Source organism: Micromonospora sp. LOL_014, assembly GCF_048060245.1.
GTDB lineage: Bacteria > Actinomycetota > Actinomycetes > Mycobacteriales > Micromonosporaceae > Micromonospora_E.
Window position 1 is genome coordinate 1 of sequence record NZ_JBHMIP010000038.1, and the last position, 52,367, is coordinate 52,367.

Below are 52,367 nucleotides of genomic sequence, written 5' to 3' on the forward strand. Positions count from 1 at the left end.
CACCCACACCAAGCAGGCAACCCCACCAGGGCCATCCGTCCCACCCGACTTCCGTCGGGCACTTTTACTACCTTACTCCGACTCATTTGCCCCGTCAACCCGGGTTTTTCCGGATCGTGGCGCTTCGTGCCGGTTTGACCACCTGGACGAGCGCACGGTGTCACCCGTGTGTCCGTACCCGGTTTGCAGGCCGGCCGCGACGTTTCCGTCGACTCGCCCGGTGCCCTGCGGTCATCAACCCTAGCCGGTCGGTCTCGCCGCTCCAAATCGGCCCCGGCGCTGCCGGTGCGACCCTCGCGACCCCGCCCGCCAGCTCCGTTCGGTGCGAACACCCGGACCTGGAGGTTGTCCCACAGTTCCGGCCGGTCACCTCGGCTGCGATTGCGGCTCCGGTGTTTCCGTCCGTTCCCCTGCGGGCAGAGAGAAAGTTACGCGCCCGCCCGATCAGTCGTCAAATCGAGCGAACGCGTCCCACGTCACAACGTCGATCGACGCCTATTTGACCAGCTCAACCCCGGCAAACGTTCGCTTGCCGCGGCGCAGCACCAGGAACCGGCCGTACAGCAGCGTCTCGGCTGCAACCACCGCCTCGACGTCCGACACCCGCTGATTGTTGAGGTACGCACCGCCTTCGGCGATCGCCCGGCGTGCCTCGTTGAGACTGCCGACGAGTCCCGACTCCTTCAGCAACGTGGCCACTGCTGGCATCTCGCCGGTCACGGTGAGCAGGCCCGCCTCACGCAACGCGGCGTGCAGTGTCTCCGGAGCCAGTTCGTCCAGTGACCCCCGGCCGAACAGGGCCTGGCTGGCGGCCACCGCCTGGGCAGCCTCCACCGGACCGTGCACCAGGGCGGTGAGCTCCTCAGCCAGCGCGCGCTGGGCGATCCGCGCCGCCGGCCGGGCCGCTGACTCCCGCTCCAGTTCGGCTATCGTCTCGCGATCCTGGAAGCTGAAGTAGCGCAGGAACCGCCCGACGTCGCGGTCGTCGACGTTGACCCAGAACTGATAGAAGGCGTACGGACTGGTCAGCGCGGCGTCCAACCAGACCGCGCCGCCCTCGGTCTTGCCGAACTTGGTGCCGTCCGACCGGGTGACCAGCGGCGTGGTGAAACCGTGCACCGGGCCGGCTCCACGGCGCCGTACGTAGTCGACCCCTGCGGTGATGTTGCCCCACTGGTCGGAGCCGCCGAACTGCAGCAGGCAACCGTGCCGCCGGTGCAGCTCGAAGAAGTCGTTCGCCTGCAGCAGCTGGTAGCTGAACTCGGTGAAGCTGATGCCGCTGTCCAGCCGGGCCCGAACCACCTCACGGGCCAGCATCCGGTTGACCGGAAAGTGCTTGCCCACGTCCCGGAGAAACTCGACGACCGACATCGGCCCGGCCCAGTCCAGGTTGTTGACCGCCCGCGCCGCAACCGGTCCGGTGAACGATACGAACGGCGCGAGCTGGTCGCGGATCCGGTCGACCCAGCCCGCCACCACCTCAGGCGGGTTCAGGTTTCGCTCACCGCCCTCCTTCGGGTCCCCGATTTGCCCGGTGGCCCCGCCGACCAGCAGCAACGGCCGGTGCCCGGCGAGTTGCAGCCGACGGGCGGTGAGCACTTGGACCAGGTGGCCCACATGCAGACTGGGGGCCGTCGGATCGAAGCCGACGTAGAAGGTGGTGGGGTCGCTCAGCTGCCGACCCAGCTCGGTCACATCCGTGGCATCCTGGATCAGTCCTCGCCAACGCAGCTCGTCCAGCACGTCAGGCGTACCGGCCGGGTCTTGTTCGTCCGTCACGGCGCGATTGTCCCTCATCGCGGACCAGCAGGGACATCCGGTTTCCGACCTGCGGCGCAGCTCGCCCCGAACCCGTGGACCCATCGGGACCTGTCGTTGACCGGACCAGGCCGGACGGCCCGCCGGGCAGGGCAGCCCGGGCTGACCGTGCGGCACGCCGACAGCGAACGGCACGCAGTACAGGTCCGTGGCCACCAGATCGTCGTCGACCAGCCGGTGAGCGGCGCCGGCTCGGACAGCGCATCAGCGCCGGTCGAGTTGTTCGTCGCCGCGCTCACGTCGTGTGTGGCGTACTACGCCGGCCGCTACCTGACCTGCAGCGATGACCGGTGTCGGCGGTGGCACGGCCGACCGAGCGGGTTTCACGTCATCGATCACCACGCCGTGCCCGCAACGGGCGGCTGTGGCAGGGTGGCACCGTGGCGATGACACCCGTGAGCCCGGCGGCGCGTGGCGCCCACCGAGCCGTCCGGCTCGAGGATGCCATCCATGCCTTGTTGGAACGCCGGCTGCGGCGACGAGGTTGGGATCTCACGCTCATTCCGTACACCGGTTACGGCGCGCCGGGCTGGGTACGGGTGATGGCCCGGGTGCTGCTGGGTCGGCCTGATCCGCCACGTCGGCGAGCGAAGAAGGTACGGGGCTGGCGCAGCTTCGCCACCCTGCCGGTGAAGGACGCGCCGGTGGTGATCGAAGCCGGCGGCAAGCGGCACGAGGTCCAGGCCGACCGGGGCGGGTTCGTGGACACGGTCGTGCCGGCCGATCTGAAGCCCGGCTGGACGTCGGTACGGCTGCACAGCGGTGACTCCGAGCCGGTCGACGCGCCGGTACGTATCGTTGACCCGCAGGTCCGGTTCGGCATCATCTCCGACGTCGACGACACGGTCATGGTGACCGCGCTGCCCCGGCCGATGCTGGCCGCGTGGAACACGTTCGTGTTGGACGAGCACGCCCGGGCCTCGGTCGCCGGGATGGCGGTGCTGTACGAACGCCTGGTCACCGCGCATCCGGGTGCACCGGTGCTCTACCTGTCCACCGGTGCCTGGAACGTCGCGCCGACCCTGAGCCGGTTCCTGTCCCGGCATCTCTACCCGGCCGGCCCGCTGCTGCTGACGGACTGGGGTCCGACCACCGAACGGTGGTTCCGCAGCGGTCGGGAGCACAAGCGCGCCAGCCTAGCCAGGTTGGCGGAGGAGTTCCCGCAGATCCGCTGGCTGCTGGTGGGCGACGACGGGCAGCACGATCCGGAGATCTACGCCGAGTTCGCGGCGCAACACCCGGACAGCTTGGCTGCGGTGGCGATCCGTCGGCTCTCGCCGACCCAGGCGGTCCTGGCCGGCAACCTGCCGGCACCGGCCGGTGAGACCTCCAGGGCTGCCGGGCCGGATGGCCGGCGGTGGTTGTCCGCGCCCGACGGTGCCGGCCTGGCACACCTGCTGCGTGAGGCGTGGCTGCTGTGACCGGCTGCCGGAGCCGGCGGCTCAGCTGACCGGCGGCTCAGTCTGGCGGCGGGGCGTCCACCGGGCCGGCCTCGACGAGGCGCTGTCGGAGCCGGTCTCGGATCTGCTCCGCGGTGTAGGCCCGACGGCGTCGTTCGGCCCGGACGACGACCGCTCCGGTCGCGGCGACCCCGACGAACGCGGCCAGGCCCATTACCTTCCACCAACGCATCGGCCTAGGGTAGTCGAGTGACCGGCGAACCACTCTCCCTCGACGCGGCGGTCGAGCTGACCCGCACCGGTGACCTGTGGCTGTTTCGCGGGCGAACGATGCCCGACCGGGCGATCCAGATGACCACCAACAGCCCGGTGAACCACGTGGGGATGGCGGTGGTGATCGAAGATCTCCCACCGCTGCTGTGGCACGCCGAGCTCGGTCGGTCACTGCCGGACATGTGGTCGGGCAGCCACCACAGAGGGGTGCAGCTGCACGACCTGCGCGACGCGGTCACGGTCTGGGCACGGCGCTACGGTCAGCGGGCCTGGCTGCGGCAGTTGGAGCCGCCCGCCGACAGCGCGATGGAGGATGCCGTGCTACGGACCGTCGCCCGGTTGGACGGCACCCCGTTCCCGTCCACCGCCGCGCTGGCCTGGCGGTGGCTGCGGGGTCGTACCCCGTCCGTACGGCGGGCGCCGCTGGCCGGCGCGGTACACGAACGGTTGGCCAGCTGGTTACCGCCGGTTGGTCGGGGTACGGGTGGCGCCGAAGCAGCCGAGGGGTCGGGTGGCGCCGGACCGTCGCCTGACGGTGCTGCCGGCCGAACGGATCTGGAGAGTGTCTACTGCGCCGAGGTGATCGCGGTGACCTACGAGGCGATGGGGCTGCTGCCAACAGGCCGGCGGACCAACTGGTACGACCCGGGCCGGTTCTGGAGCGGTGACCGGCTCCGGCTGAGCGACGGTGCGCAGCTCGGGGTGGAAATCGCGGTCCGGGCTCCGTCGGCGACCGTCGGACGGCGGGCCGCCGACACATCGGGATGACCCGCGCCGACGACCGAACTGGAAGCGATCAGCCGGCCGGCGGGTCCGGCCGGGACCGATCCGCCCGGTGGGAACGGCGACTGGCGGTGCCGGTGCTGATCGCGGCGCTGGCCTCGGTTCCGGCGGTGTTCCTCACCCTCGCCGGCGGGGCCCTGGCAACGGTCGGTGAGGTACTGCACTGGGCGAGCGGAGCGGTGCTGGTCGCCGAGACCGCCGTACTGCTGACCTTCTCCGCCGACCGGCTGGCGTGGCTGCGGCGCAACCGAGGGCTGGTGACGCTGACCCTGATCGTGGTCCCGGTCACCATCTTGGCGTTGGGGCCGCTGCAGGTGTTCCGGTTGATCTACACGGTAGGCACGTTGCGGCTGGTCCGGGCCCGACGGATCGTGCGCGCTGTGCTAGTGCTGCACGGCCGGTTCGGACCGAGCGGGCCGTGGGCGACCGCGTTCGCCCTCGGCGCCGGAGTACTGGTCGCCGCGTTCGTGGCGATCACGTTGGTGGATCCCACGTCCCGCTCCCGGATGCTGCTGCAGGACTGGTTCGGCTGGACTGGCAGCGGTCACGTGGTCGCGGTCTGTCTGGCCGGAGCGATTGTGTTCGGTGCCACCTGGGTGGCGCTGCGCAACCGTCGCCAGTCCGGGCAGCACGACGACGCGGCGCCGGAGTAGTCCGGTATCGTCGGAGTAGTCCGGCAGCCGCCGACGCCGGGCGGCCGGCCGCCGCGACTGCGGCGAGGGACAATGGTCGGGTGAAACCGTGGCTGCAGCTGACCAGCGCTGACCTGATCGCCCAACTGCCGGCGGGTGAGGACCAGCAGGTGCACTTTCCGGAGGCTCTGGTCGAGGCGGTGATCGACGAGTACACCACGCCCGGGCAGGCGGTGCTGGACCCGTTCGCCGGCTATGGCACCACACTGGTGACGGCAGCGCGGATGGGTCGACGGGCGACCGGCGTCGAACTGCTGCCCGACCGGGTCGCGCTGATCCGGCAGCGGCTCGCCGGGGCGGCCGGTGCCGAGATCGTCGACGGTGACGCCCGGAAGTTGATCGGTCTGGTCGACGGGCCGTTCGACCTCTGCCTGACCTCACCGCCCTACATGGACGCGACGGACCATCCGGAGAACCCGCTCAACGCCTACGAGACCCTCGACGGTGACTACACCAGCTACCTCGACGAGATCGGTGACGTGTTCGGTCAGGTCGCCCAGTTGCTGCGGCCGGGCGGCCACGCCGTGGTGAACGTGGCGAACATGCGGGTCGACGGTCGGGTGACCACCCTCGCCTGGGACGTGGGTCGGGTGATCCGCGCCCACCTCACTCTGCTTCAGGAGTCGTTCCTGTGTTGGGACCACCAGCCCGACTGGCTGACCGGCGACTACTGTCTGGTTTTTCAGCGGCCGAGCTGAGCGGGCGGTTCTCGGCGTCGGCACGGTCGCCGTCACCCGCACGGTCGCCGTCGGTCCGCGAGGATCGGCGCAGCCGTACACCGCTGATGGCGTGGTGGTCAACGGAAGCGACGGTGATGGTCCAGCCGTCGACCCGGACCGACTCGCCCGCGTCGGTGGGAATGTGGCCGAGCCGGGCCAGCACCAGACCTGCCACGGTGGTGTAGTCGCCGGCCGGGCGGCCGGGCAGGTCGACCCCGATGTCCGGCAGGTCGTGCACGGGGAAGGTCCCGGGGACCAGCATGGTGCCGTCCGGCTCGATGCGTACGGCGCGGATGTCCCGGTCGGTCTCGTCGTAGATCTCGCCGACGATCTCCTCCAGTACGTCCTCCAGGGTGACGATGCCGTCGACGGCACCGCGTTCGTCGACGACCAGCGCGATGTGCTGGCGGTGTGTCTTGAACCGCCGCAACGCGTCGACCACCGGCAGCGACTCGGGCAGCAGCATGGGCGGGCGGGCAACCGCGTCGACCGGCCGGTCGACGGGTACGCCGACCAGGTCACGCAGGTGGATCACGCCGACGGTGTCGTCCAGCATCCCGTTACGGACCACCGGCGCGCGGGAGTGCCCGGAGGTGGCCAGCACGATCCGGGCCGCCTCGGCAGACGTACCGCTGTCCAGGGTGAAGACCTCCAGCCGGGGCACCAGCACCGCCCGCAGCCGCCGGTCGGCGATCTCCAGTGCCCCGGAGATGATGGTCTGCTGCTCGGCGGTGAACGCCCGGTGACCGGCCACGATGTCGCGCAGTTCGTCCGGGCTGATTTCGTCGCGGGTCGCCTTCGGATCGCCGCCGACGAGGCGGACCACGAGGTCGCTGGTGGCACCGAGCGCCCAGACCGCCGGCCGGGCCAGGCTGGCCATCATGTCGAGAGGCCGGGCCACCGCCAGCGCCCACCGCTCGGCCCGCTGCATGGCCACCCGCTTCGGGGCCAGCTCGCCGAAGACCAGTGTGACGAAGGTCAACACCAGGGTGATCAGCACGATCGCCACCGGCTCCGCAGCCCGGCCGAGCACGTCCAGCGCTGGCACCAACGGCTGGGCCAGCGACACCGCGGCGGTGGCGGAGGCCAGGAACCCGGCCAGGGTGATGCCGATCTGGATGGTGGCGAGGAACCGGTTCGGGTCCTTGGCGAGCTTGGCCAGGACCCGACCCGCCCGGCGGGACCGTTCCAGCCGCTGCAGCTGGCTGTCGCGCAGCGACACCAGGGCGATCTCGCTACCGGCGAAGACCGCGTTCAGCACCACCAGGATCCCGACCAGCGCGAGTTGTGTTCCGTACCCCTGCACGTACGCACCTTCCATCGCCGCCGTCGTGACCCGGATTCCGTCGCCGGTATGCTGCGGCCTGCTTTGCCCACCCGGGCCGGATGCGAATCCTGCCATCCGTCCGGTAACCGGGCCGCCGGTCACCTGGCATCCGGCGCGACTCTGTGCCCGGCGGCGGGCGAAGACCCTCCTAGCATTTTCGGCGAAGACCCTCCTAGCATTTTCTCAGCAAGGTTTCGTAGTGTCGGGTCGTATGAGCTGGAAGCATCACCTTGCCGTACGGATCGCCCGGTCAACCGGAATGCAGATCACCCGCCGGGGCGGCCGTCCCGCCTTCGTCCGCCGCCCGCACCGACTGCTGCGCCAACCGGTGTTCATTCTGTCGTCGGTCCGGTCGGGGTCGACACTGCTGCGAATGATGCTGAACAGCCACTCTTCGCTCTACGCTCCGCACGAGCTGCATCTGAGTAAGTTGCGGGTGGAGTTCAGTGACCACTACATCACGGACAGCATGGGCGAGTTGGGCTGGGACGCTCAGGAAATCACCCACCTGCTGTGGGACCGGGTGTTGGACGCGGCGTTGCAGCGCAGTGGCAAACAGGTCCTGGTCGAGAAGACTCCGCACAACGTGTTCATCTGGCCCCGGATCGCCCGGGTGTGGCCGGACGCGCGGTTCGTGTTCCTACTACGCCACCCGGCCGCGATCCTCGACTCGTGGAGCAGGGCTCGACCCCAGCAGACGCCGCAGGAGGCAGCCGAGAGCGTCGGCCGGTACCTGACCAAACTCGCCGAGGCACGCCGGGTACTTCCCGGACACACGGTCCGCTACGAGGATCTGGCCGCCGATCCGACGACCGAGACCCGGCGCATCTGCGAGTTCCTCGGTCTGGAGTGGGAGTCGGACATGGTGGAGTACGGCCGGTTCGACCATGGCCGGATCAAGGCCGGGCTGGGTGACTGGACCGGGCGGATCCGTACCGGCACGGTCCAGCCGCCTCGGGAACTGCCGGCCGACGTGGCGCTGCCGGGTCCGCTGTTCGAGGTTGCCAAGGGCTGGGGATACCCGGCCCGGCGGGATGGCTGAAGGCCGAGGTGCACTGCGGCGGTGGCCCTGCGCCGCGCAGCGCCTCGACGGCACCGACCGGATCGCCGGTGACGGCCAGCACGTCACCAAGTTCGGCCCAGGCCCGGGCCGCCCGTCGCGAGGCGCGCAGCCCGCTGAGGGCCGCAGCGGTCGCCCGTCATCCGGTCACGCTCGGCGCCCCGGTCCGGCCGCCGCGCGGCCGGGGAGCGGCCCGGCGGTACGCGCTGATCGTCGGCTCGCCGGCCAGCCAGAAGCGCCATGGCGTGTGCGGGGCCGCACCCACCCCCACCCGGGGGCCGGTGCGGACAGCTCCGGCCGGGATCGGCACCGGCGGTGGCGTCAGCGACAGCGGGCCGGTGCCGTCGAGCACCGACGTACCATTCGCCGTGCCGTCCAGCCCGAGCGCGGCCATCAGCCGGGCCGGACCACGGGCCAGGTCCCGGTCCGGCACCCGTACGCCACGGCGGTGCCGGGCCGCCCCGTGACCAGCGACGATCTCGCCGGCCCGCAGCAGCACCGCCGCCGCCTGTCCCGGCGGGCCGGTGACCACGTTGCCACACCAGTGCATGCCGTAGCTGAAGTAGACGTACAGCTGCCCGGGCGGCCCGAACATCGGGGCATTACGCGGCGTACGGCCCCGATGGGCGTGCGAGGCGGGGTCGGCGCCGACCCCGGCGTACGCCTCGACCTCGGTAAGCCGGACCTCGACATCGCCGACAGCGACCCGGCAGCCCAGCAACGCGCGGGCCGCAACGTCGACCGGTCCGGCGAGCACCGTCGCGAGATCGCCGATCGGCGCGGGTGGTCTCATGGTGCCAGCACAGCACAGCGACCCAGCACACCACCGCCCGGGAGCGACCGATGAGTCCCGCCGACACCCCGCCACCGCCGTACTACCTGGTGGTCTTCGCCTCTACCCGCACCGACGACGACCACGGCTACGCGGCCACCGCCCGCCGGATGCTGGAACTCGCCGACGCGCAGCCAGGCTTCCTGGGCGTGGACAGTGCCCGGGACCCCGACGGGGTCGGCATCACCGTCTCCTACTGGCGTGACGAGGAGTCGATCGCCGCCTGGCGTCGACACGTCGAGCATCTGGTCGCCCAGGCCGATGGGCGGGCCCGGTGGTACGCCAGCTTCGCGGTGCACGTGGCCCGGGTGGAGCGGGCCTACCGGTTCCCGTCACCCACCCGGTGACCCGGACCCGGCTGGCGGCCAGGTCAGCGGGGCACCACCGACTCCGCCGCCCACTGCCGCCACCCGCTCAGTTGCTCCGTAACGGCAACCAACTGGTCGGACACCGGACCGGGGCCGGTCGAGCCCGGCGTGGTCCGCACCGCGAGCGCCGACCGCACCGAGAGTACGTCTCGGACGCCGGCGTCCAGGTGCTCGCTGACCAGCCGCAGGTCGTCGTCGGAGACCTCGTCGAGCGCGCACTCCCGGGCTGAGCAGAGCGCCACCAGCTTGCCGGTTACCTCGTGCGCGTCCCGGAACGGCACACCCTTGCGGACCAGCCAGTCCGCCACCTCGGTGGCCAGGGTGAACCCGGCCGGGGCGGCGGCGGCGAGCCGGTCCACCCGTACCGTCATGGTGGAGATCATCCCGGCCAGGGCCGGCAGCAGCAGTTGCAGGGTGTCGACGGCGTCGAACGCCGGCTCCTTGTCCTCCTGCATGTCCCGGTCGTAGGTCAGCGGCAGCCCCTTGAGCATGGTCAACACGGCCACCAGCCCGCCGACGAGCCGGCCGGACTTGCCCCGGGCCAGCTCGGCGATGTCGGCGTTCTTCTTCTGCGGCATGATCGACGACCCGGTGGCGAAGGCGTCGTCCAGCTCCACCCAGCCGAACTCCTGCGAGGTCCAGAGCACCACCTCCTCCCCCAGCCGGGACAGGTGGACCCCGACCATCGCGGTGGCGAAGAGGAACTCGGCGGCGAAGTCCCGGTCGGCGACCGCGTCCATCGAGTTGGCGAACGAGGTCCGAAATCCCAACTCCTTGGCCACCGCAGCCGGATCCAGCGGAAGGCCGGAGCCGGCCAGCGCGCCGGCACCCAACGGTGACACGGCGGTGCGGTCGTCCCAGTCGCGCAACCGGTCCAGGTCGCGCAGCAGCGGATGGACGTGGGCGAGCAGCCAGTGCCCGAACGTCACCGGCTGGGCGTGCTGCACGTGGGTCATCCCGGGCGCGGGGGTCTCCAGGTGCCGCTCGGCCTGCTCGACCAGGGCAGCGGCCAGCTCGACCAGCTGTGCTGCCAGGCCACGGGCGTGGTCGCGCAGGTACAGCCGCAGGTCGGTGGCGACCTGGTCGTTACGGGACCGGCCGGCGCGCAGCTTGCCGCCGAGCGAGCCGAGCCGCTCCAGCAGGCCGCGTTCCAGCGCGGTGTGCACATCCTCGTCGTCCACGGTCGGCCGGAACGACCCGGAGGCGCAGGCCGCCTCCAGGTCGTCCAACGCGGCCAGCATCCGGCCCAGTTCGTCCGGGTCGAGCAGGCCGGCGGCGGCCAGCACCCGGGCGTGCGCCCGGGAGCCGGCGATGTCGTACGGGGCCAGCCGCCAGTCGAACTGGACGCTGACCGACAGGCGGGCCAGTGCCTCGGCCGGCCCGCCGGCGAAGCGGCCACCCCACAGGCTGGTGCGGTTCGGGCTGGCGGTGTTCTCGGTCAGGCTCTTGTCGTCCACGGCGACCATTGTCGGGGTCAGGCCTGCGAGCCGGGCAGCCGGGTTTGCCCACCGGGGCCGGCGAGCCGGGTGTCGCGGGCGGTGGCCAGCCGGCTGGACAGTCCCCACAGCTGCACGAAGCCCTTCGCCTGGCTCTGGTCGAAGGTGTCACCGGTGTCGTAGGTAGCCAGGTTGAAGTCGTACAGGCTGGCCTCGGAACGCCGGCCGACGACGACCGGCCGGCCGCCGTGCAGCACCATCCGGATCTCGCCGGTGACGTGCCGCTGCGTCTCGTCGATGAACGCGTCGAGGGCCTGCTTGAGCGGGGAAAACCACAGGCCGTCGTAGACCAGCTCGCCCCAGCGCTGGTCCACGGTCCGCTTGAACCGGGCCACCTCGCGCTCCACGGTGACGTTCTCCAGCTCCTGGTGGGCGTTGATCAGCGCGATCGCGCCCGGGGCCTCGTACACCTCGCGGCTCTTGATCCCGACGAGCCGGTCCTCGACCATGTCCAGCCGCCCGATGCCCTGCGCGCCGGCCCGCCGGTTGAGCTCCACCACCGCCTGGTACGGGGTGACCGTCTCGCCGTCGATCGCCACCGGCACGCCGGCGTCGAAGGTGATGGTCACCTCGTCGGCGTCGCGCGGCACGGCCGGGTCGGCGGTGTATGCGTACAGGTCCTCGATCGGGGCGTTCCAGATGTCCTCCAGGAAGCCAGTCTCCACCGCCCGGCCCCACAGGTTCTGGTCGATCGAGTACGGCGACTTGTGCGAAACGTCGACCGGCAGCCCCTTCTCCTCGGCCAGCGCGATCGCCTTGTCCCGGGTCCAGGCGAAGTCGCGGGCCGGGGCGACCACCTTCAGCTCCGGCGCGAGCGCGCCGATGCCGACCTCGAAGCGAACCTGGTCGTTGCCCTTGCCGGTGCAGCCGTGTGACACCACGGTGCCGCCGTGCTTGCGGGCCGCTGCGACCAGATGCTTGACGATCAGCGGCCGGCTCAGCGCCGACACCAACGGATACCGGTCCATGTAGAGGGCGTTGGCCCGCAGCGCCGGCAGGCAGAAGTCGGCGGCGAACTCGTCCCGGGCGTCGACCACCTCGGATTCGACGGCACCGCAGTCCAGCGCCCGCTGCCGGATGGCGTCCATGTCCTCGCCGCCCTGGCCGACGTCGACCGCGACGGCGATCACCTCGGCGCCGAGTTCCCCGGCGAGGTACGGAATGGCGACCGAGGTGTCCAGGCCGCCGGAGTAGGCGAGTACCACCCGCTCAGTCATGATGTCGTGCTCCTCGTTGGATGTGCGTATCGGGAAAATCAGGTGGTGGTCAGGCGGTTCAGCGGGGGTGTTCGGGCCGTTCAGGGGGTGTTCGGGCCGGGCGGGGTGGCGGCCCAGGTGGAGAGCTTTCCGGCCAGGTCGGCACCGCCGGCCGGGCCGCGGGCGACGACCAGGATGGTGTCGTCACCGGCGATGGTGCCGACCACGTCCGGCAGCCCGGACCGGTCCAGCGCGCTGGCCAGGAACTGCGCCGCACCCGGTGGGGTACGCAGCACACAGATGTTGCCGCTGGCGTCGACTCCGGTGAGCAGCTCGTGCAGCAGCCGGACCAGGCGGGCCGGGGCCTGCTCGGCGGGCCGCAGCGTCGGGTTGCCGTCCTCGGGGATCAGGTAGACCGCTGGGCCGCCGTCGCGGCCGCGTACCTTGACCGCGCCGAGTTCCTCCAGGTCCCGCGACAGGGTCGCCTGGGTGACCTGCATGCCGTCGGCGGCGAGCAACTCGGCCAGCTCGGTCTGTGACCGGACCGCCCTGGCCCGGATCAGCTCGGTGATTCGGGCGTGCCGGGCGGTCCGGGTCGCCGGCCCGGTCACGACGGCCCGTCCTGCTGGCGCAACAGCCAGGTAAGCAGCGCCTTCTGCGCGTGCAGCCGGTTCTCTGCCTGGTCGAACACGGCGCTGCGCGCGCCGTCGAGCACGTCGTCGGTGATCTCCTCACCCCGGTGGGCGGGCAGGCAGTGCAGCACGATCGCCTCCGGCGCGGCGGCGTCGAGCAGATCCTGGTTGACCTGGTACGGCCAGAACGGAGTACGCCGGTCCCGCCCGTCGGCCTCCTGGCCCATCGACGTCCAGGTGTCGGTGGCCAGCACGTCGGCGCCGTCGACCGCCTCCTTCGGGTCCCGGATGACCTGCACCGACCCGCCGGTCCAGGCGGCGATCTCCCCGGCCCGGGAAACCACCGACGGGGACGGGTCGTGCCCGGTCGGCCCGGAGACCCGCACATGCATCCCGGCGGTGGCCCCGGCAAGCAGGTAGGAACTCGCCATGTTGTTCGCGGCGTCGCCGACGTACGCCAGGGTCCGTCCGGTGGTGTCGCCGCAGTACTCCCGCACGGTCAGCAGGTCGGCGAGCAGCTGGCAGGGGTGGAACCCGTCGGTGAGCGCGTTGACCACCGGTACGCTCGCCCCTGCCGCGACCTCGGCGAGCCGGTCGTCGCCGAAGGTACGCATCACGATCGCTGACACGTACCGCGACAGCACCCGACCGGCGTCGGCCAGAGTCTCCCCGCGACCGAAATGGGTGGCCTGGGTGTCCACCACGATCGGGTTGCCGCCCAGCTCGGCGATGCCGACGTCGAACGACAGCCGGGTCCGCAGGCTCTGCTTGTCGAACAGCACCGCGACCGAGCGAGGGCCGGCCAGCGGCCGGTGGCCGTACCGGTCCGCCTTCATCGCCGCCGCCAGATCCAGCACCGCCGACTGCTCGGCCGGGCTCAGGTCGTCGTCGCGCAGCAGGTGCCGGATCACGACGCCGCTCCAGTGGTCGCCACGGCATCGGCGACGGCGGTGAGGACCGCCGGCAGCGCGGCCAGGAACTCGTCGGCCTGCTCCACGGTGAGAATCAGCGGCGGAGCCAGCCGGATCAGATCCGGCTGGGCCGGATTGACCAGGAACCCGGCGTCGCGCAGCCCGGCCGCGACCGCGGCCGAGACCGGCGCGGTGAGCACCACGCCGAGCAGCAGACCGGCACCCCGAACCCCGGCGATCAGCGGGTGGCCGAGCGACTCGACGCCCCGGCGCAGTTGCTCGCCGACCCGCTTGACGTGGTCGAGCAGCCCTTCGGCGGCGATGGTGCGCAGCACGGCGAGGGCGGCGGCGCAGCAGACCGGATTGCCGCCGAAGGTGCTGCCGTGACTGCCCGGGGTGAGCAGCGCGGCCGGAGTGCCCACGCCACCGACCTGGGTGTCAGCGAAGGCGATGCAGGCACCGATCGGCAGCCCGCCGCCGAGACCCTTCGCCAGGGTGACGACGTCCGGGGTGATCCCGTCGGCCTGGTGGGCGAACCAGTGGCCGGTCCGTCCCACCCCGGTCTGCACCTCGTCGAGGGTGAGCAGGGCACCGTGCCGGCTGGTGATCTCCCGGGCGGCGGCCAGGTAGCCCGGCGGGGGCACCACCACGCCGGCCTCACCCTGGATCGGTTCCAGGATCACCATGGCGGTGCGGTCGGTGACGGCGGCGGCGAGCGCCTCGGCGTCGCCGTACGGCACGTGGGTGACCTCGCCGGGCAGCGGCCGAAACGGGTCGGCCTTGGCCGGCTGCCCGGTCAGGGCCAGGGCCCCCATGGTCCGCCCGTGGAAGCCTTCGTGGGTGGCGACGACGTGGGTCCGACCGGTACGCCGGGACAGTTTGAACGCGGCTTCGACCGCCTCGGCCCCGGAGTTGCAGAAGAAGACGGCGCCGGGGCGTCCGGTGAGGGCGAGCAGCAGTTCGGCCAGGGCCACCGGCGGTTCGGCGACGTAGAGGTTCGAGACGTGTCCGAGGGTCCCGATCTGCCGGCTGACGGCCTCGACGACCGCCGGGTGCGCGTGTCCGAGCGAGTTGACCGCGATGCCGCCCAACAGGTCGAGGTAGCGTCGGCCGTCCTCAGCGACGACAGTCGTGCCCTCGCCGCGCACCAGCGCCAGCGGCGGTGTGCCGTAGTTGTCCATCAACGATGCGGACCAGCGGTCCCGCAGCGACGCCATTCAGGACTCCCCGTCGTTCGTCGGATCGGTGACCATGGTGCCGAAGCCCTCCGAGGTGAAGACCTCCAGCAGGGTGGAGTGGGCTACCCGGCCGTCAACCACGTGCGCGGCGGGCACCCCGCCGCGTACCGCCCGCAGGCACGCCTCCATCTTCGGCACCATGCCGGCGGCCAGGGTGGGCAGCAGGCCGGCCAGGTCGTCGGCGGTGATCCGGCTGATCAGGCTGCCGGTGTCGGGCCAGTCGGCGTACAGGCCGGGCACGTCGGTGAGCACGACCAGCTTGCGGGCCCGCAGTGCGACGGCCAGCGCGGCGGCGGCCGTGTCGGCGTTGAGGTTGTGTAGTACGCCGTCGACGTCGGGTGCGACCGTGGAGATCACCGGAATCCGGCCGGCCGAGATGATGTCGGCGACCGCCGACGGGTTGACCGTGTCGACGTCGCCGACCTGGCCAACATCGACCGGTTCGCCGTCGACCCAGGCGGGGCGGCGGACGGCGGTGAACAGGTGGGCGTCCTCGCCGGACAGCCCGACGGCGTAGGGCCCGTGCTCGTTGATCAGGCCGACGAGTTCCCGGCCGACCTGGCCGACGAGCACCATCCGGACGACGTCCATCGCCTCCGGGGTGGTGACCCGCAGGCCGCCCTTGAACTCGCTGGCGATGCCGAGCCGGCGCAGCATGCTGGAGATCTGCGGGCCGCCGCCGTGCACCACGACCGGTCGGATGCCGGCGTACCGCAGGAACACCATGTCGGCGGCGAAGGCCCGCTGCAGCTGCGGGTCGATCATCGCGTTGCCACCGTACTTGACGATTACCGTGGCCCCGTGGAAGCGGGCCAGCCAGGGCAGCGCCTCGATCAGGGTGGCGGCCTTGGCCTGGGCGAGGCTGAGATCGCGGCTCAGCGTGCTGTGCGGCGCGGTCGGCCGGGTGGTGTCGGTCATGTCGAGTACGCCGAGTTCTCGTGCACGTACGCGTGCGACAGATCGTTGGTCCAGATGGTCGCGGTGGCGGCACCGGCGTGCAGGTCGATCCGGATGTGCACCTGCCGGCCGGTGAGGTCGACCTGGTCGCGGGGTGCGGCGGCGGCCCCGTCCCGGCAGATCCACACGTCGTTGATCGCCACGTCGAGCTGGTCGGGGTCGAACACCGCGCTGGTGGTGCCGACCGCCGCGAGGATCCGTCCCCAGTTGGGGTCGTTGCCGAACAGCGCCGTCTTGACCAGGTTGTTGCGGGCCACCGCCCGGCCGACCTGCACCGCGTCGGTCTCGCTGGCCGCGCCGACCACCTCGATGGCGACCTCCTTGCTGGCGCCTTCGGCGTCGGCGATCAGTTGCCGGGCCAGGTCGGCGCAGGCGGCGGTGACCGCGGCGGTCAGCTCCCCGGCCGACGGGGTGACCCCGGAGGCACCGCTGGCCAGCAGCAGCACCGTGTCGTTGGTGGACAGGCAGCCGTCGGAGTCGACCCGGTCAAAGGTGGTGCGGCAGGCTTCGCGCAGAGCGGCGTCGAGGTCGGCGGGGTCGGCGAGCGCGTCGGTGGTCAGTACGCAGAGCATCGTCGCCATGGACGGGGCGAGCATGCCCGCGCCCTTGGCCATCCCGCCGACCCGCCAGGCCGGTCCGGCGGCGCCAGCCGGTCCGCCGGCGACGACGGTGGTCTTCGGCCGGGTGTCGGTCGTCATGATCGCCTCGGCGGCGGCCGGTCCGGCGTCGTCGGCCAGCCCGGCGACCGCCGCCGTCACCCCGGCGAGCAGCTTGTCCATCGGCAGCCGTTCGCCGATCAGCCCGGTCGAGCAGACCGCGACCTCACCGGCGCCGACGTCGGTGCCAGTGCCAGTGCCAGTGCCAGTGCCAGTGCCAGTGCCGGACAGTGTCGCGGCGACGTGTTCGGCGGTGGCGTGGCTGTCCTGGAAGCCGCCCGGCCCGGTGCAGGCGTTGGCTCCGCCGGAGTTGAGCACCACCGCGCGCAGCTTGCCGGCGCGCAGGACCTGCCGGCTCCACCGCACCGGCGCGGCCTGCACCCGGTTGGTGGTGAACACCCCGGCGGCGGCCGTGGCCGGTCCGTCGTTGACGACCAGGGCGACGTCGGCGGCGCCGCCGCTCTTCAGCCCGGCGGCCACCCCGGCCGCCCGGAACCCGTTCGGCGCGGTCACCGTCATGGCGCGACCCCAAGAGCAGTCAGGCCGGTGGTCTCCGGCAGACCGAGCATCAGGTTGGCGCACTGTAGTGCCTGACCAGCGGCGCCCTTGCCGAGGTTGTCGATGGCGCTGGTCACGATCACCCGTCCCGAGTCGACGTCGGTGGTCACCTGCAGCTGGCAGGCGTTGGATCCGAGGGTCGCGGCGGTGACCGGCCAACTACCGGCGGGCAACAGGCGCACGAACGGCTCGTCGGCGTACGCGGCGGTCAGCGCCTCGCGCGCGGCGGCGGCCGGGTCGGCGGCGGTGTCGGCCGGGCGGGCCGTGACCGTGGCCAGGATGCCGCGCGGCATCGGAGCCAGCACCGGGGTGAAGGACAGGCTGGTCGCGCCGGTGGCCTGCTTGATCTCCGGGACGTGCTGGTGGGCGCCGACCTTGTACGGTGACAGGCTGCCCATCACCTCACTGGCCAGCAGGTGGGTCTTGGCGGACCGACCGGCACCGGAGGTACCACTGGCAGCGACCACCACGACGTCGTCCGGGGCGACCACTCCGGCGGCGATCAGCGGCGCGAGCGCCAGCGTGGTGGCGACCGCGTAGCAACCGGTTGCCGCGACCCGGTCGGCGGCGGCGACCCGGTCCCGCTGGCCGGACAGTTCCGGTAGGCCGTACGTCCATGCGCCGGTGTGCTGGCCGCCGTAGTAGCGGGACCAGGCTGCGGCGTCGGCGAGCCGGTGGTCGGCACCGAGATCGACGACCTTGACGTCGGCCGGCAGGGTGGCGGCGAGCGCGGCCGACTCGCCGTGCGGCAAGGCCAGGAAGACCAGGTCCGCAGCGGCCAGGTCGGCCGGATCGGTGGCGACGAACACCAGGTCGAGGCCGGCCAGATGCGGATGTACGGCGGCGACCGGCGCACCGGCCCGGCTGTGCGCCATGGCGGCGACCAGGTCCAGCTCGGGGTGCCCGGCGATCAGCCGCAGCAGCTCTCCCCCGGCGTACCCGCTCGCGCCGGCGACGGCGACCCGGATGCCCATACCCACCTCCGCATATCTATGCAGAGGACGGTATCAGAATGCATCCGAGCCGACAAGACCCTGTCCACCTGCCTGTCAGGTGCCCGCCGATCCGCCCGTCAGGTGTCGACGACCTCCACGTCGCGCCAGAAGGCGACCCGGTCGCGGACCATGTCGGCCGCCGGCAGCGGTTCCGGGTAGTACCAGACCGCGTCGGCGCTGCGCTGACCATCGCGCTCCAACGAGTAGTAGGACGCGTCGCCCTTCCATGGGCAGTGGGTGTGGGTGTCCGACTCACGCACCAGGTCGTCACGCAGCGACGACCGGGGAAAGTAGTGGTTTCCCTCGACGACGACCGTATCGTCGCTCTCGGCGATCACGAGTCCGTTCCAGATGGCCTTCGGCATACTGCCAGAGTAGCCACCACGCCTGTCGCGCATGGCTGTCGCGCAGCGGACAGTTCGACCACCGGCGCCCATCGTCCGCTATGGTCGGCGCACCCGCTACCGGCCGACCCGCCAGCGGGGAACCCGGGCCGCGCTATCCGGACGGTGTCACACCGAGCAGGATGAGCAAACCGGAGACGGCGCCCAGGAGCACGGCGACGAAGCCCAGCCCTTCCCGGACGTGACGGGTCACGATGGGAACCCGGCTCGGCGGCAATCCGGCGGCTGCGCCACCCTGCCGGGTGCCGGTCCGGGCCCGTGGCTGCGCGCCGAGCAGCCGCTCGATCTTGTCGAGGCGGTGCAGGTGACAGCCGATCAGCAGACCCGACCCCAGGTAGGGGCAGCCCCCGTCACGCCACAGCGACTCACCGCAGCGTGCCGGTACGGCCAGGACCGCGTACGGCAGCCCGACGGTGAGCGTGAGAAACCAGCCCCAGTGCGCCTGACCACTGACGAAGGCAGCGACGGCCGCCACGGCGATCGAGGCGCTGGCGGCAAGGCGTGTCCTGCGCCATCGAGGCATCGTCCGATCCTAGTCGGAGGGTCGACCGGGCCCACCCCTGGCCCGGCTTTGAACCCGGCTGGACCCGCCAGCCGGGCTCGGGGCGCGCTCGGCGACGGAACGCGCAGGCACCGCCCAGATAGATATGCCTCTATCATTATCGGTCGACCCGGTGACCCGCCGGCTCGACCGAGGAGGAGGTGGGGCGTGCGTCCCAAGGAGAATCACACCGGCCCGGCGGCCCTGGCCCGGCGTCGCACCCGATCAGCCGGCACGGCGGCCCTGGCCGGCGTCGCGGTCCTGGCAGTCACCGTGACGTCGGCGTTGGCCGCGACCACCGGGGACACCGCCTCCACCAGCCCTGCCGGCCCCGACCGACACCCGGCCACCTGGGTCGCCGCCTGGGCGCCCAGCCCGGTCGAGGGCAGCACCATCCCCTGGTCGGACTGCCCGGCCGGAGACGGGCTGACCAACCAGACGGTACGCAACGTCGCCTTCGTCAGCGCCGGTGGCCGGGCCGTCCGGGTACGGATCACCAACACGTTCGGCAGCCGGGAGCTGACCGTCGGCCGAGCCTCGGTCGCCGTGCAGCACGCCGGCGCGACCGCCGTGCCCGGCTCGATGCGGGAGCTGAGCTTCGGCGGTAGCCACGAGGTCACCGTCGCCGCTGGCGGTCGGGCGCTGAGCGACCCGGTCCCGCTGCGGGTCGCCGCGCTGAGCACCCTGCTGGTCAGTGTGTACGTACCGGAGCCGACCGGACCGGTGACCAACCATCCGTTCACCGCCCAGGGCAACCATCTTGCGGCCGGTGACCGGGCCGCCGCACCGACCGCCGAGGGGTACGCCGACACGCCATGCTGGATGCTGGTCGACGGAATCGACGTGCAGGCCGATCCCCGGGTCGTCGGCTCCGTGGTCGCGCTCGGCGACTCGATCACCGACACCGGCAACACCACCGGCAACGCCAACCGGCGCTGGCCCGATTACCTGGCCCGTCGCCTGCACGACCAGCGCGGGCCCACCCTGTCGGTGGTCAACGCCGGACTCGGCGGCAACCGGCTACTCGCCCCACGTGACGGGGAACCGTACTGGGGGGTGCCGGCGCTGGCTCGGCTGGAACGCGACGTCTACGCGCAGACCGGGGTCCGGGCGGTGATCCTACTGGAGGGCACCAACGACATCGGCTACAGCGCCCCGGTCGCCGACATCATCACCGGCTACCGGCAGGTGATCGCGCAGACCCGGGCCCAGGGGCTGCCGATCCTCGGCGGCACCGTGCCACCGTTCGGTGGCTCCTTCCTGGACACTCCCGAGCGGCAGGAAATCTGGCGCGACGTCAACCACTGGATCCGCACCAGCGGCGCCTTCGACGGGGTGATCGACTTCGCGGCGGCGCTGGCCGACCCGGCCGACCCGACCCGGCTGGCGACCGCCTACGACAGCGGTGACCACCTGCATCCCAACGATGACGGCTGCGCGGCGATGGCCGACGCCGTCGACCTCGCCGCGCTGCTGCGGCGCTGACACCGGTCACCGGTGGTCCCGGCGCCGGTCCGCCGTGTCGTCACGGCGGACCGGCGCCGGGACCCGGTGTCGGTCGGGTCAGGCGCCGCGCAGCGTGGCCCCGAGCCGTGACGCGGCCTCGGCGACCGCCGCGTCGCGGGCCGCCACCGCCTCCTCCACGGTCAGCGTGCGGTCCGGGGCGCGGAACACCAACTTGTACGCCAGTGACCTGCGCCCGGCGCCAACTTGCTCGCCGGCGTACACGTCGAAGAGCCGGACCGATTCGAGCAGCTCGCCGGCACCGGCCACCAGCGCGGCGCGGACCTGCGCTGCCGGGGTGGCCTCGTCGACGACCAGCGCCACGTCGATCAACGCCGGTGGGAAGCTGGAGAAGTCCGGTGCCGGCACGACCGGGGCCGGCGGCACCGCGTCCAGATCCAGCTCCATCGCACAGGTACGCCGGGGCAGTTCCAGCGCGGCGACCGCCGCCGGGTGCAGCTCCCCGGCGTGGCCGACCACCACCCCGTCGACGAGCAGTTCGGCGCAGCGGCCGGGATGCCAGGGCGCGTACTCGCCGGCGCGGACCTCGACCCGGTCGGCCGGGACACCGGCGGCGTCGAGCACGACCCGGCCGGCCTCGACGGCGTCGGCCCAGCTGGCCGGCCGGCCGGCGCCCCACCAGCCGCCCGGGGAGACGTCACCGGCGAGCACCACCGCCACGTGCCACGGCTGGTGCGGTACAGCGGCGTCGGCGGCCGCGAACACTTCGTCGGCGGGGCGGTCGTCGACCCCCATCGGCGGCGGTGCGGCGGCACCCGGCCGGGGTTTGAACACCACGCCGATCTCGTAGAGGGCGACGTCGCGCTGACCCCGGCCGATGTTGCGCCGCAGCGTCGCCAGCAACGGCGGCAGCAGGCTGGTCCGCAGCAGCGGGTCGGTGTCAGCCAGCGGGTTGGCCAGCCGGACCGCGTCGCGGCGCGGGTCGTCGGCGGGCAGCCCCAGGTCGTCGGCGACCTGCGGGGAGACGAACGGGTAGCAGAGCGCCTCGACGTGACCGGTCTCGGCCAGCGCCCGCGCCACCGACCGGCGGCGGCGTTGGCCGGCGGTGAGCCCCCGGCCGGCCGGGGCGGGCGGCAGGGCGCTCGGCACGTTGTCGTAGCCGTCGAGCCGGACCACCTCTTCGACCAGGTCGGCCGGGTCGGTCAGGTCGGGCCGCCAGCTCGGCGGGCCGACGACCAGCGGCGCCGTACCGTCGTCGGCTGCCGACGCCGCCGAGGTGGCGGTGGCCACGCCGGTGGCGGTGGCCACGCCGGTGGCGGTGGCCACGCCGGTGGCGACGACGCTGGCGCTGGCCGCCCCGGCGGTCAACCCGGTGGCGACGGTGCAGCCGACCGCCTCCAGCAGGTCGACTACCCGCTGCGGCGGGTACGCCACCCCGACCCGGCGGCTGGGCAGCCCGGCGTCGAGGACGATCGGGGCCGGCGGGGCGACGTGGTCGATGTCAAGAATCTCCGCGCCGGCGGAGCCGCCGGCGTGTTCGGTGAGCAGTGCGACGGCGCGGTCGATGGCGACCAGCGGCAGCGCCGGGTCGACGCCGCGTTCCCACCGTTTGGCGGCCTCGCTGAACAGCTTGTGCCGACGGGCGGTACGCCCGACCATCACCGGATCCCAGTGCGCGGCCTCGAACAGCACGTCGCGGGTGCCGGGCACCACCTCGCTGGTCTCGCCGCCCATCACCGCGGCGAGCGAGATCGGTCCGGTGTCGTCGCAGATCACCATGTCCTCGGCGTCGAGAACCCGGGCCACCCCGTCCAGGGTGGTCAGCTTCTCCCCCGCGACGGCGCGACGGACCACCAGCGGCCCGGCGAGCCGGTCGGCGTCGAAGGCATGCATCGGCTGGCCGAGTTCGAGCATCAGGTAGTTGGTGATGTCGACGGCGAGGCCGATGCTGCGTACCCCGGCGGTGGTCAGCCGGCGGGCCATCCAGGCCGGCGTCGGCGCGGTCGGGTCGATGCCGCGGACCATCCGGGCGGCGAACCGGTCGCAGCCGACGGTGTCGCGGACCTCGACCGGGTAGGCCGGGGTGTCGGTGGCGCCGGGTGCGTCGATCGCGGCCGGGTCCCGCCACGGTACGCCGAGCGCCTGGGCGAGTTCCCGGGCGATGCCGCGCACCGACATGGCGTACCCCCGGTCGGGGGTGATCTCGACCTCGACCACGACGTCGTCGAGGCCGACGACGGGCCGGGCGTCGTCGCCCGGCGCGGCGGTGACGTCCGGGGTCAGCACGATGATGCCGGCGTGGTCGTCGCTGACGCCCAGCTCCCGGGCGGAGCAGATCATGCCGTTGGAGTTGCGCCCGTAGGTTTTGCGAGCACCGATGGCGAACCCGCCGGGCAGCACCCCGCCGGGCAGGATGACGACGACCTTGTCGCCGGGGGCGAAGTTGGTGGCGCCGCAGACGATCTCCTGCGGCTCACCGGTGCCGTTGGCGGTGCCCACGTCGACCCGGCAGAACCGGATCGGCTTCTTGAAGCCGGTGAGTTCCTCGATTTCGCGGACCTCGCCGACGACGAGGGAGCCGGTGACGGTGCCGGCCAGGTCGACGATGGACTCGACCTCCAGGCCGAGCCCGACCAGGGCGTCTTCGAGCTGCTGTGGTGTCAGGTCGGCCGGCAGGTCGACGTGTTCGCGCAGCCAGGAAAGTGCGATCCGCATGTCTCAGACCTCCATCCCGAACGCGCGGGTGAACCGCACGTCACCTTCCACCATGTCGCGCATGTCGCTGATGCCGTGGCGGAACATCAGGGTGCGTTCGATGCCCATACCGAACGCGAATCCGGAGTAGACCTCCGGGTCGATGCCGCAGGCGCGCAGTACCCGGGGGTTGACCATGCCGCAGCCGCCCCATTCGACCCACCGTGGCCCGTCGCGGTGCTGCGGGAACCAGACGTCGAACTCGGCGGACGGCTCGGTGAACGGGAAGTAGTGCGGCCGCCAGCGGGTCCGGGCGGCGGCGCCGAACATCGCCCGGGCGAAGTGGTCCAGGGTGCCCTTGAGGTGCGCCATGGTGATACCCCGGTCGACGACGAGCCCCTCGACCTGGTGGAACACCGGGGTGTGGGTGGCGTCGAGTTCGTCGGTGCGGTAGACCCGCCCCGGGCAGACCACGTAGATCGGCGGGGTGCGGGTCAGCATGGTCCGGGCCTGCACCGGTGAGGTGTGGGTACGCAGCACCAGGCCGGGCAGGTCAAGGTGGAAGGTGTCCATCAGCCCGCGTGCCGGGTGGTCGGGGCTGATGTTGAGCGCGTCGAAGTTGGTCCACTCCAGCTCGGCCTCGGGGCCTTCGGCGATCTCGTAGCCCATCCCGACGAACAGTTCACCGATGCGTTCCATCAGGGTGGTCAGCGGGTGCCGGGCGCCGCGCGGGCGGCGGTCGTACGGCAGGGTGACGTCGACGCGTTCCTCGGCAAGCACCCGCCGGGCCCGCTCGGCTTCGAGTTCGCCGCGCCGGGCGTCGTACGCGGTCTGCACCGCGGTACGCGCCTCGTTGACCCGCTTGCCGGCGTCGGCCTTGGCGGCCGGCGGCAGCGCGCCGATTTCCCGGCGGGCCAGCGAGATCGGGGCGCGGTCGCCGAGGTGCTGGGGTCGCAGCGCGGTCAACGCGTCCAGGTCGGCGGCGGCGGCGAACGCCTCTTCGGCGTCAGCGACCGCACCGGTGAGCGCGGCCGGGTCGAGCAGCGCGACCTGCTTCGGATCGTATGGGTCGTTGCGGTAGGTCATGACGTGCGGGCACTCCCTCGCGGCGTGCGGTCACCGGGGCCGATGACCGGCAAGAGTCTACGGACGCGCGGCGCTGCCGCAGCCCGCCGGGAGGGTGCGCAGGCAGGAAGGGTCGGTCAGCCCTGCCGCCCGCCGGAACCGGCGGGCCGGGTAAACAGCCGATGAGGTGGCACACCGCAGCCGGGCCGCCGGTCGCGGCGCGTCGGCTGGTCGTCGACGCGCGCCGGGTAGCTGCGGACGCTCATCGCGTGGGCCTTCCTGCGCGCTGTGCTCTGGCCGAAGTGTACAGGCAGACGGCTGCGGCGGCAGCCAGGTTCAAGCTCTCGGCGCGGCCGTACAGCGGCACCCGGACCCGGGCGTCGGCCCGGTCGGCCAGCTCGGCCGGCAGGCCGTGCGCCTCGGTGCCGAACAGCCAGGCGGTCGGCGCGGCCAGCGCGCCCGAATCGGCGAGGTCGTCGAGGTCGGTGTCGCCGTGGCCGGTGGTGGCGAGCACCCGCAGGCCGGCGGCGCGCAGCTCGCTGACGACGTGTGCCGGGTCGCCGTGGCGGACCACGTCAACGTGGAACAGGCTGCCGGCGCTGGCCCGCACGCACTTGCCGTTGTACGGGTCGACGGCGGCGCCGGCGAAGACGACGGCGCCGGCGCCGGCGCCGGCGGCGGTGCGCAGCACGGTGCCGGCATTGCCCGGGTCGCGGATCTCGACCAGCACGGCGGCCAGCGCGGGCCGGCGGCGCAGCGCGCCGCCGAGGGTGACGTCGAGGTGGTCGCAGACGGCGACGACGCCCTGCGGGTTGACGGTCTCGGCCAGCGCGGTGAGCGCCGCGTCGTCGACGGTGGAGACGTCGATGCCGGCGCTGGCCGCCGCGACGGCCAGGTCGGTGTGCCGGGTACGACCGGCGGCGGTGGCGAACATCTCGCGGACCAGGCCGGGCACGGCGAGCGCCTCCCGGACGGCCTGCGGGCCTTCGGCGAGGAAACGCCGCGTCGCGTCGCGGTCGCGGCGCCGGTGCAGCCGCCGGGCGGCCACGATCCGGGGGGTACGAGTGGTGAACGTCGGCTGCCGGTCGTCGGCCCCGCCGGTGGTGGTGGCCGGGACACGGTCGAGGCGCCCGGCTGGCCGTGGTGCGGTCATGCCGGACGCCTCGATTCGTGCCATATGCGGGTCAGGGTCGCGCCGGTTCAGGCGGCCTGGGCCGCCGCGCCGCCGGTGCCTTCGGCGGCGACCGCCGTGCGGGCCACCTCCACCAGGGCGGCGAACGCGGTGGCGTCGTTGACCGCCAGGTCCGCGAGGACCTTGCGGTCGACCTCGACGCCGGCCAGCTTGAGGCCCTGGATGAGGCGGTTGTAGGTCATCCCGTTGGCGCGGGCCGCCGCGTTGATCCGGGTGATCCACAGCTGCCGGAAGTCGCCCTTGCGGTCGCGGCGGTCCCGGTAGGCGTACTGCATCGAGTGCAGCACCTGCTCCTTGGCCTTGCGGTACAGCCGGGACCGCTGGCCCCGGTAGCCGCTGGCATCCTCCAGCAGGGTACGGCGCTTCTTCTGGGCGTTGACGGACCGCTTGACGCGTGCCATTTCACCTACTCCTTCGGGTCAGTGGCGCGCGTCAGCGGCCGAGCAGCTTCTTGATGCGCTTGACGTCGGCCGGCGACACCTCGACGGTGCCGGTGAGCCGGCGGGTCCGAGTGGAGGACTTGCCCTCCAGCAGGTGGCGCTTCCCCGCCTGCTCGGCCAGGATCTTGCCACGGCCGGTCACCTTGACCCGCTTGCCCATACCGGTGTGGCTCTTCATCTTTGGCATGTGTCGCGTCTCTCCCCTGTCACTCGCCGGTGTTCCCGGCGGGTCCGGCCGTGGCGGCCGGTGGTGGTGCCTCAACGGCACCGGATTCCCGGTCCCGGGAGGCTCCGCCGCCCCGGGCCGCCGTCGCGGCGGCCGCAGCGGCCTTGGTGGCCCGGTGCGGGGCCAACACCATGATCATGTTCCGGCCGTCCTGCTTCGGTGCGGCCTCGACGTACCCCAGGTCGGAGATCTCCGATTCGAGCCGGCGCAGCAGCCGGTAGCCCAGCTCCGGCCGGCTCTGTTCCCGGCCCCGGAACATGATCGTGACCTTGACCTTGTCTCCGGCCTTGAGGAACCGCACCACGTGACCCTTTTTGGTCTCGTAGTCGTGCGGGTCGATCTTGGGCCGGAGCTTCATTTCCTTGATGACGGTCTGCTGCTGGTTACGCCGCGCTTCGCGCGCCTTGAGTGCGCTCTCGTACTTGAACTTGCCGAAGTCCATGAGTTTGCACACCGGCGGGCGCGCCATCGGCGCAACCTCAACCAGGTCCAGGTCGACGTCCGCGGCCAGCTGCAGGGCGCGCTCCAGCGGGACGATGCCCACCTGCTCACCCTCAGGGCCGACCAGTCGGACCTCACGTGCCCGGATCTGCTCGTTCACGCGTGGTTCGACGCTGATGGGGCCTCCTCGAGTCGGTAATCTCCGTGGTGCCGTCGCACCCCGGGCCGGCCCCCGGTTGGGGACGCCCCGGGAAAGCAGAAGGCCCTGGCACATGCCAGGGCCTGCTCGACCGGTCGGTGACGCCGTCGACGGCGTCGGCTCGGTGGCGGACGGACCGCCAACGGGAGACCGGACCCGCCCGCTGGATGATGGTCCGCGGTACAGGTGGGAGCAGGCGCTCCGCTTTCGCGACTACCTCCGCCCGGCTGCCGGCTCGCGCCGGCGCCGCCGGTCGAGGGCAGCGTGGTCGACGCGACAAGCCTATCAGGCTCCGGTCGTAGCCGTACGCCCGGTCCGGTGTCAACAACCGGTGCCGGCCAACGGCGGTCGGCCCGCAGCGTCAGCCGGCGGTGGTCGCCGCGCGGCCCGCAGCGTGTAGCCGGCGCAACGCCCGGACCGCCTCGACGGCGTGCTCCCGGTCGACGGACTGCAGCGCCAGCACCGGCACCAGCTCGTCATCGGCCAACTCCAGGCTGGCCCAGGCGGCGTCCCGGTCGAAGCGGACCGCCGTGACCAGCGACCACGGCAGCTGGTAGGTGCGCAGTACGTTGCGCACCCGTACCCCGTCGGCGTCGGCTTCGACCCGGGGCCGGGTGAACAGCAGGATCACGGCCGCCCCCACCAGGCCGAGACCGATCATGGCGGCCTGGTCGCCACGCTGGAAGCTGCCCATGTTCGCGCCGGTGGACCCCTGCAGGCCGAAACTGACCGCGGTGAAGACCAGCAGCAGCGCGGCGGCCAGCGACCAGCACATCACCCGCAACCGGCGGGCACGCACCACCAGCGGGCCGGTCAACTCGGCGGTCGGGTAGGTCGGCTCGTCTGCCACCCGGTCAAGTCTGCCACCGCACCGTCGCGGCCGACCGGCCGGGAGCGGCGGGCACCCCGGCCGGACACCAGCACCGCGACGATGATCAGCGCGGCACCCGCGATCAGACCCGGGCTGACGCCGGGACCGCCGGGGACCAGGACGTCGATCAGCAGCGCCCCGACGAGCTGACCGGCGACCACTCCGAGCCCGGTCCGCAGCACCCCGACCGACCGGACCCCGACCAACAGCGCCACCACGATGCAGACGCCGAACAGCCCACCGAGGTAGAGGTACCACTCGCCCGGCCACGCCCGGCCGGCCGCCGCCCGGTAGCCACCGAGCAGGCCGGCCGCGACCAGCACCAACGGCGTGCTGACCACGAAGTTCGCCACCGTGCCCATTGCGGTGGTGCTGGCCGCCGAGACCCGCCCGTTGAGCGCTGACTGGACCGACACCGCCAGCCCGCCGGCCACCGCCAGCGCGATCACCCCGACCGCGAGCTGCCCGACCGGCCGGCCGACCTGGGCCACCACCACCGCGCCGATGCCGAGCAGCGCCCCGACCAGCCGGGGCCCGGTGACGGCGAGCCGGCCGGCCGGGGCCAGCCCGACCCGATCCACCGCCAGGCCGCCGAGGCTGTTCCCGGCGACCTGGGCGATGGTCAGCACCGCCACCCCGAGCACCGGCACCGCGTAGGCGGCGGCGGTGACGAAGAATGCCCCGCCGACCCCGCCGAGGTAGGTCCACCAGGGCAGCCGGGCGGCCCGCAGGGTCCGCAACCCGGCGCGCATCGACGGCAGGAGCAGCAGCCCGACGGCGACCAGCAACGATCCACCGATGTTGTTGACCACCGCTCCGATGGCGGCGCTGCCCATCCGGGCACCGAGTTCAGCGTTGACCGCGCTCTGCGACGCGGACGCCACCCCGCCGAGCCCGGCGACGGCCAGCGCCAGCCAGGGCGGCAGCACCCCGGCGAGGCGGCGCGGGGTCCGCTGGGGCGGATTGCTGGCCGGCGTGGGGTCCGATGGTGTCACCCGGTCACTCTGACAGCCGGCCACGACGGTGCCTGCGACGGCCCGCTCGGGTTGTCACGTGAAGTCGATCCGGTAGGTCCGGGTCCGGGTGCCGTCCTCGCCGGTGACCTCCACGGTGGCGGCCCGGCCTTGCGCGTCCGCCTGGGTCACCGTGATCTCGGCGTACGGGTCGACGGCGGTCGCGGTGACGTGCGGCAGCTGCGGGCCGGCCGGTACGGCGTACCGCGTCGTCGCCGGATCGAAGCCGGCCAGCGGTACCCCGTCGAGCGCGATCGCGGCGGCGTCCGCCTGCGCGGACGTCCCCGGCACCGCCACGGCGACCTCGATCTCACTGAGGGTGATGTGCCGGTCCGGGTACGCGGTGAGGATGATCCGCACCGCGTCGGTGACGGCCGTGACCGGCACCTCGACCACCGGCGCGGTGGGGGTGCCGGTGGGTACGTCCACCGGTCCGCCGGCGTCGGCCCAGTCACCGTGGGCGTCGCGGACCTGGGCCCGCAGACTGCTGGCGTAGCTGTCCGAGCCGTCGCGGTAGAAGTGCACGGCCACCCGGGCGACGGAGTGTTCCCGGGGCAGGGTCACGGTGAGCGTGTCGGTGGGGTTCTTGGCCCCCGGCCGCCAGTTGGACCAGGCCTTGTCGGTGCGGTTGCCGTTGGTCAGACCCACGGTCGAGTAGCCCGGCTCGGTGAAGGTGGCGTCGATGCCGCTGACCGCGGTCGTCGCCTCGACCGGCGGGGTGACCTGGACCCGGACCGTAGCGGGCAGCTCCGCACCGTCGCCGGCGTCGGCCCGGCCGGTGACGGTGACCACCCCGGGCTGGTCGAACGCGCCGGGCGGCGCGGCGTCCCACCGCACCGGGCGGTCGACGGCGAGGCCCTGGCTGGACAGCGCGGTGACCGTCGCCGGCAGGTCCGGCCGGCCGCCGACAAACGCCTTCGCGCGGGCCGGTTCGGTGGCGGTGAGCGTGTCGACGACGACGCTGGCACGGGCGAGGTGGGTGCGGCCCTGCGCGTCGGTGACCCGACCGGTGACGGGGACGGTACCGGGCTGCTTCCACCGCGCCGGGGCGACGTCGCGCCAGGTCACCGGGAGCGGGCCGCCGGGGCCGTCGCGGTGCAGCGCGACGACGGTCGCCGGCAGCGTCGGCGCGGTGCCGGGCGTGGTGAACAGGTCGACCGGTTCCAGCCCGACGACCTTTTCGTCGAGGATCCGCCAGCGCTGGTTGGCGCCGGAGTTCGGCAGCCAGACGGAGACCGCAGCCCCGTCGTGGGTGGCCTGCCCGCTGACGTCGAGCAGCCGGCCGGTGGCGACGTTGACGAAGGTGTACGTCCCGTCGCCGGTGGTGGACAGCATCCACTGGGCGGCCGGGGCGGGCTCGCCGTCGGCCGGCACGATCGCGGCGGCGGCGGCGACGACGGCGAGGCGGCGCTGTCCGTCGACGGTGCCGACCGCGTACCGGGCCTGGTTGTCGAAGCCGTCGGTCAACCGGGTGAGCTGCCACAGTTGGGCGGGATCGTGCGGCGTGCCGGTGCGGATGACCGGCGCGTCGCCGGCCGGGGTGAGCGACCGGCCGCTGGGCACACCGGCGATCCGGTAGACATGGTTGTCCCGGATCAGGGTCTCGTCGAGCAGCACGCCGGAGACGCCGTCGATCAGGAAGGTGGTCACCGACCGGGCCGGCACGTCGAGGCGGGCGGTGCGGTCGGTGACGGCCACCGGGGTGCCGGGGCGCAGCGCCCCGGCGGCGCTGGTGACGACCGGAGTGACGGTAGCGTCGGGCGCGACGACGCGGAACGCCGACAGGTCCAGTGCCACGGTACGGGCGTCGGTGCTCGCGTTGACGTGCACCACGGTGGCCCGTTTGCCGGTGGCGATGGCGGCGACGCTGTTCGGGTCGTCGACGGCCATCAGCCGGTCACCGGGGCGGATGTGGTGGGTGAAGTTGCGCAGCGTGTCGAACTTGGTGTTGGTGTAGATCGGGCAGGTCTGCAGCGTGTCGGCGGCGGTGCAGTCGAACGGCACCTGGATGCTGCCCCAGTTGGAGCCGAGCGGAAACTCGCCGCCGGGCGCCATGTTGTCGTAGTCCTCGACCGGCTGCCACAGCACCCAGGCCGACGGCTCCAGCTCCCGCAGATCGTCGACGACGTGCTGGGCGATGCCCAGACCGGGCAGCATGCTGGTGAAGTCCTGCCCGCCGCTGCCGTACGAGCCCTCCACCTCGCTCATCCACAGTGGTTTACCTTCGGCCTTGGCGACGTCGCGCACGGCGGTGCGCTGCCCGGTGCCGTAGGTGTGCACGTTGAGCTGCGCGATCCGGTCGCGTGCGTCGGTGCCGTAGGCGTGCCAGTTGGTCAGGAAGGTGCTCGGGTTGGTCTCGTCCATCGCCGAGATCACGGTGTCGCTGCCGGCGGCCCGCAGTGCGGCGTCCACCGCCTCGATCACCTGCTGCTGGCTGGTCGGACCGGCGTGGGCGCCCTCCTGGCGACCACCGACCGGCTGGCCGTCCGGGCCGAGCCGGGTCGACCAGTACGGCGTGTTCGGTTCGTTGAGCGGGTCGATGGTGGCGACGTCGATGCCGTGGGACCGCTCCAGGTGTTCGGTGACCCGCACCAGATAGGTGGCGAAGTCGTTAACAGTGTCCGGGCGGATCTGGTCGGCCGTGGCGTCGAAGCCGCCGGAGACGTAGCCGCTGATCGTCTGGAACCACGGTGGCGAGTTGCTGAACGTCTCCCAGTGGGTGACGTCGGCTTTGATCCGGTCGACCCACCAGCGTTGCGCAGGGTCGGCGGCCCAGTTCCAGTGCGTCGGGTCGTCCGGGTCCCACCAGTCGCGGTCGTCGCGGGTGGTGCCGTCCGGGGCCTGCCACCAGCCGGGTACGGCACCGCCGGGTCGCAGGTAGTCGGGCACGTCCGGGGCGTTGCCGCCGCCGATGTTGTACCGGGCGATGTTGAGGTTCAGCCCGTCATCGCCGAAGAGCAGTTCGGCGAGCCGGTCACGGATCTCGTCGGGGTAGCCGCCGGTGGCGTTGGCGAACCAGACCAGGCTGGTGCCCCAGCCCTGGAACTGCTGCCCCCGGTAGGCCGGGTCGGGTCGGACGGTGACCACCGGGGCCGGGGCGTCGGCGACGGGACCGGGTGTGCCGGCGCGGGCGACTCCGGTGGCGGGATCCCCGACGGCCGCGACACTGGCGGCGAGGACGAGGACGAGGGCGCACAGCGCGGCACCGGGTCGGCGGGCCGGCTTGAGTCCTGGCACGGTGGACGGCCTCCTTCGGCGTACGATCAGGGCCGATGTTTACGTAAACATCGGCCCTGATCGTGGCACCGCCCGCCCAGTAGCGTCAACCCGGGCCCGCGCGAGCCGGGATCAGAACGGGAAGCGGCTGATGCCGCCCTGCATGGTGAGCCACTGGGTCTCGGTGAACGCCTCGATGTTGGCGGCCGGTCCACCGAACCGGCTGCCGGTGCCGGAGGCGCCCACGCCGCCGAACGGCGCCACCGCCTCGTCGTCGACGGTCTGGTCGTTGATGTGCACGATGCCGCTGGGGATCCGGTCGGCCAGCTCCATCGCCTTCATCACGTCCCGGCTCAGGATGCCCAGCGAGAGGCCGTACTCGGTGTCGCCGGCCATCGCGACCGCCTGGTCCAGGTCGGCGAAGGTCGCCACCGGCGCGACCGGGCCGAACACCTCCTGAGCGAACGCCGGGGTGGTCGGGTTGGCGTCGGCCAGCACCGTCGGCCGGTAGAACAGCTCGTCGTAGGTACCGCCGGCCGCCAACCGGGCCCCGGCGTCGACGCTGGCCGTGACCAGCGAGTGGATCTTGTCCCGCTGATGCTCGTCGATGATCGGGCCGAGCGCCACCTGCGCCGCCGCCGGATCCCCGACCGGCAGGTGGTCGGCCTTGGCCGCCAACTGCTCGACGTACCGGTCGGCGATCCGCTCGTGCACCAGGTGCCGGCCGGTGGCCATGCAGATCTGCCCCTGGTGCAGGAACGACCCCCAGGCGCCGGCCGAGGCGGCGAGATCCAGGTCGGCGTCGTCGAGCACGATCAACGCCGAGTTGCCGCCCAGCTCCAGGTGGGCACGCTTGAGATGGCGGGCGGCGGCCTCGCCCACCTTGCGCCCGGCGGCAGTGGAGCCGGTGAAGCTGACCACCCGGACCCGGGGGTCGACGATCAACGCCTCGCCGACGGCCGCCCCACCGGGCAGCACGTGCAGCAGCCCGTCGGGCAGGCCCGCCTCCTGGAAGATCCGGGCGATCGACACCCCGCCGCAGACCGCCGTACGCGGATCGGGCTTGAACACCACCGCGTTGCCCAACGCCAGGGCCGGCGCGATGGACCGGATGGACAGGATCAGCGGGAAGTTGAACGGTGCGATGACGCCGACCACTCCGACCGGCAGCCGGCGCGCCAAACTCAGCCGGGGCTGGCCGCTGGCCAGGATCTCACCGGTCGGGTGCGACGGCAGGGTGGCCGCCTCGTAGCACTCCTGGGCGGCGGTGGTGGTCTCCACCTCGGCCTTCGGCGGCACCGACCCGGCCTCGCGGATCAACCAGCCACCGATGTCGTCGGCGTACTGCTCGAACAGCTGACCGGCCCGGCGCAGCACGGCGGCCCGCTCCAGGTAGCTGGTGGCGGCCCAGTCGCGCTGCGCCTGCGCGGCCCGGACGCAGGCCCGCGTCACGTCGTCGGCGTTGCCGACACCGACCCGGCCGATATCCTGCCGGGTGGCCGGTGAGGTGACGACCCTGGTGCCGCCGGCCGCCTCAGTCCAGCCGTCGCTGAAGATCATGCCGTGCCACGTCGTCGTGTCGAGTAGTGCCATGAGGAACCTCCAGCCGGTCGGAATCCGAATCCTCCATACCTTCCCGCACCAGCACCGAATCCACCTCAGGAACCGGCGTCACCCGTACGAGGAGTTGAGCCGCGACCGGACACGACGACGGCGAGCAGGATCGGTGCCGCGCCGACCAGCATGCCGGCACCGTCGAGGGCCCGCCCGGGACGAGCACGTCGATCAGCAGCGCGCAGACGAGCTGCCCGCCGAGTACGGCCAGCCCGGTCCGCAGCACGCCCACCGACCGGACCCCGACCAGCAGGCCGATCATCACCAGCACCCCGAACAGGCCGCCCAGGTAGAGGAACCACTCCCCCGGCCAGCCGCCGCGCGTCGCGGCGCCGACCGCGCCGAGCAGCGCCGCCGTCCCAGCACGAACGGGGTGGCGACAGCGAAGTTGACCACCGTGGCGGCGGTGGTGGAGCTGGCCGCGGCGACCCGCCCGTTGAGCGCCGACTGCACCGCGACCGCGAGTCCGGCGACGACCGCGACGGCGACCAGCCCGACCGCCAGCTGTCCGACCGGGCGGCCGAGCTGGGCGACCGCGACCGCGACGACACCGAGCACCGCCCCGGCGACCCGGGGACCGCTGACCGCGAGCTGGCCCGCCGGAGCCAGCCCGAGGGCGATCATCGACGAGCCGACGATGTTATTGATGATCGCGCCGACCGGTGCGCTGCCCATCCGGGTGCCGAGTTCGGCGTTGACCGCGCTCTGCGACGCGGACGCCACCCCACCGACCCCGGCGACGACCAGCGCCGGCCAGGGCGGCAGGACCTGTCGAGTGGTGGTGGTCAGAGGCGGCAGGCGTGGATCGAGGTGACCAGGATGGCGCGGGCACCGACCTCGTACAGCTCGTCCATGATCCGGTGCACCTCGGCGCGGCGGACCATGGCCTGCACCGCCACCCAGCCTTCGCGGTGCAGCGGCGAGATGGTCGGCGACTCGATGCCCGGGGTCAGCGCGGTCGCCTGCTCCAGCAGGTCGGCGCGCACGTCGTAGGCGAGCATCACGTACCGGTGGGCGACCAGGACTCCCTGCAGCCGACGGATCAGCTGGTCGGCCTGCCCGGTGGTGGCGGTGCCGGCCGGGTGCACCAGCACCGCCGAAGAGCGCAGGATCGGCTCACCGACGGTGACCAGGCCGGCCTGGCGCAGCGTGGCACCGGTCTCCACCACGTCGGCGATGACGTCGGCGACGCCGAGCCGGATGGCGTTCTCCACCGCTCCGTCGAGCCGGACCACCTCGGCCTTCAGCCCGTGTTCGCCGAGGTAGCTCTCGACCACCCCGGGGTACGCGGTGGCGATGCGTCGCCCGGCAATCTGCTCCGGCACCCGGGTCAGGGTCTCCGGGCGGGCGGCGAACCGGAACGTCGCCCCGGCGAAATCGAGGTCGAGCAGCTCCTCGGCCGGGCTGCCGGAGTCGATCAGCAGGTCCCGGCCGGTGATGCCGAGCTCCAGCTCACCGCTGCCGACGTAGGTGGCGATGTCGCGGGGCCGCAGGTAGAAGAACTCGACGTCGTTGGCCTCGTCGCGGCAGACCAGGTCCTTGGGGTCGGTGCGTTGGCGGTAGCCGGCCTCGCGCAGCATGTCGGCGGCCGGTCCGGAGAGGGTGCCTTTGTTCGGTACGGCGATGCGCAGCATCTCGGTCTCGCTCCTGTCGAGGGTGTGAGGGTCACACGAGGGTGCGGTTCACGGTCGCAAGGGCGGGTCAGAGATGTCGGTAGACGTCCTTGAGCTCCAGGCCGGTGGCCAGCATCAGCACCTGCGCCTGGTAGAGCAGCTGGGAGATCTCCTCGGCGGCCCGGTCGGGGGTCTCGTGCTCGGCGGCCATCCACGCCTCGGCCGCCTCCTCGACGACCTTCTTGCCGATGGCGTGCACGCCGCGCTCCAGCGCGGCCACCGTCGACGAGCCCGGGGTCCCGGCCGCCGCCTTGGCCTGCAGCTCGGCGAACAGCTCCTCGAACGTCTTCACGGTGCCCGATTGTGGCAGCCCGGCACCGGGCGGGTCGGCACCGGGTCCGCACCGGTCCACCTGCTGATCACCGTACGGCGGTCGGTGCGGGTCGCCGTCCGTCCGCCGGGCGATCGGTCACCGTACGGTGATTGCGGCGTCGACGAGGTGCCGGGGGGCCTCGTCGGCGACCATCGACTCCTCGTACGCCTCGATGATGTAGTCACCGGGCGGCAGGCTCAGCTCGACGAACGCCTCACCCCGGCCGGGTGCGCCCGCGTCGAGCGTGACGTACTGCCGGTGCACGACCTGTCCGCCCTGGCGGATCCGCAGCTGGGCGGTGGCCTCGTGGACGCTGCCGGCGAGGTGCACCGTGAAGGTCGACCCGACGGTGTCGCCGTGCTGCGGGTCGATCAGCCAGAGCATGGCCAGGGTGTCCAGCGCGGCCCCCTTGGTGATCTCGTCACCGGTGTCGATGTGACCCCACAGCCGGTCCACCGGCTCGCCGTCGAGCAGCAGCCGGATCCTCGGGTCGCCGCCGGTGACGCCGGCGACAGTCCAGGCGAGCTGCTGCACCGCGGCGGCGGCCCCGGCGGCGTCGAGGTTGGCGACCCCGGCTCCGGTGATGTTGACTCCGACGATGTCGTACTGGGTCCACACGGTGGCCACGCTGGCCCCGGCCGGCCACAGGGTGCGGTAGTCGGGGTCGGCGAGCCGGGCCGCGGTGAGCATCTCGCCGAGCGCGGCCCGCAGTTCGGCGACGACGCCGGTGTCGGTCAGCTGAAAACGGTGGAACTCGCGGTAGAGCCGCGACCCGCCGCTGTCGGCCGCGTCGACGTAGTAGACCGGCAGGGTCGCCACCGGGGTACCGGCCTGCTGTCCGGCGGCACCGGCGGTCGGCGGACCACCGGTCGCCGGGCCGGCGACCGGGCCGTCGCGGTCGGCCGGCCGGTCCGTCGGCTGGCTGGTCGATGCCGCGCCGGGCGGGGCTGGGCCGGCGCTGGCCGCCCCGGACGGCGGGCCGGGCTGCGGGGCCGGCGGCAGGCAGCCGACCACGCCGACCAGGCTGGCGGCGACGGTCGCGGCGGCGGCACCGAGCAGCACGGCCGGCACCCGGCGCCGCCGACGGGCGTCGATCTCCCTGCGGATCGAGGTCAGCCCGTCGTGCCGTACGTCGGTCCGGTCGGCTTCGGTGTGCAGCGCCCGGCGCAGCAGGTCGGCGGTGCGGGCGTCGCCGGGCTGGTTGTCGTGGTCGGTGTCCATCACATGCCGTCCAGGCTGGTACGCAGCGCGGCGATGCCGCGTGCGGTGTGGCTCTTCACCGCGCCCCGGCTGACCCCCATCGCGTCGGCGATCTGCGCCTCGGACAGGTCGGCGTAGTAGCGCAGCACGATCGCCTCCCGCTGGCGGGGCGGTAGGGCGCGCAGCGCGCTGATCACGTCGGCGTGGCGGAGTTGGTCGAGGGCGCCGGCTTCGGCGCTGGGTGCGTCGGGGTCGGGCCGGGCGGCGGCCAGGTGGGCCTGCACGACCCGTCGGTGGCGGATCGCCGACCGGCACCGGTTGACCACGGTGACCCGCAGGTAGCCGAGCGCCTTGTCGGCGTCGCGGAGCCGCCACCAGCGGCTGTGCAGGGCCACGTAGGCGTCCTGCACGATCTCTTCGGCCATGCCCGGTTCCCGCAGCAGCAGGGTGGCGAGGCGCACCAGCGGGCGGTAGTGCGCGGCGAACAGGCGGGTGACCGCCTCGTCCGCCGCCCACGTCGTCGTCTGTGCCCGCTGTCGTGGCATCGTCCTCCCCGAGCCCAGGTCGGTGACCAGTTCGGGCGTCACGCCACTACGACGTGTCACCAGCGCATCTGGTTTACCGCGTGAGCGGCGGGAACGTGACGGGTCGGGGTACTGCTGTTGGCGAGGGTCAGGTTCAGCCCACCGGTACGGCGTGAACGGCCCGCAGGGCCAGGGCGGCGTCGAGTACGGCGACCATCGACGACCAGCCCTTGTCCTCGGCCGAGTCGGGCAGCCCGGCCCGGTCGCGGGCCTGGTCGATGGTCTCGACGGTGAGCACGCCGTGCCCGACCGGGGTGGACTCGTCGAGTGACACCCGGGTCAGGCCGTCGGTGACCGACCGGCACACGTAGTCGAAGTGGGCGGTGGCGCCGCGTACCACCACGCCGAGGGCGACCACCGCGTCACAGCGCCGGGCCAGGGCCTGGGCGACGACGGGCAGTTCGACGGAGCCGGCGACCCGGACCACCTGCACATCGGCGACACCACAGGCGTCGGCGGCGTCGAGCGCCCGGGTGAGCATCGCGTCGACCAGGTCGGTGTGCCAGCGGGCGGCGACGACGCCGACGGTGAGCCCGGCGGCGTCGACGCTGGAGACCCCGGGTTCGCCGAATCCGGCCATCAGGCCCGCCCTCCGGATAATTCGCCGACCGGGTCGAGGTCGGTCGCGCCGTCGAGGTCGGCCGGTGCTGCGCCGGCCGGCTGGTCGAGACCGTCGAGCAGGTGGCCCATCCGGTCCCGTTTGGTACGCAGGTAGCGCACGTTCTCCGGATGCGGGTGGACGGTCAACGGTTCCCGATCGACGACGTTCAGGCCGTACCCGGTCAGCCCGGACACCTTGTCCGGGTTGTTGGTGAGCAGCCGGATCGACCGGACCCCGAGGTCGTGCAGGATCTGCGCGCCGGTGCCGTAGTCGCGGGCGTCGGCGGGCAGGCCGAGCTCCAGGTTGGCGTCGACGGTGTCTCGTCCCTGGTCCTGCAGCTGGTAGGCGCGCAGCTTGTGGGCCAGGCCGATGCCGCGGCCCTCGTGGCCGCGCAGGTAGAGCACCACGCCGCGGCCCTCGGCGGCGACCCGGGCCAGGGCGGCGTCCAGCTGCGGGCCGCAGTCGCAGCGCAGCGAGCCGAACACCTCCCCGGTGAGGCACTCGGAGTGCACCCGGACCAGCACGTCACGGCCGTCGTCGAGGTCACCGTGGACCAGGGCGATGTGTTCGGCCGGGTCATGGGCGACCCGGTACCCGACGGCGCGGAACACCCCGTACGGCATCGGCAGCCGGACCTGCGCGACCCGCTCGACGTGGGACTCGGTCCGCCGCCGGTGGGCGATCAGGTCGGCGATGGTGATCAGGGTGAGCCCGTGGTCGGCGGAGAACTTCTCCAGGTCGGGCAGACGCATCATGGTGCCGTCGTCGTTGACCAGTTCGCAGAGCACCCCGGCGGGGTGCAACCCGGCGAGGCGGGCCAGGTCGACGGCGGCCTCGGTGTGTCCCGGCCGGTGCACGACGCCGCCGGCCCGGGCCCGCAGCGGCACGATGTGGCCGGGCCGGGACAGGTCGGCCGGGCCCGCGTCGGGGTCAGCGAGCAGCCGCAGGGTGTGTGCCCGGTCGGCGGCGGAGATGCCGGTGCTGACGCCTTCGCGGGCGTCGACGGTGACGGTGTACGCGGTGCCCCGCCGGTCCTGGTTCGTGTGGTACATCGGCGGCAGGTCGAGCCGGTCGCATTCGGCTTCGGGCAGCGGCGCGCAGATGTAGCCGGAGGTGTGGCGCACCATGAAGGCGACGAGCTCGGCGGTGGCGTGTTCGGCGGCGAAGATCAGGTCGCCTTCGTTCTCTCGGTCGGCGTCGTCGACGACCACCACGGCCCGGCCGGCGGCCAGGTCGTCGAGGGCCTGTTCGACGGTGCCGAACCCGGCGGCGGTCACGGGCGGACCCCCCCGCCGACGGACCGTGCCCCGTCCAGTTGCTTCGCCACGTACTTCGCGATCACGTCGACCTCCAGGTTGACCAGGGCCCCGACCGGTTTGCGGCCGAGGGTGGTGAGTTGCAGGGTGGTGGGGATCAGTCCGACGCCGAACCAGCCGGCCACGCCGGGCCCGCCCGACCCGCCGGTCGCGGTCGCGGCCGCGGCGTCGCCGTCGGACATCTCCATGACGGTCAACGAGACGCCGTCGACCGCGATCGAACCTTTTTCCACGACGTACCGGCGCAGGCCGGCGGGCAGGCTGAACCGGACCTGCTCCCAGCGGTCGCCGGGGGTGCGTCCGACGACGGTGGCGACCCCGTCGACATGGCCCTGCACCAGGTGCCCGCCGAGGCGGGTGGCGAGGGTGGCGGCGCGTTCCAGGTTGACCGGGTCGCCGGGCCGCAGCGTCCCCAGTGAGCTGCGGTCGAAGGTCTCCTTCATCACGTCGACGGCGAACCGTTGTCCGTCGACGGAGACGACGGTGAGGCAGACTCCGTTGACCGCGATGGAGTCGCCGTGCCGGGCGTCGGCGGCGACCAGTGGGCCGTGGACGGTGAGCACGCCGCTGGCGCCGTGCCAGTCGAGCGGGCCGGCCTCGCCCAGCTCCTCGATGATGCCGGTGAACATCGACTCAGCCCTCTTTCTGCCGGGGTACGGCGGTGATCCGCAGGTCGGGGCCGACCTGGGTGACGTCGACGATGGTCAGGTCGATGGCGTCGGTGATGGTGTGCACTCCGGCGTCGCCGAGCGCGGCGGGGCCGGCGCCGAGCAGTCTCGGGGCGAGGTAGCCGACCACCCGGTCGACCAGGCCGGCCCGTAGGAACGCCCCGGCGAGCACCGGGCCGCCTTCGAGCAGCGCGGAGCGGATGCCCCGGTCGTAGAGGGCGGTCAGCAGGGCGGTGAGGTCGACCCGGCCACGGTGGTCGGCGCCGACGTCCGCGGTGGTGGCGATCCAGGTGCCGGCGGCGGCGTCGCGGACCCGGGCGTCGGCCGGGGTACGCCCGGAGCTGTCCACGATCACCCGCAGCGGCTGCCGGACGGCGGGTCCGCCGGCGCTCGGGGTCCGGACGGTGAGCCGAGGGTCGTCGGCGAGAACGGTGCCGACGCCGGCGATGATCGCGTCGGCGGTGCCGCGCAGCGTGTGGACGTCGGCGCGCGCCGCCTCCGAGGTGATCCACATGCTGGTGCCGTCGTCGGCGGCGGAGCGGCCGTCGAGGGTGGCGGCGTACTTCCAGGTGATGTAGGGGCGGCGCCGGCGGACGGCGGTCAACCAGGCGATGTTGGCGTTCTCGGCCTCCTCGGCGCGCAGCCCGACCTCGACGTCGATACCGGCGGCGCGCAGTGTCTCGGTGCCACCGGCGGCGATCGGATTGGGGTCGGGAACAGCAAGCACGACGCGGGCGAGCCCGGCGTCGACCAGGGCGGTGGAGCAGGGTCCGGTGCGCCCGACGTGGTCGCACGGTTCGAGGGTGACGACGGCGGTGCCGCCGCGGGCCCGGTCGCCGGCCTGGGCGAGGGCGGCGATCTCGGCGTGCGGTCCGCCGGCGTAGGCGTGGAAACCTTCGCCGACGACGTGGCCGGCGGTGTCGAGCAGGACGCAGCCGACGATGGGGTTGGGGCTGACCGAGCCGAGGCCACGGACCGCGAGGTTGATGGCGCGCCGCATCGCCTCGTCTTCGGAGAGGATCGCCATGGCCGTTTCTCTTCTCCTCGCCTGCCGGGGTGCGCGGCGGGCGGGAGGTGCCGGGCCCGGTGGGGGTGGCCGGCGACAGCGTGGCGGCGGCGGAACGCCTCGGCGCGCGGCCACGACGGACCGGCCCCGGGGCGCTGCACGGGTACGGCGGTGCCGGTCGGGGCACGCCACACCAGAGCGTCCGTTCCGCGCGCTGTCTCCCATCCGGACTGTCTGGGCCGGTCCGTGCCGGGTTGGCACGGTCTGACCCAACCGTCGGCTCCGGAGTCTCACCGGATCCACCGGGCGTCGTCTGCGACGACGACCGGGTCGCGGGCTGGCCACGGCTTGCGCCGTGGATCACCGCCGGTTCGGAATTTCACCGAGTCCCGCCAGCGCGTGGTGGGTGCTTCTCCGAGTGTTACACGGGACACCGGGATCATCGCCAGGGACGCGACCGACCTCGCAACTGTCGGATACCCGACAGTTGTCTATCGTCGGTTCGTTCGCGCAGGTCAGTTGGTGGACAGCCGGCGGTCGACCGCGATGTACGAGCCCGGTTGGCTCTTGGCGACCGACTTCATCTCGTTGGCCACCGTGATGATCTCGCGGGGGTCGCTGAACCGGCGGCTGCCCGCCGACACCGCCACCCCGACCGAGAGAGTGACCAGGGCCGCCTTCTGCAGGTTGCCGCGCCGGTCCTTGACCTCCACGTAGCCGCGCCGGGCGTCGGACGGGTCGTACAGCTCGTCGGCGGCCTTCTCGAAGTCGAGGATCGCCTGCTCGATGATCGGCCGCACCTGTTCGGGCGCGCAGACCACCACGAAGTCGTCGCCGCCGATGTGGCCGAGGAACGCCGGCGGCAACCCGATCGACACCACCGCCCGGTGCATGCAGCGGGCCAGCGCAGAGATGAACTCGTCGCCACGGGCGAAGCCGTACACATCGTTGACGCTCTTGAACCGGTCGATGTCGACGTAGCCGACGGCGTAGTCGGCACCGCTGCGGACCCGGTCGGTGATCTCCCGGCTGACCCGGGTGTTGCCGGGCAGCCCGGTCAGCGGGGACACCTCGCGGTACTCGCGGTTGCGCCGCAGAGTGGAGCTGACCCGGGCGATCAGCTCCGAGGTGTCGAACGGCTTGACCAGGTAGTCGTCGGCGCCGGCGGTCAGCCCGACGACCTTGTCGACGGTCATCCCCTTGGCGGTCAGCATGATGATCGGCAGCGCCGCGGTCATCGGGTCGGCCCGCAGCCGCCGGGTCAGGTCCAGCCCGCCGATGCGGGGCATCATCAGGTCGACCACGGCCAGGTCCGGGCGGTGCCGTTCGATGATCTCCAGAGCCTCCTGACCATCATGGGCGAGCATCACGTCGAAGCCGTGCAACCGCAGGTTGACCTCGACGAACCGGGCGATGTCGACGTCGTCGTCGGCGACCAGGATCAGGTCCGGCCGGGACTCGGCCCCTTCCGGGCTCACCACCGTGGCGCGGTCCGCTCGGCGATCTGCCGCAGTCTGCGGACCGCCTCGGCGGGGTCCTCGGCACCGTACACGGCGGTGCCGGCGACGAACGCGTCCGCGCCGGCCGCAGCGGCCTGCTCGATGGTGTCCGCGGCGATCCCGCCGTCGACCTCGATCCGCAGCTCAAGATGGCCGCTGGCGGCGTGCCGGCGGGCGGCGCGGACCTTCTCCAGCATCTCGGGGATGAACCGCTGGCCGCCGAACCCCGCCTTGATCGTCATGACCAGCAGGGTGTCGAAGCTGGGTAGCAGCTCCAGGTAGTCCTCCACCGGGGTGTCCCGGTCGACCGCCAGGCCGGCCTTGGCCCCGGCCGACCGCAGCTCCTTGGCCAGCGCCACCGGGTCGTCGCACGCCTCGGCGTGGAAGGTGACGTTGTACGCGCCGGCGTCGGCGTAGCCCGGTGCCCAGCGGCGCGGGTCGGTGATCATCAGGTGCACGTCGAACGGCAGCGAGGTGGCCGGCAGCAGACTCTGCACCACCGGCAACCCGATGGTCAGGTTCGACACGAAGTGGTTGTCCATCACGTCGACGTGCAGCCAGTCCGCCGCCCCCTCGACCGCGCGGGCCTCGTCGGCCAGACGGGAGAAGTCGGCGGCCAGGATGCTGGGCGCGATGAGCGGCGCTGGTGCGGTCACCGCGCCAGTCTACGAACGTGAGCAAGCGTTCCACACCCGCCACGACGATCGCCCGCCCGACGGGTGATCCGCCGGCCGGATCCGCCGGCGGACCCGCCGATGGACGGCCGACCGGGCAGTAGCCGGGGCGGTCGGCGCCGGGCCTGCGACCAGGCGTCGCAGGCGGGTACGCCGACCCAACAATCCGCGCGAATGCGTTATTGACTGCCTTTTGCCGACATCACGCGACGGGGCCGGTAGTGGCTCGAATAGCTCCAAGATCCACCAGCGGCAATGCAGGATTTCTGATTGTAGCTGCGCCAGCACCTTCGGTAAGGTGACCGCCATGACCGACCAGCGTCGCGTCGGCGCAGATCCGGCTGCCCGCAGCAGAGCGAGGCCAGTTCCACGGCTCAGCATCCGGGAAAACCTCGTCGGGATGCAGGCTATGCGCCGGGACCAGCTTGCTTTTCTTCAGGAGGCGGTCCGTAACCACGGCGACATCTTCAGGATACGTCTCGGTGGTATGCCGATGGTAGTACTCACCAACCCGGAGCACATCCACCATGTCCTGGTCGACAAACACGCCAACTACGACAAGGAAAGCTTCCTCTGGCGTACGGTCCGGGCGATCCTCCGGGAAGGACTGATCGGCAACCGGGGCGACGAGACCTGGCAACGCAACCGCCGGCTGATGCAGCCGACGTTCAACCACGCCAGCGTGGCCCGCTTCGCCCCGAACATGACCGGCCTGACCGCGGACATGATCCGCCGATGGGTGCCGGAGGCCGCCTCCGGTGCGCCGGTCGACGTCGTCGGACCGCTCACCGACCTGGCGCTGAAGATCGTCCTGCGGTCGCTGTTCGGCGTCGAGCCCGACGAGCGCAGCCACCAGTTCGAACGCGACTTCCTGGAGGTCAACCGCCGGCTCGGCGACTTCCTCCGGTTCCCCTTCCCGCCGCTGAGCTGGCGCACCCCGTCCCGCAACCGGATCCGGGCGCTGACCCGGAAGCTGGACGGCTTCGTCCGCTACCTGATCGAAACCCGCCAGCACGAGCGCGACAGCGACCACCGGGACCTGTTCAGCCTGCTACGGCACGCGGTGGACCCGGTCACCGGCACCGGGCTCACCCCGGACCAGCTCTCCACCGAGATCCTGGCGATGATCATTGCCGGGTACGAGACCACCAGCAACTCGATCTCCTGGGTGTACTACCAGTTGGCCCGCCACCCGCAGGTGCAGCAACGGGTGCACGACGAGGTCGACACCGCCCTCGACGGGCGGGTGCCGACCTTCGACGACCTGACCCGGCTGCCGTACACCCGGATGGTCATCGACGAGACGCTGCGGCTGTTCACCCCCGCCTGGCAGACGATGCGGAGGGCGGTGACCGACGACGTGGTCGGCGGCTACCGCATCCCGCAGGGCACCGAGGTGCTGATGAACCTGTTCCTGCTGCACCGGCACCCGGACTTCTGGCCCGACCCGGACCGCTTCGACCCCGACCGGTTCACCCCGGCGGCGGTCGCCGCCCGGCCCCGGCACGCCTACCAGCCGTTCGGCAGCGGCCCACGGCACTGCATCGGCAAGCACTTCGCCCGTACCGAACTGCATCTGATCACCGTGATGCTCGCCCAGACATTCGCGGTCAGCCTGCCCGAGGGCGCGCCGCCGGTCGGCTTCGCACCGCTGGTCACGCTGCACCCGGCGGGCGGCATGCGGCTCCGACTGCACCGCCGCTGACCTGCCCCCGCCGCCCTCGTACGGCACCGCCGCTGGCCTGTCCGTCGCGTCGACCCGTGGAAAGTGAGAAGAGCATGTCCCCGCAGGTACGCAGCCGCGCCCCGGGCGGCACCCGGGAGATTCCCACCGTCACGCCAGGCAGCGGCGTCGGCGGCACCCTGGCCTTCAAACGCGACCAGCTCGCCTTTCTCGGCCGGGGTGTCGACCGCTACGGCGACATTTTCCGGTTCCGGCCGCTGGGCATCCCAATGGTGCTGGTCAACCATCCCGACTACATCCGTCACGTGCTGGTCGACGAGGGCGAGAAGTACGACAAGAACGCCGTACTGTTCAAGGTCGTCCGGCCGGTGCTGCGGAAAGGGCTCATCGCCAACCCGGACATGGATCTGTGGCGACGGCAACGGCGGATGATGGCGCCGCACTTCACCCCCCGTACGGTGAGCTCTTTCACCCGGAACATGACCGACGAGGCCGAACAAATGCTCGTCCGGTGGGAGCGGAATTACGGCCGGGGCGGCACCCTGGACGTCACCGACGAGATCGGCCAACTCGCCCTGCGAATCGTCAACCGGTCGCTGTTCAGCGCACAGGTCGGCGACATCGCGCAGGCCTTCGAACGGGCATTCGGCGAGGCCAACGCGATCCTCGGCGCGTTCTTCCGGTTCCCGTTCCCGCCGTTGAGCGTGCCGACCCCCCGGCACCGCCGGCTGCGGGCCGCGATCGCCGACATGGATACCTTCGTGTCGACCTTCATCAACCGCCGGCTGCACGAGGAGGTGCCCACCGGCGAGGAGACCGATCTGCTCACCCTGCTGCTGCACACCGTTGACGAGGCCGACGGCCAGCGGATGGACCTGGAGCAGCTGCACCACGAGGTGCTCAACATCTGCATCGGCGCCTACGAGACCACCACCAACACCCTGTCCTGGGCGTTCTACCTGCTCGCCCGGCACCCGGAGGTGGAGGCGAAGCTGCACGCCGAGGTCGACTCGGTGCTCGCCGGGCGGACGCCGACCTTCGAGGACCTGCCCCGGCTGCCGTACACCCGGATGGTCGCCGACGAGACGCTACGCATCTACTCGCCGGCGTACCAGTTCATGCGCCGGGCCAGCTCGGCCGACGTGATCGACGGCTACCGGGTGCCGGCCGGCACCAACATGCTGATCAACAGCTACCTGCTGCACCGGCACCCCGACTTCTGGGACGACCCGGAACGCTTCTACCCGCAGCGGTTCACCCCGGAGCAGGTGGCCCGGCGCCCGAAGCACGTCTACGTGCCGTTCGGCAGCGGCCACCGGGTCTGCATCGGCAAACACTTCGCGCTGTCCGAGCTGGTCCTGGTGCTGGCCACGGTGGCCCGCCGGCACCGGCTCGTACTGCCACCGGGCGCGCCCGAGGTGCGACCGGAGGCGCTGATCACCCTGCACCCCAAGGGCGGGGTCCACCTCAACCTGGAGTACCGGTGACCTTCACGGACGACACGGCCAGCCACCTGACCCACGACCCGGTCCAGCAGGCCCTCGACTGCTTCCCCTACCAGCTCAACCCGCACGTCGAACAGGCCCGCGCGCACCTGACCAGTTGGGTACGCGATACCGGACTGGTGCTGCGTGAGCAGGCCCGCGCCCGATTCGACCACGCCGACTTCGGCTGGTTCGCGTCGATGGTCTACCCGACCGCCGACGCGGCGCACGCCGAGCTGATGGCCGACTGGTTCGCCTGGCTGTTCCTGGTCGACGACCAGCTGGACGACGGCGCCGACGGACGCAGCCCGCAGCACCTCGCCGAGGTGATGGCCGCGATGCGGCAGGTACTGTCCGCCGACGACTTCGGCGCCGCCGACGCGCGGCGCCGGGACCTGCCCCGGGCGGTGTCGTCGCTGGCCGACCTGTGGTGGCGTACCGCGCCGGACGCCACCGCGCGCTGGCGGCGACTGTTCGTCCGGCACCTGGAGCAGTGCCTGACCACCGCCGCCACCTGGGAAGCCGGCAACCGGCTGTCCGGCACCGTGCCGGACGAGGCCACCTACATCGAGAAACGCCGGCACACCGGGGCGATCTACGTCTGCATGGACTTCATCGACGTCATCGAACGGATCGACATGCCCGACGAGGTGTACGACAGCGCGCCGTTCCGTACCGCCCTCGACGCCGCCTGCAACGTGGTCTGCTGGACCAACGACATCTACTCACTGGACAAGGAACGCGCCCTCGGCGAGGTGCACAACCTGGCGTACATCGTCGGCTACCACCACGGGCTGGACCGCGACGCCGCCATGGACCGGGTGACCCGGGCAATCGGCGCCGAGACCGACCTGTACCTGACGGCGCAGGCGCAGCTACGGCGAACCTTCCCCGGACGGGCGGCGGTGCTGGAGCCGTACCTGGCCGGGATGCGCAGCTGGATGCGCGGCAACGTCGAATGGTCCAGCCGGACAAAGCGCTACCAGCCGACGCAGACGACCACTGAACCGGCACCACAGGAGTATCTGGAGGCCACGTTGCTCGGGAGCCAGGGTTGACCGCCGCGACCACCGCACAACGCGACGCCTGGGCGCGGCTGGCGGCGGCGCGGACGTTGATCGGGCCGCAGCTGCGCCGCGCCGTCGACCGGCTCGCCGAGCCGATCCACACCGTCGCCGGCTACCACTTCGGCTGGTACACCGCCGACGGCAGCCCGGCCGACGCCGGCTGGGGCAAGGGGCTGCGCGGCGGCCTGGCATTGGCCGGCGCCGAGGCGGTCGGCGCCCCGGCGGCCCGGGCGGTGCCGGCGGCGGTCGCGGTGGAGCTGGTGCACAACTTCACCCTGCTGCATGACGACGTGATGGACGGCGACCGGACCCGGCGGGGCCGGCCCACCGCCGGGGCCGCGTTCGGCGACGCGCAGGCCATCCTGGCCGGTGACGCGCTGCTCGCGCTGGCCTTCGACACGGTACGCGGGCAGGCCGCCCCGGCCGCCGCCGAGCTGTGCCAGGTGCTGCTGGAGCTGGTGGCCGGGCAGAGCGCCGACGTGGCGTTCGAGTCGCGTACCGCCGTGGGGTTGGATGCCTGCCTGGCGATGGCTGCCGGCAAGACGGCGTCGCTGATCGGCGCCGCCTGCGCGGTCGGCGCGATCAGCGGCGGCGCCGACCCGGACCGGGTCGACGGACTGAAAGGGTACGGCCACCACCTGGGGATGGCGTTCCAGCTGGTCGACGATCTGCTCGGCATCTGGGGCGACCCGGCGGTGACCCGCAAACCGGTCGGCGCCGACCTGCGGCAGCGCAAGAAGTCGCTGCCGGTGGTGTTCGCGATGGGCAGCGGCACACCGGCCGGCGCCGAGCTGGCCTCGCTGTACGCGATACCGGGTGCGTTCGCCGACGGGCAGGTGGCCCGGGCCGCGCTGCTCGTCGAGCAGGCCGGCGGCCGGGACTGGGCGAGGCGGGAGGCAGACCGGCACCGGGCGGCGGCGCTCGACCGGCTGGCGACGGCCCGGCCCGCAGCCGACGCGGGTACAGCGCTCACCCAGTTCGCCGACCTGGCCGCCCACCGGGACCGCTGAACGGCACCCGCCGTCGTTCCAGACCTTGATGGACGGCTGACGCACGGGCCCGGCCGGTCCGTAGCCGGCCCGGTGTCGTACCCTCGTCGGCTTGAGTGGACAACGGGGAGGCGGCAGGATCATGGCGCGACGGTGGGATGCCCGGGCGAGGCTGGTGGCGCTGCTGACCGCCGCGTCGCTGACCACGACGGCCGGCTGTGTGCCGCCGTCTCCGGGCGTGGACGGGGATCTGGTCGACAACTGGGCCGCGTTCGACGAACCCGTCCACCTCACCCCCGAGGCCGGCAGCTGCCACAACGATAGTCGGCGCTTTATCGCCTGGGAGAGCTACCGCCCGGTCGGCTGCGTCCGGTACCACCTGGTGGAGACCGTGCACGTCGGAACGCTCGGCGACGACCCGGCGGTGCCGTTCGACGAGGACGGCGCGGCGGACGGCCTGATCGCGGCCCGACGGGCCGCCCGGCCCGAGTGTGACCGACGGGTGAACGAGTTCCTCGGCGGTCCCTGGCAGACCGCCCGGCTACGGATGACGGTCGTGACGCCGTCCGACGCCGCCTGGACCGGCGGGGCCCGCTGGTTCGGGTGCGACGTCGGTGTCGTGGACAGTCCTGGCGGCCCACTGGTCGACTGGTACGGAACCGTCGAGGGTGCGCTGCAGGCTCCCGGCCATCCGCTGCTACTGACGTGCTATGACTCGGCGGCGGTCGGTGTCGACGACGAGCCGCTGACCGAGCCGCTGGACTGCGACACTCCACACCAGGCCGAGTTCGCCGGCACGTACGTGGAGGACAAACTGGGGTACGACGAGGTGGAGCTGAACGACGAGCGGGTCCACACCCAGTGCCGCAAGGTGGTGGCCGACTACGCGAAGGTGCCGAACAACGGCGACCTGCAGTACCGGGTGGGCACCATCTACACCTTCTCCGACGTCCTTGACTGGGCGGAGGGCGACAGGACGATCCGCTGCTTCGCCTGGCGGGCCGACCCGCTGTTGACCGGTTCGGTACGCGACGGCGGCACCAGCGCCCTGCCCATCCAGTACCAGTGAAGCGGCAGGTTCTCATGATCTTGCAGCCGCTACGGACCGGGATGGTCGCGCTACTGGCCGCCGCGTCGCTGGCCGTGCCGGCCGGCTGTGCGGCACCGCCGCCGGGGGACCGACGGCACCCTCACCGACGGTTGGGCCGGGTTCGACGAGCCGACCACCTTCGTCCCGCAGGCCGGCACCTGCCACCGCGACGAGGCTGCCTCGGGCAGCGGCAGGTACTACCGGCTGGTTCCGCTGCGACCTGACCGAGATCAGCAGTGTGTTCCGGGGCAAGGTGCTGCCCCGGACCGGAAGCCTGCGCGGCACGCTGGCCGACGGGCGCGCTTCGGCTGGGCTGCCACGACGTGCGGTGGGGTGACGACCACCTCGAAGCGCTGGAGCCAGTCGACGAGGACCTGCCCTACCGGGTGGCCACGTTCTGGTTCCGGACGGGAACCCTTCGGTGTGGGAAGGCGACCTGCGAGTCCGCTGCTTCCTGTACGTGCCGGACTTCACCACCCCGCTGCTCCGCTCCGCCGAGGGCGGCGGTCCCGACCTGTTCCCGGTCTGGTAGCCGCTCACGATCCCTGGCCCTCCAGCTGACCCGACCCCGACCAGGCATAGTGCCGACCGCCCGGGAGGTCGTCGCCGCACTCGGCATCAACCAGAACACAGTGCACAAGGCGTACCGCGAACTGGAACACGACGGTGTGGTGCATCCCGGCCCGGCGTCGGCACCTTCGTACTGGCGTCGCTGTCGGCGCGCCGCGCGGCCCGGGGCCCGGCGATCCGCACCCAGCTGGCGGCCTGGGTCGCCACCGCCCGCGCCGCCGGCCTGGACGACGACGACCTGCGCGCCGTCCTGGCGGCCGAACTGGCCGAGAACGCGTCGCCCCGGACGACGGACAACCAGCCGGGGCGGACCGGGTGCTGACGGGGCCGGCCGAGCTGGCGCAGCGGCTGCGGGCGGCGGACCAGCCGCGGACGGTTCAGGCGAGGTCTGCTACCGAGCGTAGTGCTTCGCTGTCTCGTACGACGATCCCCCGGGTCGAGACGATGCCCTCCGACCGAAGTTCACTGAGTGCTTTCTGCAGGCTGACCTGGGCGGCGCCGCAGAGGGTGGCCATCTCGTCCTGGGTCAACCGGATGTCGACGACCATGCCCTGTGGGCTCCGCCGTCCGTAGGCAGCGGCGATCTCCCACAGAACCCGGGCGAGGCGAACCCGTAGCGGGTAGTGAGTGAAGTCGATCCGACGCCGGTTGGCCCAGCGGAGACCAGGGTCGGGTCGCCCGGAGGGATCTCACCTCCGGGCTCCCACGGAACGGAGCGTGACAGTCTCCCGTCACTCCGCTCGTACCACCCTGGCCATCATCAGAGGGTTACGGACCCAGGCCCAGTGCGCGAAGTAGCGCGGGTGTTGCGCGATGATGCGTTCCCACACGACTCGCGCCTTGCGTCGGGGTCGTAGCCGCCGGTACTTCTTGCGGATCCAGCGCACCAGGTAGGAGTTGATACGCGCCAGGAGGGGGTTGAGCGCGGAGCGGTAGAACCGCCCGTAGTAGCTCATCCACCCGCGTACGACGGGGTTGATCATCTCGGCGAGTTCGGCCCGGCTGAGGTCCAGCCGGCGGTGGATCTGCCATCGCCGGACGGTACGGCTGAGTCGTTTGAGAGCGTCCTTGCTGATCGCCGGGAGGAACGCGGTGAACACGTCCCCTCGACGGTCCTTGGCCCCGCGAGGACGGAACGTGTACCCGAGGAACGTGAACGAGGTGTCCGGACGGGCGCCTCGCCGGTTGGTGTCCTTGCAGTACACGATCCTGGTTTTGTCCGGGTGCAGGCGCAGCCCGACCTCGATCGTCCTGTCCTCGATCGCCTGGCGCACCAGGTGCGCCTGGCGTTCGCTGGCGCAGTGCACCACGGCGTCGTCGGCGTAGCGTTCGAACGGCACGGACGGAAATGTCCGGGCCATCCAGGTGTCGAACGCGTAGTGCAGGAACAGGTTCGCCAGCACGGGTGAGACCGCGGACCCTTGCGGGGTTCCCCGGTCTCGGGGTTGCAGGCTGCCGTCGGGCTGCTGCATCGGGGCGGTGAGCCACCGTTTGACGTACAGCAGGACCCAGGGCAGGTCGGTGTTCGCCTCCACCGCTTTGATCATGAGGTCGTGGTCGACGCTGTCGAAGAACGCCTGGACGTCCAGATCGACGACCCAGTCGTAGCGCCAGCACCGTTGCCGGCATGCCGCTACCGCGTCCAGCGCCGACCGTCGCGGCCGGTAGCCGTAGGAGTCGGGGTGGAAAATCGGTTCGACCTTCTCCTCGATCCTGCGGGCCACCACGGTCTGCGCCACCCGGTCACCCACAGTGGGCACACCGAGTGTCCTGACCCCACCATGCGATTTCGGTATCCGCACCGCTTTCACCGGAGGCGGGAAGTAGCTGCCCGAGGACATCCGATTCCAGATCTTGTACAGATTGCCTTTCAGATCTTTCTCGAACTCCTCCAGGCTCACGTCGTCGACTCCGGGTGCTCCGTTGTTCACCTTGACTCTTTCGTACGCTTCCCAAACTTCCCACTTCGAAATCTCGAACGGTTTCTCTGACAATGTCAGCTCGCTCCCCATAGTTCCTCCCAGATCGTTTTGCGTTCTGGTTGACCAGACGAACCAACTGCGGATGGCCCGGCCCCTTCGCTCCACCCCGATTACCGGGGCTTCGTCACTACTACGGGCCGGTCCGCCAGCGCGTCTCGCATCGGTACTCGCACCTCGCGGGCACATCCCGCTCGGCTACTCCCTCTCGCCAGGCTACCCGGGGCGGTATCGAGACACGCCTTCCCACGTTCCAAGCAGAAGCCGCAGACCAGGCTCATGCCGCCTCCATGCCGAGCACCGCCTGGCCAGTCATCGGGCACCCGCCAGACTCATCCCGCAGCCAACAACCAGGACCACGGTTCTGATGCCACTTCAAACGTAACGACACGTCAACAGCGGTTCGGGTTCACTCATCTTCCCGGTCCCCACCTGACACCTCTCACGGCGCCTTTTCCACATCGCTCACCACGACGGTCTTCAGCCAACGCAGCATGTGGTGGTTTGAAGCCACCTCCCGAAAGGCGACTCCGAAGGGCCAAACCTTCATCTTCTGCACAGCATCGATTCCTGAAATCGCTCCTACATTGCGATCACCATTCCTCGTTCGTGGCACACGCTGTTGCGTAGTCGGTTGAGGGGCTCTTGAGCTGGGGTTTTCGATGGGATTCGGCGAGTT

General features: G+C 72.0%; 51 protein-coding genes. 12 read left to right on the top strand and 39 right to left on the bottom strand.

Annotation, left to right across the window (positions count from 1 at the left end; all coding sequences use genetic code 11):
* Positions 1 to 495 precede the first annotated feature (495 nt).
* Positions 496 to 1,779 (bottom strand): tyrosine--tRNA ligase, encoded by a 1,284-nt coding sequence (tyrS, locus tag ACFHW1_RS25650; RefSeq protein WP_416567763.1) that lies wholly within the window; start codon positions 1,777 to 1,779, stop codon positions 496 to 498.
* 425 nt (positions 1,780 to 2,204) lie between these two features.
* On the opposite strand from tyrS, the gene ACFHW1_RS25655 reads away from it, so the two are divergent.
* Positions 2,205 to 3,239, top strand: a complete 1,035-nt coding sequence (locus tag ACFHW1_RS25655; protein ID WP_416557084.1) for an App1 family protein — start codon at positions 2,205 to 2,207, stop codon at positions 3,237 to 3,239.
* Between the two features lie 37 nt (positions 3,240 to 3,276).
* On the opposite strand, the gene ACFHW1_RS25660 is transcribed toward ACFHW1_RS25655, so the two are convergent.
* Positions 3,277 to 3,450 carry a hypothetical protein gene (locus ACFHW1_RS25660; protein ID WP_416557042.1) on the bottom strand — a complete coding sequence of 58 codons (174 nt, stop codon included), beginning with the start codon at positions 3,448 to 3,450 and terminating at the stop codon, positions 3,277 to 3,279.
* A 17-nt stretch (positions 3,451 to 3,467) separates the two neighbouring features.
* On the opposite strand from ACFHW1_RS25660, the gene ACFHW1_RS25665 reads away from it, so the two are divergent.
* From ACFHW1_RS25665 to ACFHW1_RS25675, 3 genes are all read left to right on the top strand, one after another.
* Positions 3,468 to 4,259, top strand: coding sequence for a hypothetical protein (locus ACFHW1_RS25665; protein ID WP_416557043.1), 792 nt, complete (start codon positions 3,468 to 3,470; stop codon positions 4,257 to 4,259).
* Between the two features lie 86 nt (positions 4,260 to 4,345).
* Positions 4,346 to 4,927: a hypothetical protein gene (locus tag ACFHW1_RS25670; protein ID WP_416567762.1), complete on the top strand. Its 582-nt coding sequence runs from the start codon at positions 4,346 to 4,348 to the stop codon at positions 4,925 to 4,927.
* A gap of 80 nt (positions 4,928 to 5,007) precedes the next feature.
* A complete protein-coding gene (locus tag ACFHW1_RS25675) occupies positions 5,008 to 5,664 on the top strand; it encodes a TRM11 family SAM-dependent methyltransferase (protein ID WP_416557045.1) in 657 nt (218 codons plus the stop codon).
* Here ACFHW1_RS25675 and ACFHW1_RS25680 read toward each other — a convergent pair.
* Positions 5,573 to 6,991, bottom strand: coding sequence for a hemolysin family protein (locus tag ACFHW1_RS25680; RefSeq protein ID WP_416557085.1), 1,419 nt, complete (start codon positions 6,989 to 6,991; stop codon positions 5,573 to 5,575). The genes ACFHW1_RS25675 and ACFHW1_RS25680 overlap by 92 nt on opposite strands.
* 232 nt (positions 6,992 to 7,223) lie before the next feature.
* Between ACFHW1_RS25680 and ACFHW1_RS25685 the strand changes: the two genes are divergently transcribed.
* Entirely contained in the window at positions 7,224 to 8,054 is an 831-nt protein-coding gene (locus ACFHW1_RS25685) for a sulfotransferase family protein (RefSeq protein ID WP_416557046.1), read from the top strand.
* 157 nt (positions 8,055 to 8,211) lie between these two features.
* On the opposite strand, the gene ACFHW1_RS25690 is transcribed toward ACFHW1_RS25685, so the two are convergent.
* Positions 8,212 to 8,865 carry a DNA-3-methyladenine glycosylase gene (locus ACFHW1_RS25690; protein WP_416557047.1) on the bottom strand — a complete coding sequence of 218 codons (654 nt, stop codon included), beginning with the start codon at positions 8,863 to 8,865 and terminating at the stop codon, positions 8,212 to 8,214.
* A gap of 50 nt (positions 8,866 to 8,915) precedes the next feature.
* On the opposite strand from ACFHW1_RS25690, the gene ACFHW1_RS25695 reads away from it, so the two are divergent.
* Positions 8,916 to 9,251, top strand: coding sequence for an antibiotic biosynthesis monooxygenase family protein (locus ACFHW1_RS25695; protein WP_416557048.1), 336 nt, complete (start codon positions 8,916 to 8,918; stop codon positions 9,249 to 9,251).
* Between the two features lie 23 nt (positions 9,252 to 9,274).
* Here the strand turns inward: ACFHW1_RS25695 and argH are convergent, their stop codons facing one another.
* The 10 genes from argH to ACFHW1_RS25745 all read right to left on the bottom strand — a co-directional run bounded on the left by argH (position 9,275) and on the right by ACFHW1_RS25745 (position 18,838).
* On the bottom strand, positions 9,275 to 10,738 hold the full coding sequence (argH, locus tag ACFHW1_RS25700) for an argininosuccinate lyase (protein WP_416567761.1): 1,464 nt from the start codon (positions 10,736 to 10,738) through the stop codon (positions 9,275 to 9,277).
* An 8-nt stretch (positions 10,739 to 10,746) separates the two neighbouring features.
* Positions 10,747 to 11,985, bottom strand: a complete 1,239-nt coding sequence (locus tag ACFHW1_RS25705) for an argininosuccinate synthase (protein WP_416616299.1) — start codon at positions 11,983 to 11,985, stop codon at positions 10,747 to 10,749.
* Positions 11,986 to 12,065: 80 nt separating this feature from the next.
* Positions 12,066 to 12,575, bottom strand: a complete 510-nt coding sequence (locus tag ACFHW1_RS25710; protein WP_416557051.1) for an arginine repressor — start codon at positions 12,573 to 12,575, stop codon at positions 12,066 to 12,068.
* Entirely contained in the window at positions 12,572 to 13,507 is a 936-nt protein-coding gene (argF, locus tag ACFHW1_RS25715) for an ornithine carbamoyltransferase (protein ID WP_416557052.1), read from the bottom strand. The genes ACFHW1_RS25710 and argF overlap by 4 nt, the downstream gene beginning before the upstream one ends.
* Positions 13,504 to 14,724, bottom strand: coding sequence for an acetylornithine transaminase (locus tag ACFHW1_RS25720; protein WP_416567758.1), 1,221 nt, complete (start codon positions 14,722 to 14,724; stop codon positions 13,504 to 13,506). Before ACFHW1_RS25720 ends, argF begins: the two co-directional genes overlap by 4 nt.
* Entirely contained in the window at positions 14,725 to 15,663 is a 939-nt protein-coding gene (argB, locus tag ACFHW1_RS25725) for an acetylglutamate kinase (protein WP_416557054.1), read from the bottom strand. It lies immediately after the preceding gene.
* Positions 15,660 to 16,877, bottom strand: coding sequence for a bifunctional glutamate N-acetyltransferase/amino-acid acetyltransferase ArgJ (argJ, locus tag ACFHW1_RS25730; RefSeq protein ID WP_416616301.1), 1,218 nt, complete (start codon positions 16,875 to 16,877; stop codon positions 15,660 to 15,662). Before argJ ends, argB begins: the two co-directional genes overlap by 4 nt.
* Positions 16,874 to 17,890, bottom strand: coding sequence for an N-acetyl-gamma-glutamyl-phosphate reductase (gene argC / locus ACFHW1_RS25735; RefSeq protein ID WP_416557056.1), 1,017 nt, complete (start codon positions 17,888 to 17,890; stop codon positions 16,874 to 16,876). Before argC ends, argJ begins: the two co-directional genes overlap by 4 nt.
* Positions 17,891 to 17,988: 98 nt before the next feature.
* Positions 17,989 to 18,276, bottom strand: a complete 288-nt coding sequence (locus ACFHW1_RS25740; protein ID WP_416557057.1) for a DUF427 domain-containing protein — start codon at positions 18,274 to 18,276, stop codon at positions 17,989 to 17,991.
* A gap of 133 nt (positions 18,277 to 18,409) precedes the next feature.
* Positions 18,410 to 18,838 carry a hypothetical protein gene (locus tag ACFHW1_RS25745; protein WP_416557058.1) on the bottom strand — a complete coding sequence of 143 codons (429 nt, stop codon included), beginning with the start codon at positions 18,836 to 18,838 and terminating at the stop codon, positions 18,410 to 18,412.
* Positions 18,839 to 19,024: 186 nt separating this feature from the next.
* Between ACFHW1_RS25745 and ACFHW1_RS25750 the strand changes: the two genes are divergently transcribed.
* Complete coding sequence (locus tag ACFHW1_RS25750) at positions 19,025 to 20,341, top strand: SGNH/GDSL hydrolase family protein (RefSeq protein WP_416567755.1); 1,317 nt, start codon at positions 19,025 to 19,027, stop codon at positions 20,339 to 20,341.
* Positions 20,342 to 20,419: 78 nt separating this feature from the next.
* On the opposite strand, the gene ACFHW1_RS25755 is transcribed toward ACFHW1_RS25750, so the two are convergent.
* From ACFHW1_RS25755 to rpe, 22 genes are all read right to left on the bottom strand, one after another.
* Positions 20,420 to 23,035, bottom strand: coding sequence for a phenylalanine--tRNA ligase subunit beta (locus ACFHW1_RS25755; protein ID WP_416616303.1), 2,616 nt, complete (start codon positions 23,033 to 23,035; stop codon positions 20,420 to 20,422).
* Positions 23,036 to 23,038: 3 nt separating this feature from the next.
* The gene (locus ACFHW1_RS25760) at positions 23,039 to 24,100 is read right to left on the bottom strand and encodes a phenylalanine--tRNA ligase subunit alpha (RefSeq protein ID WP_416557060.1); all 1,062 of its coding nucleotides are present in this window, start codon (positions 24,098 to 24,100) and stop codon (positions 23,039 to 23,041) included.
* Positions 24,101 to 24,341: 241 nt separating this feature from the next.
* Entirely contained in the window at positions 24,342 to 25,232 is an 891-nt protein-coding gene (locus ACFHW1_RS25765; protein WP_416557061.1) for a TrmH family RNA methyltransferase, read from the bottom strand.
* Positions 25,233 to 25,279: 47 nt separating this feature from the next.
* The gene (rplT, locus tag ACFHW1_RS25770) at positions 25,280 to 25,672 is read right to left on the bottom strand and encodes a 50S ribosomal protein L20 (protein WP_123601272.1); all 393 of its coding nucleotides are present in this window, start codon (positions 25,670 to 25,672) and stop codon (positions 25,280 to 25,282) included.
* A gap of 31 nt (positions 25,673 to 25,703) precedes the next feature.
* Positions 25,704 to 25,898: a 50S ribosomal protein L35 gene (rpmI, locus tag ACFHW1_RS25775; RefSeq protein WP_416557062.1), complete on the bottom strand. Its 195-nt coding sequence runs from the start codon at positions 25,896 to 25,898 to the stop codon at positions 25,704 to 25,706.
* 19 nt (positions 25,899 to 25,917) lie between these two features.
* Positions 25,918 to 26,538, bottom strand: a complete 621-nt coding sequence (gene infC / locus ACFHW1_RS25780) for a translation initiation factor IF-3 (RefSeq protein WP_123601270.1) — start codon at positions 26,536 to 26,538, stop codon at positions 25,918 to 25,920.
* A gap of 400 nt (positions 26,539 to 26,938) precedes the next feature.
* Complete coding sequence (locus tag ACFHW1_RS25785) at positions 26,939 to 27,352, bottom strand: PH domain-containing protein (protein ID WP_416590087.1); 414 nt, start codon at positions 27,350 to 27,352, stop codon at positions 26,939 to 26,941.
* 38 nt (positions 27,353 to 27,390) lie between these two features.
* Positions 27,391 to 28,443 (bottom strand): DMT family transporter, encoded by a 1,053-nt coding sequence (locus ACFHW1_RS25790; protein WP_416567753.1) that lies wholly within the window; start codon positions 28,441 to 28,443, stop codon positions 27,391 to 27,393.
* 54 nt (positions 28,444 to 28,497) lie between these two features.
* Positions 28,498 to 31,698 carry an Ig-like domain-containing protein gene (locus ACFHW1_RS25795; protein ID WP_416616305.1) on the bottom strand — a complete coding sequence of 1,067 codons (3,201 nt, stop codon included), beginning with the start codon at positions 31,696 to 31,698 and terminating at the stop codon, positions 28,498 to 28,500.
* Between the two features lie 111 nt (positions 31,699 to 31,809).
* Entirely contained in the window at positions 31,810 to 33,270 is a 1,461-nt protein-coding gene (locus tag ACFHW1_RS25800; protein ID WP_416616307.1) for a benzaldehyde dehydrogenase, read from the bottom strand.
* The gene (locus tag ACFHW1_RS25805; RefSeq protein WP_416616309.1) at positions 33,212 to 33,553 is read right to left on the bottom strand and encodes a hypothetical protein; all 342 of its coding nucleotides are present in this window, start codon (positions 33,551 to 33,553) and stop codon (positions 33,212 to 33,214) included. The genes ACFHW1_RS25800 and ACFHW1_RS25805 overlap by 59 nt, the downstream gene beginning before the upstream one ends.
* Complete coding sequence (locus tag ACFHW1_RS25810; protein ID WP_416616311.1) at positions 33,553 to 34,014, bottom strand: DMT family transporter; 462 nt, start codon at positions 34,012 to 34,014, stop codon at positions 33,553 to 33,555. The genes ACFHW1_RS25805 and ACFHW1_RS25810 overlap by 1 nt, the downstream gene beginning before the upstream one ends.
* 62 nt (positions 34,015 to 34,076) lie before the next feature.
* Positions 34,077 to 34,925 carry an ATP phosphoribosyltransferase gene (hisG, locus tag ACFHW1_RS25815; RefSeq protein ID WP_416557068.1) on the bottom strand — a complete coding sequence of 283 codons (849 nt, stop codon included), beginning with the start codon at positions 34,923 to 34,925 and terminating at the stop codon, positions 34,077 to 34,079.
* Between the two features lie 67 nt (positions 34,926 to 34,992).
* Positions 34,993 to 35,256 (bottom strand): phosphoribosyl-ATP diphosphatase, encoded by a 264-nt coding sequence (locus ACFHW1_RS25820; protein WP_123604575.1) that lies wholly within the window; start codon positions 35,254 to 35,256, stop codon positions 34,993 to 34,995.
* A 117-nt stretch (positions 35,257 to 35,373) separates the two neighbouring features.
* Complete coding sequence (locus tag ACFHW1_RS25825) at positions 35,374 to 36,498, bottom strand: Gmad2 immunoglobulin-like domain-containing protein (RefSeq protein ID WP_416557069.1); 1,125 nt, start codon at positions 36,496 to 36,498, stop codon at positions 35,374 to 35,376.
* Positions 36,498 to 37,082, bottom strand: a complete 585-nt coding sequence (locus ACFHW1_RS25830; RefSeq protein ID WP_416557070.1) for a SigE family RNA polymerase sigma factor — start codon at positions 37,080 to 37,082, stop codon at positions 36,498 to 36,500. The genes ACFHW1_RS25825 and ACFHW1_RS25830 overlap by 1 nt, the downstream gene beginning before the upstream one ends.
* A 73-nt stretch (positions 37,083 to 37,155) precedes the next feature.
* Positions 37,156 to 37,641: a 6,7-dimethyl-8-ribityllumazine synthase gene (gene ribH / locus ACFHW1_RS25835; protein ID WP_416557071.1), complete on the bottom strand. Its 486-nt coding sequence runs from the start codon at positions 37,639 to 37,641 to the stop codon at positions 37,156 to 37,158.
* Positions 37,641 to 38,939: a bifunctional 3,4-dihydroxy-2-butanone-4-phosphate synthase/GTP cyclohydrolase II gene (locus ACFHW1_RS25840; RefSeq protein WP_416557072.1), complete on the bottom strand. Its 1,299-nt coding sequence runs from the start codon at positions 38,937 to 38,939 to the stop codon at positions 37,641 to 37,643. The genes ribH and ACFHW1_RS25840 overlap by 1 nt, the downstream gene beginning before the upstream one ends.
* The gene (locus tag ACFHW1_RS25845; protein WP_416589976.1) at positions 38,936 to 39,607 is read right to left on the bottom strand and encodes a riboflavin synthase; all 672 of its coding nucleotides are present in this window, start codon (positions 39,605 to 39,607) and stop codon (positions 38,936 to 38,938) included. The genes ACFHW1_RS25840 and ACFHW1_RS25845 overlap by 4 nt, the downstream gene beginning before the upstream one ends.
* 4 nt (positions 39,608 to 39,611) lie before the next feature.
* Entirely contained in the window at positions 39,612 to 40,673 is a 1,062-nt protein-coding gene (gene ribD, locus ACFHW1_RS25850; RefSeq protein ID WP_416557074.1) for a bifunctional diaminohydroxyphosphoribosylaminopyrimidine deaminase/5-amino-6-(5-phosphoribosylamino)uracil reductase RibD, read from the bottom strand.
* Positions 40,674 to 41,167: 494 nt separating this feature from the next.
* The gene (locus ACFHW1_RS25855) at positions 41,168 to 42,130 is read right to left on the bottom strand and encodes a response regulator (RefSeq protein WP_416557075.1); all 963 of its coding nucleotides are present in this window, start codon (positions 42,128 to 42,130) and stop codon (positions 41,168 to 41,170) included.
* Positions 42,127 to 42,807: a ribulose-phosphate 3-epimerase gene (gene rpe / locus ACFHW1_RS25860; RefSeq protein ID WP_416616313.1), complete on the bottom strand. Its 681-nt coding sequence runs from the start codon at positions 42,805 to 42,807 to the stop codon at positions 42,127 to 42,129. Before rpe ends, ACFHW1_RS25855 begins: the two co-directional genes overlap by 4 nt.
* A 427-nt stretch (positions 42,808 to 43,234) precedes the next feature.
* Here rpe and ACFHW1_RS25865 point away from each other — a divergent pair, with 427 nt between their 5' ends.
* The 5 genes from ACFHW1_RS25865 (at position 43,235) to ACFHW1_RS25885 (ending at position 49,118) form a co-directional block, all read left to right on the top strand.
* On the top strand, positions 43,235 to 44,530 hold the full coding sequence (locus ACFHW1_RS25865) for a cytochrome P450 (RefSeq protein ID WP_416616319.1): 1,296 nt from the start codon (positions 43,235 to 43,237) through the stop codon (positions 44,528 to 44,530).
* 56 nt (positions 44,531 to 44,586) lie between these two features.
* Complete coding sequence (locus ACFHW1_RS25870; RefSeq protein ID WP_416557077.1) at positions 44,587 to 45,996, top strand: cytochrome P450; 1,410 nt, start codon at positions 44,587 to 44,589, stop codon at positions 45,994 to 45,996.
* The gene (locus ACFHW1_RS25875; RefSeq protein WP_416567744.1) at positions 45,993 to 47,051 is read left to right on the top strand and encodes a terpene synthase family protein; all 1,059 of its coding nucleotides are present in this window, start codon (positions 45,993 to 45,995) and stop codon (positions 47,049 to 47,051) included. Before ACFHW1_RS25870 ends, ACFHW1_RS25875 begins: the two co-directional genes overlap by 4 nt.
* Positions 47,048 to 48,070, top strand: a complete 1,023-nt coding sequence (locus ACFHW1_RS25880) for a polyprenyl synthetase family protein (RefSeq protein ID WP_416557079.1) — start codon at positions 47,048 to 47,050, stop codon at positions 48,068 to 48,070. Before ACFHW1_RS25875 ends, ACFHW1_RS25880 begins: the two co-directional genes overlap by 4 nt.
* 121 nt (positions 48,071 to 48,191) lie before the next feature.
* Positions 48,192 to 49,118 carry a septum formation family protein gene (locus tag ACFHW1_RS25885; protein ID WP_416567743.1) on the top strand — a complete coding sequence of 309 codons (927 nt, stop codon included), beginning with the start codon at positions 48,192 to 48,194 and terminating at the stop codon, positions 49,116 to 49,118.
* 968 nt (positions 49,119 to 50,086) lie between these two features.
* Here the strand turns inward: ACFHW1_RS25885 and ACFHW1_RS25890 are convergent.
* The 3 genes from ACFHW1_RS25890 to ACFHW1_RS25900 form a co-directional block, all read right to left on the bottom strand.
* Positions 50,087 to 50,347, bottom strand: a complete 261-nt coding sequence (locus ACFHW1_RS25890) for a helix-turn-helix domain-containing protein (protein ID WP_416616321.1) — start codon at positions 50,345 to 50,347, stop codon at positions 50,087 to 50,089.
* A 93-nt stretch (positions 50,348 to 50,440) separates the two neighbouring features.
* Complete coding sequence (gene ltrA / locus ACFHW1_RS25895; RefSeq protein ID WP_416616315.1) at positions 50,441 to 51,721, bottom strand: group II intron reverse transcriptase/maturase; 1,281 nt, start codon at positions 51,719 to 51,721, stop codon at positions 50,441 to 50,443.
* A gap of 409 nt (positions 51,722 to 52,130) precedes the next feature.
* Positions 52,131 to 52,367, bottom strand: a 237-nt coding sequence (locus ACFHW1_RS25900) for a hypothetical protein (protein WP_416616317.1), incomplete at its 5' end; no start/stop codon positions are given.

Bases quoted from the DNA above. Each gene is read 5' to 3' on its own strand.
- ACFHW1_RS25825 (WP_416557069.1), bottom strand. From the start codon at position 36,498: ATGGACACCGACCACGACAACCAGCCCGGCGACGCCCGCACCGCCGAC.
- ACFHW1_RS25845 (WP_416589976.1), bottom strand. From the start codon at position 39,607: ATGTTCACCGGCATCATCGAGGAGCTGGGCGAGGCCGGCCCGCTCGAC.
- ACFHW1_RS25755 (WP_416616303.1), bottom strand. From the start codon at position 23,035: ATGCGGATCGCACTTTCCTGGCTGCGCGAACACGTCGACCTGCCGGCC.
- ACFHW1_RS25760 (WP_416557060.1), bottom strand. From the start codon at position 24,100: ATGACCTACCGCAACGACCCATACGATCCGAAGCAGGTCGCGCTGCTC.
- hisG (WP_416557068.1), bottom strand. From the start codon at position 34,925: ATGCTGCGCATCGCCGTACCGAACAAAGGCACCCTCTCCGGACCGGCC.
- argC (WP_416557056.1), bottom strand. From the start codon at position 17,890: ATGGGCATCCGGGTCGCCGTCGCCGGCGCGAGCGGGTACGCCGGGGGA.
- argB (WP_416557054.1), bottom strand. From the start codon at position 15,663: ATGACCGACACCACCCGGCCGACCGCGCCGCACAGCACGCTGAGCCGC.
- ACFHW1_RS25745 (WP_416557058.1), bottom strand. From the start codon at position 18,838: ATGCCTCGATGGCGCAGGACACGCCTTGCCGCCAGCGCCTCGATCGCC.
- ACFHW1_RS25660 (WP_416557042.1), bottom strand. From the start codon at position 3,450: ATGCGTTGGTGGAAGGTAATGGGCCTGGCCGCGTTCGTCGGGGTCGCC.
- rpmI (WP_416557062.1), bottom strand. From the start codon at position 25,898: ATGCCAAAGATGAAGAGCCACACCGGTATGGGCAAGCGGGTCAAGGTG.
- argH (WP_416567761.1), bottom strand. From the start codon at position 10,738: ATGGTCGCCGTGGACGACAAGAGCCTGACCGAGAACACCGCCAGCCCG.
- ribH (WP_416557071.1), bottom strand. From the start codon at position 37,641: ATGGCCGGATTCGGCGAACCCGGGGTCTCCAGCGTCGACGCCGCCGGG.
- ACFHW1_RS25805 (WP_416616309.1), bottom strand. From the start codon at position 33,553: ATGATCGGCCTGCTGGTCGGGGTCCGGTCGGTGGGCGTGCTGCGGACC.
- argJ (WP_416616301.1), bottom strand. From the start codon at position 16,877: ATGACGGTGACCGCGCCGAACGGGTTCCGGGCGGCCGGGGTGGCCGCC.
- ribD (WP_416557074.1), bottom strand. From the start codon at position 40,673: ATGGCGATCCTCTCCGAAGACGAGGCGATGCGGCGCGCCATCAACCTC.
- ACFHW1_RS25865 (WP_416616319.1), top strand. From the start codon at position 43,235: ATGCGCCGGGACCAGCTTGCTTTTCTTCAGGAGGCGGTCCGTAACCAC.
- ACFHW1_RS25785 (WP_416590087.1), bottom strand. From the start codon at position 27,352: ATGTGCTGGTCGCTGGCCGCCGCGCTGCTGCTGGTCTTCACCGCGGTC.
- ACFHW1_RS25655 (WP_416557084.1), top strand. From the start codon at position 2,205: ATGACACCCGTGAGCCCGGCGGCGCGTGGCGCCCACCGAGCCGTCCGG.
- rplT (WP_123601272.1), bottom strand. From the start codon at position 25,672: ATGGCACGCGTCAAGCGGTCCGTCAACGCCCAGAAGAAGCGCCGTACC.
- ACFHW1_RS25690 (WP_416557047.1), bottom strand. From the start codon at position 8,865: ATGAGACCACCCGCGCCGATCGGCGATCTCGCGACGGTGCTCGCCGGA.
- ltrA (WP_416616315.1), bottom strand. From the start codon at position 51,721: ATGGGGAGCGAGCTGACATTGTCAGAGAAACCGTTCGAGATTTCGAAG.
- ACFHW1_RS25800 (WP_416616307.1), bottom strand. From the start codon at position 33,270: ATGGCACTACTCGACACGACGACGTGGCACGGCATGATCTTCAGCGAC.
- ACFHW1_RS25885 (WP_416567743.1), top strand. From the start codon at position 48,192: ATGGCGCGACGGTGGGATGCCCGGGCGAGGCTGGTGGCGCTGCTGACC.
- ACFHW1_RS25765 (WP_416557061.1), bottom strand. From the start codon at position 25,232: ATGACCGCACCACGGCCAGCCGGGCGCCTCGACCGTGTCCCGGCCACC.
- ACFHW1_RS25685 (WP_416557046.1), top strand. From the start codon at position 7,224: ATGAGCTGGAAGCATCACCTTGCCGTACGGATCGCCCGGTCAACCGGA.
- ACFHW1_RS25720 (WP_416567758.1), bottom strand. From the start codon at position 14,724: ATGGCGTCGCTGCGGGACCGCTGGTCCGCATCGTTGATGGACAACTAC.
- ACFHW1_RS25740 (WP_416557057.1), bottom strand. From the start codon at position 18,276: ATGCCGAAGGCCATCTGGAACGGACTCGTGATCGCCGAGAGCGACGAT.
- ACFHW1_RS25705 (WP_416616299.1), bottom strand. From the start codon at position 11,985: ATGACTGAGCGGGTGGTACTCGCCTACTCCGGCGGCCTGGACACCTCG.
- ACFHW1_RS25695 (WP_416557048.1), top strand. From the start codon at position 8,916: ATGAGTCCCGCCGACACCCCGCCACCGCCGTACTACCTGGTGGTCTTC.